Here is a 54,490-nt window from a genome sequence, read left to right on the forward strand (position 1 = left end):
GTTCGCGGGTGTCGCGGGGGGGTCTGGGGAAAAAACACCCCGTCGCGCCTGGGTTGTGGGCGCCCGGGGGGCCCGCCCCCTGGGGGGGGCCGGGCCACCGTGGCGTACGGGCCGGGATCAACCGGCCAGCGCCGGCGCCCCCTTCCGGTCCCCGTTCCCCTGCTTCGCCCCGGCCCTGATCGTGAGCGCGGCCAGCGCCATCATCACGGCGCCGAACACCGCGGCCACGGCGAACATCGAGAAGCCCAGGTCCGCGTGGCCCGCCGCGAGCAGTTGGCCGCCCATCCACGGGCCGAAGACGGCACCGAAGCGGCCCATGCCGGAGACCCAGCTGAGCGCGGTCGGCCGGTCCTCCTCGATGTGGTGCGAGCCCACCGTCGCGTACACCATGGTCTGGCCGCTGAACAGGAGCAGCCCGGCGAGGAAGACCACGCAGTACAGCAGCCCCACCGACATGTGCACGCCCATGAGGTAGACGAAGACCGCGGTCAGCGCGAACCAGATGATGACGATGCGGCGTGGGCCGACGAGGTCGGCGAGGCGGCCCGCGACCAGCATGCCGACGATGCCGCCGACGTTGAGGAACGTCGAGAAGAGCAGCGAGTCGCCGGTCTCGTAGCCGAGGTCGCCCATGATCTTCGGCAGCCACTGCCCGACCCCGTAGACGAGGAGCAGTCCGGCGAACGAGGTCAACCAGAAGCACAACGTCGTCAGCCACTGGCGGCCCCGGAAGAGGGCCTTGATGCTCGCCAGCCGGTCGGCCGCGTGCCCCTTGGGTTCGGGCAGCTCGATGCCGTACGTGCCCGCGAGCGCCTGCGCGTCCGTGGTGCGGCCGCGGGTGAGGAGGTTGGTCGGCGACTCGGGGAGCCACTTCAGCGCCAGCGGGAGGAAGATCAGCGCCGGTATCGCGCCCACCAGGAACGCCGAGCGCCAGCCGAAGTCGTCGATCAGCCACAGCGCGAGCAGCGGCGCGACGGCGCCTCCGGTCTGGTGGGCGGTCATGATGATGCCCGTCGCGAGCGCCTTGCGGGCGCCGCTGGTGAACTCCATGCCGTACGAGATGGCGATCGGCAGCAGCGCGCCGAGGCCGAAGCCGCACACCAGCCGGAAGAAGCCGAACACCCCGGCGCTCTGGGCGAGTCCGCAGCCGACGGTGGCGATGGTGAACACGACGACCGACGTGAACACGGTCTTGCGGCGGCCCACCCAGTTGCTGACGGTGCCGGAGAGGATCGTGCCGATCAGCATGCCGAAGGTGGTGTAGCTGCCGATGTCACCCGCGGTGGCGTCGGTCAGGCCGAGCGCCTTCGAGCCGAGCATGTGCGGCAGCGCGGAGCCGTAGATGAAGGTGTCGATGCCGTCGATGAACACCAGCGCCCAGCACAGGGCGATGACGACGGCGCGGCGACCGGGGAGGGAAGCGGCGGCGTTTTCGGGCAGGGGGGAGCGGTAACGCGAGGACATCTTTGTTCCTCTCGTGCGGGCAGTCCGGCCGGGCCGGAGGTGATGGTGGTGGAAACCCCTGGGGTCAGGGCTCGATCGGCGGGGTGCCGTGGGTGTGGAAGGACTCGATGGTCTTCAGGCCCCAGGCCTGGCCCTTCTTGCGCTCCTCCTCGGTCCACGTAATGAGCGGCCAGTCCGGGGCGAGGATCAGGCGGGTGAGCGGGTTGCACAGCTCGATGCGGTTGCCGCCGGGCTCGTAGACGTAGAGGAAGAACGTCTGCTGGATGGCGTGCTTGTGCGGGCCCGTCTCGATGAACACGCCGTTGTCGATGGCGAGGTCGGCGGCGCGCAGGATGTCCTCGCGGTTGTCGGTGGCGAAGGCGATGTGGTGCAGGCGGCCGTTGGCGCCCGTCCAGTCCTCCGTGTAGACGACGTCGTAGGACTTGTTGGTGAAGGTGAGCCAGCGCGCGGCGATGCGGCCGGTGTCGAGGCGGATCTGTTCGGTGGGCCGAGCGCCCAGGATCCGCTGCTGGAACTCGGCGTTGGCGAGGACGTCGGAGGCCAGGAAGTTGATGTGGTCGAGGCGGCGCACGCCCACGCCCCGGTTGGGCTTGGCCTGCGGCTGGTTCTTCAGCGCCGGCTTCAGCACGTCGGGCGCCCGGTAGTGCTCGCTCTCCCAGTACAAGGCGTGCTCGTGGCCGTCCGGGTCGGTGGTCACGTAGAGCTTGCCGATGCCGGGCTCGTCCTCGACCCAGTGGCCGGTGCCGCCGTGGTCCTCGACGGACTTCACGCGGCGTTGGAGGGCCTCCTCGCTGGAGGTGCGCAGCGCGATCCGGCCCAGGCCCGGCTGTTCGCGGGCGGTGAGGACCAGGCTGTGGTGCTCGTAGTCGTCGAAGGTGCGCAGGTGGACGGTGTCGCCGTCCTGGCCGCAGACGGTCAGGCCCATGAAGTCCGTGAAGAAGCCGACGCTGGCGTCCAGGTCCGGGGTGAACAGCTGGGCGTGGCCGATGTGCGCGATGTCGCCGAGGGGCGGAGTCATCGGGGACCTCCAGGGGTGTGTGCGGGGCGCGGGAAGACCGTGCCGTCGAAGAGGGTGCGGGCCGTGCGGACGACGGCGGTGCGCTCGGCGACCGGCTGTCCGTCCGGGCCGCCGGTGAGGCTGCTTTCGATGTCGGTGAAGCCTGTGGGGTGCTCGATGCGCAACCGGTCGCCTCCAGTTGAGAGTTGGGCGATGCCGTCCGCCACGCCTCCCTCGACGCGCAGGCCCGCGGCGACACTCGCCGCGCCGAGCACACCGATGGCCGTGTGGCAGCGCACGGGGATGAACGTACGGGTGGTGACCGCACCGCCGTCGCGCGGCGGGGCGAGCAGGGTGAGCTTGGGCACGGTGGTGTCCGTGACGTCGCCGAACCCCATCAGCTCCCCTGCCGCGAGCCGGATGTCGTAAAGCTGTGCCGCCAGCTCGGCGTTCGACTCCAGTGCCTCCGGGTCCTCGTACCCGGTGACCTTCAGGGAATCGGCGGGGATCAGGACGACCGGCATGCCGTTGTCGACGCAGGTCACCTCGATGCCGGCGACGATGTCGCGGGAGTGACCGGTGGGCAGCAACGCGCCGTCGCCCGGCGGGAATTCGGCGGCCACGGTCACCGGCGCGCCGGACACCCGGCGTTCCGGCGTGGGGAAGGTGACGGTGGCCCGGTCGCCCGAGTTCACCATGCGGATGCGGACCGAGGTCTCGCCGTCCGCCGCGGGCACCAGTCCGCGCTCGACCGCGAACGGGCCGATCCCGGCGAGGATGTTGCCGCAGTTCTGACGGTCCGACACCACCGGTTCGTCGACGTTCACTTGGAGGAAGAGGTAGTCGACGTCGGCGGCCGGGTCCTGCGAGGTGCTGACGATCGCGACCTTGCTGGTCAGCGGGTGGGCGCCGCCGATGCCGTCGGTCTGGCGCGGGTCCGGGCTGCCCATCACCCGCAGCAGCAGGTCGTCGCGGGCGGCCGGTTCGGCGGGCAGGTCGTCGGCGAGGAAGTAGGCACCTTTGGAGGTGCCGCCGCGCATCAGCATGCAGCGCAGCCCCTCGGTCCCGGTCACGAGGTGTGCTCCTCGTACGTGCGGTACTCGACGCCGAGCCGCTTGATCGTGTCGCGCAACCCGTAGCGGTCCAGGCCCAGTTGGCCCTCAAGGAAGGCGGCGCGGGTCGCGGCCTCCTTCTCCTCGCGGGCCCGCGACCTCTCGGCGGCCTCGGCGGCGCGCTCGCGCGGCACGACCACGACACCGTCGTCGTCGGCGACGATGACATCACCGGGCCGGACGGTCTCGCCGCCGATGACGACGGGGACGTTGACACTGCCGCCGGTCGCCTTCACGGTGCCCTGCGCGGACACCGCGGCGGACCAGGCGTGGAAGCCCATCGCGCGCAGCTCGGCCGTGTCCCGGATGCCGGCATTGGTGACGATGCCGCGCACGCCGCGCCGCTGCAGCGCGGTCGCGAACAGCTCGCCGAACATGCCGTCCGTGGACGGCGAGGTGGTGGTGACGACAAGGATGTCGCCCTCCCCGCACTGCTCGACGGCCGCGTGGATCATGAGGTTGTCACCGGGCCAGGACAGGACGGTGACGGCGGTGCCGCCGATGCGGGTGTCCTGCTGGTTGGGGCGCAGATGGTGGCCGAGCAGGCCGGTGCGGCCCAGCGCCTCGTGGACGGTGGCGACACCGAAGCCGGACAGTGCCTCGACGTCCTCGGGCTCGGCCTTGGGCGGGCCGGTGACGATGACGCCGGGCATCAGGCGAGCTCCTTCGCGATCTGCGGGTAGGGGCGCATGTACGCCTCGGCCATGGTCGTGTGGGCGAGGCCCAGGTTGGGCCCGGCGTTGCGCTTGAGCTGCACACCCCTGCGTACGGCCAGGTCGGTGTAGTAGTCCCACAGGTGCTGCTGGGCACCCAGGCACTCCATGGCCGCTCGCTTGGTGTCCCAGACCTCGGTGATGTCGAGGAGGACCTCGGGCCTGAAGCCACTCATCTCGGGCTGGTGCGGCTCGAAGTAGAAGACGGGCGGGGCCCCGATGATCTCGCCGCCGCCGGGGTAGCCGATGGCCTGCGCGAGGACGCGGGCCTGCAGGGCCATGCGGTTGGCGGCCGGGTGGTCGCCGTTGTACGGGTCCTCGACGGGGTGCGTGAGGACGACGTCCGGCTGAGTGTCGCGGTAGACGGTGACGAGCTGGTCCGTCAGCTCGGCGGTCTCGACGAGCGGGTAGTCACCGGCGTCGAAGAAACGGACCTCGGCGCCGAGGGTGCCGGCGGCGCGCTCGGCCTCGTCGCGGCGCATCGCCTTGATCTCGTCGAGCTTCCTGCCCTCCCGCCAGGCCTTGGCGGACTCGCCGCGCTCCCCGAACGTCAGGCACGCGATGGTCACCTTCTCGCCGCGGGCGGCGGCGAGTGCGATGGCGCCGCCGGCCCGCCACACGAAGTCCCCTGCGTGCGCGGTGACCACCAGGGTCGATCGTGGCGGGGTGGCGGGCGCGTGGCCGTTGGTCATGCTGCATCTCCTTGGTGACAGGTGTGCGCCCGCCTCCGATGCAGCGTCAGTCGGCGCGCAACACGTCGATCACACTTCGGAGGTGGGCGCGGACGGCCGTCTCGGCCGCCTGCGGGTCCCTGGCCCTGATCGCCTCGATCATGGCCAGGTGTTCACCCAGGGACTGCTGCGAGCGCCCCGGCCGCAGCGCCAACTGGAAGCGGTGACGCACCAGTTGGGCGTTGAGCCGCTCCAGGAGCCCTACGGCCGTCTGCTGGCCGGAGATGTCGCGGATGCGGGCGTGCAGCTCGTGGTTGAGGTCGGAGTAGGTGAGCGGGTCACCGTTCTCGACCGCCTTGGACATGGCGTCCCCGAGCCCGGTGAGCTCGTCGAGCTGCGCGTCGGTGGCCTCCTCCGCCGCCTTGGCCGCGCACAGCCCTTCGAGCGCCATGCGGCACTCGGTGATCTCCACGGCCTCCTCGACCGTGACGACCCGGACCCGCGAGCCGCGGTTGCGGATCCGCTCGACCAGGCCTTCGGCGGCCAGTTCGAGCAGTGCCGCGCGGATGCTCGCCCGCGTGACGTCGTACTGCTCGGCGAGTTCGTTCTCCACCAGCCGCTGGGCCGGTGACATCTCGCCGCGCAGAATCGCGTTGCGCAGTTGATCGAGCGCGTACTGCTTGGCCTGCTCCCCGGAGCCCGGACGGGCTTCCTCCGGCATGTGCCCTCCCTGAGTGAGTGCGTGTCGACGCTAAATCTAGGCGAACGAAATTGTCAACGATTTCGTTCACACCATTCGACAGGCGGCATCACAAGCAGCACCACAGGCGACATCGCAGGCACCTCACTCGCCGGCCGGGGCTCCCCACGACACCTCGAGCGCCGCACGCAGCGCATCCAGTGCCGGTTCACCGATGCGCTCCGCCAGTCGCGCCTCGAGCCCGTCCAGCGCGCGCCGTGCCCTGTCGTGGGCGCGGCGACCCTCCGCGGTGCGGCGCACCAGCCGCTGTCGGGCCGACGCCGGATCGGGCGCCTGCTCGAGCAGTCCGCCCTCGACCAGCGCCCGCACCGCCTGGTGGACGGTCTGCCGGGTGACCCCCATCCGGCGGGCCAGCTCGGAGACGGTGGTGCCGTTCGCGTCGAGCATCGCGAAGAGCTGTACCTGGGTGGGCGATACCGGCGCCACACCCTGTGCCTCCAGCGCCGCGAGCAGCCCGTCCTCGAACCAGCGGCGGGCGTCGCCCAGGAGCTGCGGCAGATCACGTCGGGGCTCGCTCATCGCTTCTTCGTCCTCCCGGATGCCTCGGCACGGACCCTTGCCCGTCGACCGCTCCACATGTCAGGCTACCTGACATCAATCGTCAGGCACCCTGACACGACAGTGGGGACCAACCACCATGACCATGGAGTTCGCGACGCGCTATCGCAGCGCCTCCCGCATACCGGCCGACCCGTCGAAGCCGTACGTGATCGAGAAGGGCGAGGGCGACCGCGCCCACCTCTTCGGCGATCTGGTCACCGTCTACGCGGGCGGCGAGCAGACCGACAACACCTTCAACTTCTTCACCGTCGAGGGCCCGAAGGGCGACATCATCCCGGCGCACGTGCACGCGGACACCCACGAGGTGTTCTACGTGACGCAGGGCGCGGTCCGGCTCTTCGCCGAGGACCCCGAGGGCGAGCAGCTGGAGCGGCTGCTCACCCCGGGCGACTTCGGTTTCGTGCCGAAGAACTGCGCGCACGCCTACCGCATGGAGCGGCACCACTCGCAGGTCGTCGGCGTCGCCGCGGGCCCCGGCGGCACGTTCGAGCGCTTCTTCGAGACGCTGGGCACGCCGGTGGAGGACATGGGCCTGCCCGCCCGGCCGTTCGTGCCCGAGCCGGGCAAGTTCGGCACGGTGCCGCAGGAGTACGACGTGCGCTTCCTGCCCGACCACCAGTGGCGGACCGCGTGACGCCGGGCGAGCTGCGCGCGCTCATCTCCGCCCCGCACCCGGACGTCGCGCCGCTGCCCCGGGCGACGTCGTACGCGGCGGGCGTGCGGGCGCTGCGCGGTGTCCCGTACGCGGACGTGGCCGGCGCCCGCCCGCTGGAACTCGACCTGTGGCTTCCTACGTCGGCGAGCCCCGCCCCGCTGGTGCTGTTCGTGCACGGCGGAGCGTGGCGGCGCGGCCGGCGTGACGACATGGGTGTGCGGACGCGGGAGTGGACTCCCGGTCCGTTCGAGCGGCTCGCGGCGGCGGGCCTGGCCGTGGCCTGCGTGGATTACCGGCTGAGCGGCGAGGCGGCGTTCCCGGCGCCGCTGGAGGACCTGCGGTCGGCGCTGCGCTGGCTGGGGCTGCGCGCGGCGGAGCTGGGCATCGACCCCGAACGCACCGTCGTGTGGGGCGAGTCGGCGGGCGGCCATCTGGCGTCGCTGCTCGCGCTCACGCACGACGGGCCGCGGCTCGCGGGGGCCGTCGTCTGGTACGGCCCGGCGGATCTGACGGTGACACGCGCCCCGTTCGACCCGGCGGACCCGGCCACGCCCGAGGCGCTGCTGCTGGGCGGCGCGCCCGCGTCACTGCCGGAACTGGCCGCCGCGGCAAGCCCGTTGAAGCAGGTCACCTCGGACGCGCCGCCCTTCCTCGTCGTGCACGGCGAGGCCGACTCGATGGTGCCGTGCTCGCACGGCCGCGATCTGGCGGACGCGCTGCGGGCCGCGGGGGTGCCGGTCGAACTGCGGACCGTGCCGGGCGCCGACCACGGCTGGCACGGCGCGGCCGACGCCGAGGTCCGGCGGATCTTCGCCGCGTCCCTGGACTTCGTACGGCAGCACACCTGACCACCCCTTTGCCCCGCGCCCGTGACCTGGCAGATTGGTGTGCCCCTGCCCCCTGGTGAAGAGGTGCGTGATGAGCCCGCAGTTCGGCGACTACCAATTCGAGATCTACCTCGACGGACTGCGGGGCGTCACGCCCACGCAGCCGATGGACTACGCCGCCCTCGAACAACGAGCCCAGGCGGCGCTCTCCCCCTCCGTGTGGTCCTACGTCGCCGGGGGCGCGGGCGACGAGCACACGCAGCGCGCCAATGTGCGCGCCTTCGAGCGGTACGGGCTCGTGCCCCGGATGATGGTCGGCGCCACGCAGCGGGACATGTCCGTGGACCTGTTCGGGACGCGGCTCGCCTCGCCGCTGTTCATGGCGCCGGTCGGTGTGATCGGACTGTGCGCGCAGGACGGGCACGGTGACCTGGCGACGGCGCGGGCCGCGGCGCGCACCGGCGTGCCCATGGTGGCCTCCACGCTGACGGTCGACCCGATGGAGGACGTGGCCGCGGAGTTCGGCGAGACACCAGGCTTCTTCCAGCTGTACACACCCACCGACCGGGCGCTCGCCGAGAGCCTGGTCAAGCGGGCCGAGGCGGCCGGCTACAAGGGCATCGTCGTCACGCTCGACACCTGGGTCACCGGCTGGCGCCCGCGCGACCTGTCGACGTCCAACTTCCCGCAGCTGCGCGGCCACTGCCTCGCCAACTACACCTCGGATCCGCGTTTCCAGGAGATCGCGGCGAGCACCGACCCCATGGATCTCGTCAGCTCCTGGGTCGGCCTCTTCGGCAACCCGCTCACCTGGGACGACCTGCCGTGGCTGCGCTCGCTCACCGATCTGCCGCTGATCCTCAAGGGCATCTGCCACCCCGAGGACGTGCGCCGCGCCAAGGACGGCGGCGTGGACGGCATCTACTGCTCCAACCACGGTGGCCGCCAGGCCAACGGCGGGCTGCCCGCGCTCGCCGCGCTGCCGGGGGTCGTGGAGGCGGCGGACGGCATGCCGGTCCTCTTCGACTCCGGGGTCCGCTCGGGCGCCGACATCGTCAAGGCCCTGGCGCTCGGCGCGACGGCGGTGGGCGTCGGCCGCCCGTACGCGTACGGGCTCGCGGTCGGCGGCGAGGACGGGCTTGTGCACGTGCTGCGCTCCCTGCTCGCCGAGGCCGACCTGATCATGGCGGTGGACGGCTATCCGACGCTGGCGGATCTCACGCCGGAGTCACTGGCCACGCTGGACTGAGCCGTCGCGGGCCACCGCGTCGACCAGGCGCGCGAGCGCGTCGGCGGCCCGCACCAGTCCGTCGTGCGGCGTGACCGGTTCGTCGAGGTAGTGGTCGCGGCGCAGTTCCAGCATCAGGGCGCTCACCCGGGGCTCCTTGCCGTAGTGCTCCAGAGGGACGTACGCGCCCGCGAACGGCGTGTTCTCCGCCGTGTCGCCGTACGCGGCGAAGGCCTCGCGTGCCGCGGCGAGGAGGGTGTCAGGTGTGTGGAACGGGTCGGTGCCCAGGCAGACTTCTGGCCGCGGGTCCGTGCCGTGCAGTTCGTAGGGCAGGGCGCGGCTCGGGTAGGAGTGGACGTCGACAACGACCGCCCGGCCGGTCGCGGCCAGGCGGTCGGCCACGGCCCGTGTCATGGCCCGCGCGTACGGGTGGAAGTACGTGTCCAGCAGGGCGTCCTCGTCCGCCGGGGGTTCGGGGCGCAGTGGCTCGCGGTGTGTGGTGCGGGTGTAGACCGCGCCCATGCCGACGGCCCGCATCTCCTCGCGTTCGTCGGGGAACCGCTCCGGGTCGACGACCAGGCGCGAGCACTCGTTGACGAACCTCCAGGGCGTGAGCGACGCGGCCCGTGCGGCGCGTTCCGCGACGACCTCGGTGTGCGCGTCGGTGATGAGGTCCAGCTCGCGGTCGAGGGCCGCGCCGTGGAGCAGCAGCCCGTCGCGGACGTGTGCCGGGATCAGGCGCGAGGAGTGCGGTACGTGCAGGAGGACCGGGGAGGACGGGTCGCCGGGGAGCAGCCGGTACGTTTCCATGGCCCCCACTCTCCCACCCCGTCCACTTTCTGGGACACGTGGTTTCGAGGTGTGGGCGCGGGGTAGGGAGCCCGCCGCTGCTACTGAATGGTCAGTGAGTAGCTGGAGCGCGACAGGAGTACCTCACCTTGCCCGAAGCACCTTCAGAACTCGTGCGTCATCTGTGGATTCCGCTCGCCGACGGAACACGGCTCGCCGCCCGCGTCTGGCTCCCGGAGGGCGCGGCCCGCCCGGCGCCCGCAATCCTCGAGTACATCCCGTACCGCAAGAACGACGGGACCGCCGACCGCGACAACAGCCTGCACGCCCGCTTCGCCGCGTCCGGCTACGCCGCCGTCCGCGTCGACCTGCGCGGCAGCGGCGACTCGGACGGGCTGATGCTCGACGAGTACGCGCAGCAGGAGCTGGACGACGGCGTCGAGGTCATCGCGTGGCTCGCCGAACAGGAGTGGTGCGACGGCACCGTCGGCATGATCGGCAAGTCGTGGGGCGGCTTCAACGGCCTGCAGATCGCGGCCCTGCGCCCGCCGGCCCTGAAGGCGATCGTGACGGTCTGCTCGACGGACGACCGCTACGCCGACGACGTGCACTACACGGGCGGTTCACTGATCGCCTCCGAGATGCTGCCGTGGGCGTCGACGATGCTCGCCTACAACGCGCGGCCCGCCGACCCGGCCGTCGTCGGCGACGACTGGCGCGAGCGGTGGCTGAAGCGGATGGCCGACACCCCCGTGTACGTGGAGGGGTGGCTGCGGCACCAGACCCGCGACGCCTTCTGGAAACACGGCTCGGTGTGCGAGGACTTCTCAGCGATCCAGGCTCCGGTGCTCGCGGTGGGCGGCTGGTACGACCCGTACTGCGGCGCCGTGCTGCGACTCCTGGAAGGCATCGACAACGCTCCCGTGCGCGCCCTGGTCGGGCCGTGGGCGCACACGTACCCGCACCAGGCGGCGCCCGGACCCGCGATCGACTTCCACGGTGAAGTGGTGCGCTGGTTCGACCAGTTCCTGCGCGGCAAGGACGCCGGGGCCCTGGAGGACCCGGCGCTGCGCGCGTGGCTGCCCGAGTGGGCGGCGCCCGGCGGCGACCGGGAGCAGCGGCCCGGCCGGTGGGTGGCCGAGCAGCGGTGGCCCTCGGAGCGCATCGAGCGGCAGGAGTTCGCGCTGGCCGGCGAGTCGGCGGGCGAGGCCGTCGGGCACGACCCGCTGCGTTTTCGCGAGGCACACCTCGACAGCACGCGGGTGCTCGGCACGGCGGGCGGCAGCTGGCTCCAGTTCGGTGACGCGGCCGGGCAGTTCGGCCCGCAGGGCGGCGACGACGGGCTCGCGCACTGCTTCACCACCGCGCCGCTCGACGAGCGCGCGGAGATCCTCGGCGCCCCGTCGGTGACGCTGCGGGTGAGCGCGGACCGGCCCGCGGCGCAGCTCGCTGTGCGCCTCAACGACGTGGCGCCGGACGGCAGTTCGCGGCTCGTCACGCGCGGCCTGCTCAATCTGACGCACCGCGAGGGCCACGAGGAGACGCAGCCGCTGGAGGCGGGGCAGGCCTACGACGTGACGGTGCCGCTGGTGGCGACCGCGCACGCCTTCGCGCCCGGCCACCGCATCCGCGTCGCGGTCTCGTCCTCGTACTGGCCGCTGGCCTGGCCGTCCCCCGAGCCGGTCACGGTCACCCTGCACCCCTCCCCCGCCGCGGCGCTGCACCTGCCCGTACGGCCGCCGCACGACGCGGACGCCGAGCTGCGCCCCTACGGGGAGCCGCATCCGGACCTGCCCGTCGAGCTGTCCACATCGAGCGACGGCACCTCGCGGCACATCGGGCACGACCCGGTCTCCGGCCGCACCACGGTCGAACTCGTCGTCAACGACGGCGACTTCAAGGACCACTCCGACGGGCTGTGGAAGTCCGGCGTCGCCGTCGACCGCTTCGCGCTCACCGAGGGCGACCCGAACTCTGCAGTCGTGGAGTGCGAGCGCACCGAGGAGGGCGGGCGCGGCGAGTGGCACTGGAAGGTCGTCACGCACAGCCGGATGACCTCCGACGCCGCCGCGTTCACCGTCGTCAACACCCTCACCGCCTACGAAGGGGACACCCGCGTCTTCCACCGCACGACGGACGCGGTGATTCCCCGGCAGGGAGTCTGAGCATGCGCAGACGCACGTTCCTGACCGGCTCGCTCGGTGTCGTCGCGGCAGCCGGGGTGGCCACGGCCACCGGCTCCGCGGCCGGCACCGGGCCCGTGATCACGGTCGGCTCCAAGCAGTTCACCGAGTCGTGGGTGATGGGCGAGCTGTACGCCCAGATCCTGCGCGAGCGCGGATTCGATGTCGTCCTCAAGTCCAACGTCGGCAGCGCCGACCTCATCGACCGGGCGCTGCGCAACGGGCAGATCGACCTGTACCCCGAGTACACGGGCGTCATCCTGCAGACGTTCGCGATGCCCGAGCACATGCCGACGACGGCGCGCGGCACGTACGAGGCGGCGAAGAAGTTCGAGGCGGGACGCGGCATCTCACTGCTGCCGCCGACCCCGTTCCAGAACCGCAACGCCGTCGCCGTGCGCACCGCGGACGCCCGCAAGCACGGCCTCAAGACCGTCGGCGACCTGAAGAAGCTGGGGAAGATCTCGTACGCCGAGTACCCCGACAACATCACGGGCCCGCTCGGCTTCGACGCCATCGTCAAGGCGTACGACCTGCACGACATGAAGGTGCGGCCGCTCAACATCGGCCTGCAGTACCCGGCGCTGAAGAACGGGGACGTGGACGCGGCCGACGTGTTCACCACCGACCCGCAGCTGCGCCGCTACGACTTCACCATCCTCGACGACGACCAGGCCATCTTCGGGTTCCAGAACGTCTCCCCCGTGGTGCGCACGTCCCTCGTCGAGAAGTACGGCGAGCGGCTCACCGAACCGCTGAACGCCGTCGACGAACTGCTCACGGAGGAAGCCATGCAGGCCCTGAACGAGGCCGCCGCCATGATGCGGCTGAGCCCGGCGAAGGTCGCCGACCGGTTCCTGAGAGCGAACAAGTTGATATGACCGTGACCGAGGAGCATTCCACGATGCAGACCGCCGGCGCCGCAGCAGACATCGTTTTCGACGCGGCCACCAAGACGTACGACGGCACGACCGAGGCGGCCGTCGACGCGTTGTCCCTGACGGTTCCCGCGGGCGAGATCTGTGTCCTGCTCGGCGCCTCCGGGTGCGGCAAGACGACCGCGCTGACCCTCGTCAACCGGCTCACCGAGCTGACGAGCGGCGACATCCGGATCGGCGGCAGCAGCATCCGCGAGCAGGACGTCATCGAACTGCGGCGCGGCATCGGCTACGTCATCCAACAGGCCGGTCTCTTCCCGCACTTGACGATCGAGGAGAACGTCGCGACGGTGCCGCAGGTGCTCGGCTGGAAGAAGCCGAGGATCGCGGAGCGCTCGCGCGAGCTGCTCGAACTGGTCGGCCTCCCGCACAAGGAGTACGCGCACCGCTACCCCTCGCAGCTCTCCGGCGGCCAGCGCCAACGCGTCGGCATCGCACGGGCGTTGGCGGCGGACCCGCCCATCATGCTGATGGACGAGCCGTTCGGCGCGCTGGACCCGGTGACGCGCGAGCACGTGCAGGACGAGTTCCTGAAGCTGCAGGAGCAGGTACAGAAGACGACGCTGTTCGTCAGCCACGACATCGACGAGGCCGTCCGCATGGGCGACCGCATCGCAATCCTCGCCAAGGGCGGCAAGCTGCTCCAGTACGACGCCCCGGAGAAGATCCTGCGTGAGCCCGCCGACGACTATGTGGCCCGCTTCGTCGGCACGGACCGGGGCCTGAAGGCGCTGACGCTGCGCACGCTCGGCGATCTGAAGCTGGAGCCCGCGGACGGCGCCGAGGGTTCCCTGCGCACCACCGACACGCTGCGCACCGCGCTGTCGGCGCTGATGGCCGGTGGCGCCGAGCGGCTCGCGGTCGCCGACGTGGCCGGCGAGCCGGTCGGCTCCGTCACCGTCGCGCTCATCCGGGAGGCGGCGTGATCTCGCTGGCCGCCGGCCCCGTCATCCCCGACTTCGGCACGGCCAGTTCGTGCGTGCGCGACAACGGGGTTTTCTGCGTCGACTGGTTCACCGCGAACTTCTCCAGCGTGTTCGGCCCCGCCCTCGTCCAGCACGTGCGCCTCACGGTGATCGCGGTCGGGATCGGCTTCCTGATCGCGTTTCCGCTGGCGCTGCTCGCGCACTTCCGGCGGTGGCTGGTCCGTCCGCTGGGCGGGCTGACCTCGTTCCTCTACACGATCCCACCGATGGCGCTGTTCACGCTCCTCGTCCCGGTGTCGGGTCTGTCCGTTCTGACCGCCGAGATCGCCCTGGTGGCGTACACGCTGATGGTGCTGTTCAAGTCGACGGTCACCGGGCTCGGCGAAGTGCCGGAGGACGTACGCCGTGCGGGTGTCGGCATGGGTCTGACCCGGCGCGAGGTCCTGTGGCGCATCGAGCTGCCGCTGGCGCTGCCCGCGGTGGTCAGCGGGCTGCGGGTGGCGACCGTGACCACGATCAGTGTGGTCGAGATCGCCGCGTTCATCATCGACCAGGGCCTCGGTTCGCCGATCATCCAGGGCCTCCAGTCGCCGTTCAACACCCAGTTCATCGGGGCGGGGCTGCTCGCCGTGGCGCTCGCGCTCGCCGCCGACGGACTGCTCGTGCTGCTCGGCCGGGTGCTCACACCATGGGCCAGGACGCGGAGGACCGCCTGATGCACACCTTCCTCGCGAGTTTCTCGTTCATGGCCGACCACTTCGGCCTGCTGCTCAGCCGGACCGTCGACCATCTGCTGCTCTCGGCGGCGGGCGTCGCCGTGGCGCTGGTGATCGCGGTGCCGCTCGGTGTGTGGCTCGGACACCGCGGCAAGGGGTCGTTCCTGACCGTGAGCATCTCCAACATCGGCCGGGCGCTGCCCTCGCTCGCGCTCATCGCGATCTTCCTGGGGCTGCTCGGCATCGGCTTCGTGAACGTCATGACGGCGCTGGTCATCATGGCGATCCCGCCGGTGCTCACGCACGCCTACCTGGGTGTGGAGCAGGTCGACGCGGACCTGGTGCGGGCCGCGCGCGGGATGGGCCTCACGCAGTGGCAGATCCTGTGGCGCGTCGAACTGCCCCTCGCCCTCCCGGTGTTGTTCACCGGTATCCGCATCGCCGTCGTGTACGTCATCTCCAGCGCGACCTTGGCCGCCGTCGCGGGCGGCGGCGGCCTCGGTGACATCATCCTCAACCAGGTGTCGTACGGCCTGTCGGGTGTCATCGCGGCGGCGCTGTGGGTGGCGGTCCTGGCACTGGCCGCCGACGGCCTGTTCGGCACCGTCGGCAACCGGATCGCGCCGCGGGGGATCAGGGTCCGAGGCTGACCACGGGTGTCCGGACCCGCCGCGGCCCGGATCCGGGGCGGCGGGCCGTGAACCCACCCGACTGCCACGGCGAGCGGGGCGGGGGGGGGCGGGCGCCCCCCCCCCCCCCCCCCCCCCCCCCCCCCCCCGCCGCGGCGCGAGGATCCGGCCTGATCCAAGCGATGGGCCCTACCCCGCGTAGGGGCTGCCGCCGAGCCAGGTGGTCCCGTCGATCACTTCGCGCGCCGCGTCCAAGTGGCCGCTGTGGCAGGCCACTTCCGTGAGCACGTGGATCAGGATGTGCCGTACGTCGGGCAGCCGCCAGGCCGGCCAGATCTCCACGGGCCAGGCGGCGGGCTCCTGGTCGAGCGTGACGTCCGCGAGCACGCCGTCCGCGCGCGCGATGGCCGCCCGGTATTCGGCGAAGACCTGCCGTGCACCCATCCCTTCGGGGACGTACCAGTGTGGCTCCGCGCCCGCCGTGAGCTGTCCGGCCACGTCCTCGGCGCCCGCGACCACCCCGGGGAACCAGAAGCGCTCGACATCCACGGTGAGATGGCGCACCAGCGCCAGGCAGCTCCAGCCACTGGGCAGCGCCGGGCGCCGCAGATCGTCTTCCGAGAGCCCCTCAAGGATCCCGAGGACGTGTTCACGCTGGCGGTCCAAGGCGCCCTTGAGGGCGCCGAGTTCGACGCTCGCCGGGCGCTGCCCCGACCGCCGCTCCGCCACCACCACGGGCTCTCCTGTCGCACCTGTCATCCGCGCGCCTCCTCCACCGCAGAGCGAAACCTGACGTCCGGTCCGGACGCTACACCGGGGGTCTGACAACCCTCCGCCGAAGCGGGGAGGTGCCGCCCCCCCCCTGCGCTCCTTCCGGTCGGAGCGCAGGGTGCCCGGCCTAGGCACCGGCGTCGCAGCAACCTTCGCGGCGCATGAGGCGGCCCACTTCCAGCCAGTCGTCGCCGGTGGCCTTCAGTGATCTGGAGGTCACCGGTTCGAACGAGCCGACCAGGTCGGCCTGTTGGAAGGGGACGCCGCCGCGCAGCACCGCCGTCGTACGGATCAGGTCGTCGAAGTCGGTGAACGGGTCGCCGTCGACGATCGTGAGGTCGGCGAGCTTGCCCTCCTCCAGGGTGCCGAGGTCCGCGTCCGCCCCGAAGACCCGGGCGGGCATCAGCGTCGCCGTGTGCAGGGTCTGGGCCGGGGAGAGACCGCCGCGGTGCAGGGCGCGCAGCGCGAGGTGCAGGTGGAGGCCGACCGGGACCAGCGGCTGGTCGGTGCCGAGCGCGATGTGCCCACCCGCGGCGAGGATGCGCCGGTAGACCGCGAGTTCGGTGTCCAGGGTGGCGAGCTGGGCGGCCGTGGGCGGCGTCTTGGCCAGCTTCTCCACGGCGGCGGTGTCCCACGGCGGCATCAGCCGGGTCACACGCGGGTCCTCGGCGATGGCCGGGTCGGCGCCGATCAGCGGCTGCGCGGTGAACGGGGTGGCGATGAGGTGGAAGTCGCCGGTCTTCGAGTAGATCTCCCGCACGTCCTGATTCGCGTGCCCGGTGGCCGTCGTGGCGTGCCCGAACTCCAGGCGCTGCGTGGCTTGCAGATGGGTCGTCAGGTCCTGGCCGAGCTGGATGCCCGGGGTGCACAGGTGGCTTCCGCTGCGCACACCGAGCCGCTCGTGCGCGAAGGAGGCCGCCTCCTTCATCACCCAACCCGGCGCCCGAACATAGGTCTTGACGAAGTCCCAGTCGAGGGCGGCGGCCCGGGCGAGCGAGCGGCGCAGACCGGCGCGGGTGCGGTGGGCGCGGCCCATGCTGTAAGCGACACGCGGCCCGTCGAGCAGCTCCCCGGTGGCAAGGAGCCGCGGCCCGGCCAGCGCGCCCGCGTACACCGCTTCCCTGATGCGGGCCTGCTCGTAGGCGAACCCGCCGAGGGAGACCGCGGTCGTGATGCCGTACACGAGTTGGAGCGCGGTCTGGCGGCCGCCGTAGGTGGATTGCCAGGGGTGGGTGTGGGCGTCGAAGAGGCCCGGGATCACCGTCCGTTGGGACGCGTCGATGCGCTTGGCGGAGGCCCGGCCGCCCGCGCGGTGCGGGGTGACGGCGGTGATGCGGCCGCCCTCGACGGTGACGTCGACGTCGTCGCGGACCTCGGATCCTGTGCCGTCCCAGAAGCGGCCCGCGTGCACGACGGTGTCGGCGGGGCGGGGGCGGCGGTGGTCGAGCGGGATTCTGACCGTACGGGCGGTGCCCTTCGCGACGTCGAGGAGGCGGAGCCGGCCCGCGCTCAGGTAGAGGAGCTGCCGACTGTCGGCGGACCAGCTCGGGTGGTCGGCGGCCTCGTCGGTGACCTGGCGGGCGTCGCCGTCCGGGGTGCCGTCGGGGCGTACGGGCAGCAGCCACAGCGCGGACTCGACGACCACGGCCATGGTGCGGCCGTCGGGCGACCAGGCGGGCCCGGAGTCGTAGCGGTCGGCGATCGAGACGTGCGGGGCGACGGCGTGCACGACCGCCTTGCCGGTCTTGGTGTCGACGACGCGGACGAGGTTGTAGCCCTCGCGGAAGCGCTGGTTGAGGCGGCCACGGTCGCACAGCGCCACGTATCTGCCGTCGGGCGACCAGCAGGGTCTGCCGGGCAGTCCGCCGCTGCCCATCGGGGCGGCGAGGACGCGTTCGGTGCCCGCGGTCAGGTCGCGCAGGACGAGGTTCCCGGACATGTCGATGCACGCCAGACGCTGCCCGTCGGGCGAGAGCGCGGGGAACGCCCGGCCGCCCTCGGCGAGCACCGTCTCCTTGCCGCTGTCCAGGTCGTGGCGGCGCACGGAGAACAGTCCCGCCCGGTCGTCGGCGTAGACGAGGGCCTTGCCGTCGGGGGTCCAGGTCGGGGCGAGTACGTAGCGGGTCTGCGGGACCTGGAGGACCTTGCGCGGGGCACGCCCGTTCGACGTACCGCCGATCCACAGGGCATTGAGGGCGGCGAAGGCGACCTGCTTGCCGTCGGGCGACAGGGCCGGCAGGTGCGGGGAGCGGACCGGGCGGACTCCCCCGGCCTCGAAGTCGTAGCGCTTGACGCGATAGTGCGGCCGGTGGACCGGGAGCTTCGCGGTGAACGCGATCCCTTCCCCCTCGCTCGGGGCGGCGGGGCGCACGAGGCGGAAGCGGCCGTCGACGGTGAGCAGCAGGGTGTCGGGTCCTGTCCAGCGGGGCGGCACGGGTGCGAGATCACCCGGCACGTCGACCGGCTTCCCGTCGACGACGAGGGTGCAGGTGGCGGAAGGTGCGGCGGTGGTCCGCAGGTAGGCGAGCGGCCCCTTCGGCCCGGGTGCCACGGCCGGGGTCATGACCTGGGCGCCGGAGTCGTCGGCGTGCTCGGTGGTGACGACGCCGGTGCCGTCGGCGGCAACCGAGGCGAGGGTGGACGCCTGGAGGGTTCCGGCGTCGGTGACCACGGCCCGTACGAACACCACGCGGGTGCCGTCGGCGGACCAGGTGGGGTCGAAGTCCTCCCAGGCGCCGCCCTGCCCCGGGCCTTCCTGACCGGGAGCGCCGGTAAGCCGGGTGAGGGTTCCGTCGCGTACGTCGACGGTCCAGATCCGGTACGGGGCGGCGTGCTCGGGGTCCCCGCCGCGCTCGGAGGCGAAGGCGATCCGGTGGCCGTCCGGGGACCAGGCGGGCCCGCGGTCGTCCCACGGCCCGTCGGTGAGCTGCTTCGGTGCGCCGCCGTCGGCGTCCAGGAGCCACAGGTGGAAGCCGCCGCCCTGGTAGCCGCAGACGACGAGCCGCTTGCCGTCCGGGGCGAACTGAGGGCGGGTGGGCTCCAGTTCAGGGGTGGTCAGCGGTCTCGCGGTGCCGCCCTTGCGGGGGATCGACCACAGGATGTTCTGGATCTCGGCGACGAAGCGGTCGCCGGAAGGGGCGAGGGTGGCGGCGCCGTTGGTGGCGGCGGTGAAGGAGAGGGAGGCCGGGGTGTCCTGGGCGGCCGCGGCCGCCGCCGGTTCGAGGAGGGTTCCGGCTCCTGCGGCGAGGGCGCCGGCCGTGGCGGTGGTGGTCTGCAGGAAACGGCGGCGGGTGAAGGAGGCCCCCGGGAGGGATGTGGTGTCGGAGATGGCCTCGGGGGTGGTGACGGGGGTGGTGTCCATGAGACTCCCAATGCACGGAGGGCGTGGGGACGCACGAGCCCGAGGGGACTCGTGGGTCTTGCGGGACCGAACTGTGCGCGAGTCGAACAGGGAACGCACAGCAACATACGTGGCACCCGCAGTGAGTCAACATGGCCGACGGCGTGAACCGTCCGATGGACACACGGAAGCGGCCCGCCGGGGTGAGGGCGGCGGGCCGCTTGCTGATCGAGCCGCGGGGGTGGCTACTGCTCGACCGGCCCGGTGGGCCCGGTGAGCGGGAGCACCGCCTGGCAATTCACCGCGCGGGGGTGCTCGGGGTCGAGTGCGTTGAGGACGTGAGTGAGGGTGACCGGGTCGTACGGGGCCTCGAGATGGTCCGTGTAGTCCTTGGCGCAGGTGTCCTGGAGCCGGATGTTGCGCACGCTCGCGCCGGGCCCCGCCTTGAGGAAGGCGTTGGTGTAGGGCGAGACCACCTCGTCGTACTTGGTGGCGATGACGGTGTAGTCGACGCCCGGGACGGTGTCGCCGCGGGCGTCGAGGTCCTTGTTGAAGTCCGAGCCGATCTCCTGCTCGACGAGGGCCGGGGCGGCCTTGTCCAGGAACCCGTTCACGGGCTCCAACAGATGCAGCCGGCGGCCGAGTTCGGTGATGCCGGACAGGGTGGTGCCGTGATTGGAGGGGGTGATGCCGACGAGTTTTCCGACCTTGCCCGCGGCGCTCGGGTCGTCCTTGAGATAGGTACGGGGCAGCGGTCCACCGCCTTGCGAGTGACCGACGAGGTCGACCTCGGCCGTGCCCGTCGCGCCGCGCACCTTGTCCACGAAGGCGCCGAGCCGCGCCGCGCTGTCCTTCATGTGGGCGGTGCCCTGGATCGGTGATGTCGCCTTGTCGGCTCCGTAGTTGAAGGCGAAGACGCAGTAGCCGTTGTTCGCAAGGAGCGGCGCCGCGCCACGCCAGTTGTCGTTCATGTTCTCGAGCGTGCCGTGGATCAGCACGACGGGCCTCGGATGCTCGGCGCTCGGCTTGCAGCCCCAGTCGTTCGCGCCGGGCGGCGCCTCGCCGGCCTTGAAGAAACCGGCCAGGAATCCCTTGGTGAAGTTGTACTCGACCGGCCGCTGCTCCTCGGTCGCGGTCGCGTGCGGGGAGCCGAGCGAGACAAGTCCCGCCACTCCGAGGGCACCCGCGGCTGCCGCACCGAGTATCCTGCGTCTCATTTTCCAGTACCGTCCCTTGTTCTGGAATGCCGCGCACTGAGCGGCGTCGGACGGCGTGAAGCTAGGAGAACTCCGAGGCGCCCGGCAATGCTGTGGGAACGGCGGTGCGCAGGGCGCGCAGAACGGTGCCAGGATTCCTCACTCGCCCCGGGCGAAAGTGTCACGAAGGTGAGCGCCTCACCCACTCCACACCCCCGGTGATCCGAAATACCGCTGGTGAACGACCGACTAGCACTGGTAGTTGACTTCGTGTCAACATCTTGACCGGTGAGTAACCTCGGCCCATACTCGGCGAACGGACGGACCTGGGAGCGAAGGGATGAACGGACCCGGCACGATCGGCACACCGAGTTCCGGGGGCGCGTGGGCGGCATTTCCGCAGCGACTCCCGGACGAGCTGCGCAGAGAGAACCCGACCCTCGCGGCCGAGATAATCCACGAAATCCGACGCCAGATCCCTGAATTCTCCCGGCCGTTGTCCGGGCAGTTCGGAATGTCCATCCAAAGCGGCGTGGAATCCACCCTCGCGGAATTCGTCGACCGGGTCGGGAATGGCGGCGGGGAACTCGACGCGCGGCGCCTTCCGATCTACCGGGCGCTCGGCCGCGGCGAGTTGGCGGAGGGACGCAGCCTGGACGCGCTGCAGGCCGCGTACCGGCTCGGCGGCCGGGTCGCCTGGCGGCGCTACGTACGGGTGGCACGGCGCCTGTCCCTGAGCACGGACGCGCTGACACGGCTCGCGGAGGCCGCGTTCACGCACATCGAGGAGATCGCGGCGGCGTCCGTCACCGCGTACGCGCGCGCCCAGGCCGACGCCGCCGGGACCCTCGACCGCCGCCGCCACCGCCTCCTCGCCCTCCTGGTCGCCCCCGCCCCTCTGGGGCCCATGGCACTGGAGCAGGCGGCACAGGACGCGGAGTGGGTGCTGCCGGAGCTGGTGGCCGCGGTGGCGTTGGGACCTCGAGGAGCGGAGGTTCCCGGGGTCGCGGGAGGCGCCGGGGCCGGACGGGCCGGGGGCACGCCGACCGGACCGGCGACGGCGGCCCCCGCGGCCTCCACCACGGCGCGGGCGCCGGGGCGCGGCAGGGAAGGCGCGTCCCCGGTCCGCAAGCCGCTGCCCGATGCCGTGCTCGCCGATCTCGACGGCCCCGCCCCCTGCCTGCTCGTCCCCGACCCCGGCACGCGACTCGCCGACCCGCGCCTGCACCGGCTCCTGGCCGAGCGCGCGGGCGTCGTCGGCCCCGTCGTACCCCTCGCGCTGGCCGCCGATTCGCTGCGCTGGGCGCGCACCTTGCGCGAACACGGGGCCGCGGGCGCCGACATGGAAGCGGGGCGGCGGGAAGCAGGGCCGCTGGAAGCGGGGCGGCACCTCACGGACCTGCTGCTGCTCGCCGACCCCGCACTCGTCCGCCTCATGGCCGCGCGCCGCCTCGCACCGCTCGCGGACCTCACTCCGAAACAGCGCAGTCGCCTGGCCCACACCCTCCTCGCCCACCTGCAGAGCCCGCACGGCAGCGCTCCCGAGCTGGCCGCCCGCCTGGCCATCCACCCGCAGACGGCGCGCCAGCGCCTGCACCACCTGCAACGCCTCTTCGGCACCGCCCTGACCGACCCCGACGCCCGCTTCGAGCTGGAGGCGGCACTGCGCGCGGAGCGGCCGAGTACGCGGCCGTGAGGCGTCGACCTGCGTAAACATCCATGGGCCGGGCCCGTACGTACCGCACCTGCCCGCGCACACCGCCCGGGAATACCCCACCCCCTTGCCCCCGTTGAAGGCGTCGAGCAAGGAGGCAACAGTGGAGCAGCAGTACTACACGCACGGGACGGCCGCGGAGCGCTGGGACCGTGCCCAGATGTTCTTCGAAGCGAGGGAGTACGCGAACGCCGCCCGGATCCTCGACGGCCTCGTCGAGGAGGTTCCCGAGCAGGTCGGCCCCCGCCTCCTCCTGGCCCGTTCGTACTACCACTCGGCCCAACTGCGCCGCGCCGAGACCGCGTTGCGCACCATCGTGGAGCGCGACCCGGTGGAGCACTACGCCCGCCTGATGCTCGGCCGCACGCTGGAGCGTCAGGGTCGGCACGACGAGGCGGCGCCGCATCTTCGGATGGCGTCGGCGCTCGCGGGCGAATTCGACTAGGGCACGAGCACGGAACACGCGGGTCCTGCCCAGAAGGCAGGACCCGCTTACGTTGACGCGCGCCCTGGTGTCAGCTCCGGTCCCGGCCGACGAAGTCCGCTATCGCGACAGCGACAGCCTCGGGCTGCTCGTCGGGAATGAAGTGCCCGGCATCAGGCACGACGATTCCGGTGACGTTGTCGGCCCACGCCCGGATGGATCCGGCCATGTCCGGAACGGAGCCGTGGCTGCTGGAGATCCCGAGGACGGGCACGGTCAGGTGTCGCCGCTCGAGCGCCTCGCGGTTCTTGCGGGCCGACTCCGCGGCGTCCCGGTAGTACGCGAGGGAGGCACGCAGGCCACCGTCGGCGGCGACGGCCGCCGCGTAGTGGTCGATCTCGGCGTCGTCGAAAGTGCCGGGAGACAGGGCCTTCGCCTTCAGAAACCAGCCCACGTACTCGCGTTCCCGGCCGGAAAGCAGTGTCTCGGGCAGGTCGGGCACGGTGTGGAACGCGAAGTGCCAGGTCTTCCACGCGCGGTCCGGGTCGGTGGGGATCGCCTCCGGGAGAGTGATGCCGGGAATCCCGGCGTCGAGCAGGGCGACCCCGCGCAGGTGGCCCTCGAAGGTGAGGGCGAGGGAAAAGGCGACCCAGGCGCCGACGTCGTGGGCGACCAGGGAGTAGGTCGACACCCCGAGGGACTGCACGGCGGCGTGGACGTGCGCGGCGAGCGCGTGGGTGTCGTAGCCGCACTCCGGACGCTCGGAATGCCCCTGCCCCGGCAGGTCGATCGCGATGACGCGGAACCTGTGCGCGAGTCCAGGCATCACCTTTCTCCAGGCCCACCAGGTCTGCGGGAACCCGGCAAGCAGCACGACGACCGGACCGTTCGACCGACCGCCCTCGACGGCATGAAGACGGACCCCGCCCGCGGCGACCCAGCGGTGTGTGAACCCGTCCAGGTGCTGCAGGGGCAGGTCACGGACGGGGTTGCTGTCGCAGACATGTGGGGTGCTGGTTGCGGGGCCGGGGCCGGTCACGGGGATCCTCCGTCGGTGTCAGGGGCGTGCGGTGCGGTCGGGACGGTGCGCGCCATGCCGGAAGCTAGCACATCTTGAACTAACCAGTTCAAGATAAGATGGCGCACACAACACGGCCCGACACACCCCGCCGAAGAAGCAAGGAAGTACCGCGTGGCAGGCAAGAAGCAGTTCGACATGGACGCGGCGCTCGACGCCGCGATGGTCCAGTTCTGGCGCTCCGGCTACGCCGACACCTCACTGGACGCCCTGTCCCGGGCAACCGGCCTCAACCGCAGCTCCATCTACTCCTCACTCGGCGACAAGGACGCCCTCTTCCTGCGCTGCCTGGACCGCTACGCCGCGCGTTACGGCGAGAAGTACGACGACGCCCTGTCGTGCGCGACCTCGGACCCCGTTGCGGCCGTTCGCGCCTTCTTCGACGTCACCCTGGAGCGCATCGTCCACCCCGAGGTGCCCGATGGATGCCTGATCACCCAATCGACCATGGCGATCCCCGCACTGAACCCGGGCGTCGCAGCACACACCACGAAGACACTGGACCTTCAACACCGGCGCCTGCACGCCGCACTGAAGGCCGGTCAACTACCCGAGCAGCACGCCGAGTCCTTCGCCGTCCACGTGATGGCCGTGAACCAGTCGCTCGCCGTGATGAGCAGGGCCGGGGCGAGCCCGGCACAGCTCCGGTCCATCGTGGGTGTGACCCTTGACGCGCTGTCACAGGCGGTGGGCACGTTGAAGGATCCCCCGAACCGACTCCCCAAGAAGCGGGCGCCGCGGAACTGTGAATGCCTGGGGAGGTGACGGGATGCGTACCCGTCACCACACTTCCCCTCATTCAAGGAGTCTTCATGAAGCCCCTGATCAAGCTGGGTGTCACGGCAGCTGCGACCGGTATCGCCGTCCTGGGAACCGCCGGCCTGGCCGCCGCGGACAGTGACGCGTTCGGCGTGGCGGAGAATGCGCCCGGCGTGGGCACCGGCAACATCGTTCAGGTCCCGGCGCACGTCCCGGTCAACGCAACGGGCAACTCCGGCAACATCATCGGCGCGCTCAACCCGACCTTCGACAACACCAGCTCCAACGACTGACGGAGGCGAAGCCCCCTCCGCCGCGACGGCAGAGGGGGCTTCGCCGCGCCGGGGAGGTACGACCACTTCGGCCGAAGGCCCGCCCTCCCGGGAAACCACCGGCGCGCACTGAACCGAAACCGAAGCGATCCCGTCCTCCAGAGCACACGAACCGCGTCAAGAGCCGTGCCGCCCCACAGCAATTCAAGAATTGCGCAGGCCAGGAGCGAATCGCCGAGGACCGCGCAAGCGATTGACGCTCGAGAAGTCGACCTCTTCATATACAGTGACAAACTGCTATCAAACAGGCCAAATGGGCTGCACAGCCCGTCACTTGGAGAGGGAGACCCTTGCTCCGTCGTTTCGCCACACTCGCCGTGTCCGCCGCCATCGCGGGCGGCGTCCTGTTCTCGGCCGTCCCGGCGCAGGCCGCCCCCGCCGCCGACCAGGCGGGCGTGTCGGCCCGCGGCCCGATCACCTGCAACATCCCCAAGATGCGCCAGCAGGTCGCCAACCTGAAGTCCAAGGCCGCCAAGCTGGACGCCCTCGGCTACCACAAGTCGGCCGCCAAGGAGCGCGCGAAGGCGCGGGCGATCCAAGCGAAGATCAAGCAGTGCCAGGACGCCGACGACAACGCCCCCGGCCCGATCGGCGGCTGAGGCCGCACCGCTCGACCACTTCGGGGCGAACGGGAGACGGCCCCGCAGGTGAACGTGCCCCCGGACGGCGGCAACCTCGCCGACCGGGGGCTTCCGACGACACCTGCCCCTCAACGGCGTACGCCCAGGTGGCCGTTGAGACACGGCCTCTGATCCGTTCCCGGTAAAGCGCGGCGCACCTGCTACCTTCCGGAACCGTGATCGACAACGTATACGTGGGGCATGCCGGCAAGGACGCGGCGCTGGACCGGGGCTGGCTGCTGGGGCACTTCAAGGACACCTCCGATCCTCGGCACAGCGAGGACGTGGAGATCAAGTGGGGCGTCCACCCGCCGGGCGACGAGCGGGCCGAGTGGGTGACCGGCGAGGAGCGCACCGCCCTGCTGGTCCTCATCAGCGGACGCTTCCGGGTGGAACTGCCCGGGCGCAGCGTTCTCCTGGCCGAACAGGGGGACTACGTCGTGTGGGGCCATGGCGTCGACCACTCCTGGTTCGCGGAGGAGGAGTCGGTGGTGCTGACGGTCCGCTGGCCCTCGGTCCCCGGCTACAAGGTGACGAACGAGGACGGGCCCGCCGCCAACGAGGGCCCCTCGCCCGGCCCTTCGGCCGACACGCCGGAGCCGTAGCCAACCAGGGGCGTCCCCACCAAAAACTGCTCACCACGGCGGCCGGTGTCTCCTACCGTTCCGTCATGCAGATCGTCGTGACGCTGGACTGTGTCGACACCGAGGCGCAGGCGCGATTCTGGCTGGCCGCGCTCGCCCCGCTGAACTACCGCCGCGGCTTCGAAGGACCGCCGTACCTGAGCCTGGTCGGCCCGGCCCCCGCGCCCACCCTCCTCCTGCAACAGGTCCCGGAGCCGAAGCAGGCCAAGAACCGCATGCACCTCGACCTCGACTTCGGCACGGCGGACCTGGACACGGAGGTCGAGCGCCTCCAAGAACTCGGCGCCCGCCGGCTCTCTCCCGAACAGAGCGAACACGGCTTCCGCTGGACCGTCGTCGCCGACCCGGAGGGCAACGAGTTCTGCGTGTTCGTTCCCCCGGCGAAGGCCGACTCGGCGCAGTAGCCGCAGCGAGACGTGGGGGGTACTCGGGCTAGCGAGTGCCGGGTGCCAGAACACGATCGAGCGCCGCGCGGCCCGCGGGCCCCCACGTCGGCTTGCCTCCGGGAAGGCCCCTCTCGCCGTTCTGGCCCATGAGGATGAGGAAGAGACTCTTCAGGGCGGCCAGGCCCCGGGCGCGCCGGAGCGTCGCGTCGTCCGCACGCGCATAGGTCTCGAAGAACCGGGCGCCCGCACCCGCGGGCAGGAGCACCCATGCCGACGCGAGGTCCCACGCCGGATCGCCGGCGAACATGGCATCGAAGTCGACCACGCCCGAGAGCGTCCCGTCCGCGACGACGACGTTCGCGGGATGGAGGTCACCGTGCAGCCACACCGGAGGGCCGTCCCACTCGGGAGCCGCGACGGCATCGCCCAACACCTCCCGCACCGCCCGGACGTCGGCGGCAAGACCGCCGGGGTCAATGGCCCCCAGGAAGTCTTCGAAGCCACCTGTGCACTTCTTGGGATGAGCGCCGCGGTCCGAACTGCTCGGCGCCTCAACGGGCGCCTCGACATGGAGCGCCCTCAGAATGCTCGCCAGCGCATCGGCGGCGTGGCCTCCGCGAGTGATCGAGGCGGCGTCCAACGGCTCGCCCCGCACCCACGTCATCACACACCAAGGCCTCGGAAAGCGTGCGGAGGGCTCCCCGGTACGCACAGGGCTCGGCACCGGCAGCGGAAGCCGCGGGGCCACGACGGGCAGCCACCGGCACTCCTTCCGCAGAAGGTCCACGGCACCTTCCCTGCGTGGCATGCGCACGGCCAACTCGTCGCCCAGACGCCACATCTGATTGCCCCAGCCGCCTGCCACCTCGCCCAGGGGCAGCGCCGCGAGGTCCGGATGCTGGTCCGTGAGCAGGTCTCGTACCAGTTCTGCGGTGATCTCGATCTCGGTGCCGGTCATGCGAACCCACAGTAGGCAGGACAACGGTTCCGTGCCGGTTGCTCAGCCGAGTCGTCGATGTACGGCGACCGCGAGCCCGCCGTATCACCAAGGCTCTCGCTGCGACGGGAGCCGCCCATTCACGTGGAGCCGCCGAGCCGACTTGCCGCTAACGCGACCGGCCGCACCCCCGGGACCTGCACCTCCGCTAGCCTTGCCGGACGATGAACCGCACAGATCCGCCCGCGCCGGCCCCTCGTCTGACCACTCCCTGGGGAGACGTCGACCTCACCCGTTTCCCGGAGAACCCTCGCGACCAGCTGCGCGCGTGGGACGCCGCGGACACGTATCTGCTGCGGCACCTCGCCGAGACGGGTACGGACCTCACCGGTGCGGTCACGGTCGTCGGTGACCGCTGGGGCGCACTGGCCACGGCGCTCACCGGGGTCCCCGGCTGCACGCCGACCCTGATCTCGGACTCGTACCTCGGCCAGCAGGCCACGTACGCGAACCTGGCGCGGAACGAGCGCACGGACGCGCACCTCCTCACCACGCAGGACGTCCCGCCCACACGCATCGACGTGCTCCTCGTCCGCGTCCCGAAGAGCCTCGCGCTCCTTGAGGACCAGCTGCACCGGCTGCGGCCCGCCGTGCACGCGGACACGGTGGTGATCGGCACCGGCATGGTGAAGGAGATCCACACCTCGACGCTGAACCTGTTCGAGCGGATCATCGGCCCGACGCGTACGTCGCTGGCGGAGAAGAAGGCCCGCCTGATCTTCAGCGAGCCGAATCCGGCACTCGCTTCCACCTCCGCCGCCGCCCTGAACCCATGGCCGCACACCTATCAACTCCCGCCCGACATCGGCCCGTTGTCCGACCACCCGGTCGTCAATCACGCAGGTGTCTTCTGCGCCGAGCACCTCGACATCGGCACCCGCTTCCTCCTCCAGCACCTGCCCCAGGGCACGGACGCCCGCACGATCGTGGACCTGGGGTGCGGCAACGGCGTCGTCGGCACCAGCGCCGCGCTCACCCACCCCGACGCGGACGTCCTGTTCACGGACGAGTCGCACCAGGCGGTGGCATCGGCCCAGGCCACCTACGCCGAGAACGCCGGCGACCGCCCCGGCAAGGCCGAGTTCCGCGTCGGCGACGGGCTAGCCGACGCACCTCGCGCCTCCGTCGACCTGATCCTCAACAACCCTCCGTTCCACAGCCACCAGGCCACGACGGACGCGACCGCACACCGCATGTTCGCCCAGGCCCGCGCGGCACTCCGCCCCGGCGGCGAACTGTGGGTCGTGGGCAACCGCCACCTCGGCTACCACGTCAAGCTGCGCCGCCTGTTCGGCAACAGCCAACTGGTCGCCAGCAACGCGAAGTTCGTGATCCTGAAGGCGGTCAAGCAGGAGTCTCGCGGCCGACGCGACTGAGGGACGCCGAGCGGCGGGCCGGGTAGACATCCATGACCCAAGCCCGCTCCCGGTCTGCGGACTAGGGCTTGTCGTTTGGAACCGGATACGCCGGCAGCCGCCAGTCGCCGCCCCGGTCCTCCTTGGAGAAGCGTGCGACCAAGTCGGGGATGCGGAGGAAGCAGGCTAGAGCAGTGGCCGTCTGGAAGGCGCTGATCGCGTGCCGGCTCATCGGCATGCCGACCCGCAGCAGGCGGGGGTTGACCTCGTCCTGGATCTCGTTGACGAAGGACCGCAGCACGCGGTCGTAATTCGCCAGGGCGGTGGGCAGGTCGTCGGCGTGCCGATTGATCTCGCCGGCCAAGACGTACGCACCGACCAGGCCGCCGGATATGCCCATGCCGCTGTAGGGCGACGCGCAGTGCGCGGCGTCACCGGCCAGGACCACGTGGCCCTTCGACCAGGTGTCGGTGCGCACCTGGGCGATCTCCTGGGAGTAGAAGAACGGGCTCGTCCCCATCCCCTCGACGAAGCGTTCGGTCTGCCAGCCCGCATCGCGGAAACGGTCGGCCCAGAACTTCTGCTGCTGCTCGACGGGCGCGCGGTGGACCGCGGAGGCTTCCGCCGACTCCTCGCGCATCACGAAGTACACCTGGGTCTCGGTCGCGTTGTGGCTGCGCCGCATGATCTGACGGCCGCCCGGCACCATGTAGGTGTCGCGGATATTGCTGTCGGAGGCGATGCGCGGGACGAACCAGTACGCCATGTGGATGCCGACACGCCAGTACGGGTCGAAGCCTTCGGGCAACAGCGCCCGCCGGATGCGCGAACCCTGCCCGTCCGCGCCGATCAGCAGGTCGTGCTGCCCGCGGGTGCCGTCGGAGAAATGGGCGGTGACGCGGCCCCCGCCCTCGTCCCCGTCCTCGCCCTCGTCGAAGCCGTCCACGCTTTTACCGAAGACGTACTCGGTGTCGTCCTTGGTCGCGTCGTGGAGGATGCGCACCAGGTCGCCGCGCATGATCTCGTACTCCGAGGTGAGGCTCTGGCGGCCCTTGCCGGAGGTGTTCGCCATGATCGTCGCCTTCGGCCTCCCGCGGGAATCGACGAACGCGACTCCGGCCTCGTCCACCAGGTGACCGCGCACGACCTCCAACAGCCCCATGCGTTCCACCGCCTCGATCCCCTGCCCGCGCAGGTCGACCTGCGCCCCCGAGGCACGCAGCGCCGGGAAGCGCTCGACCACCGTCACCTGGTGGCCGCCGCGGGTGAGCCAGAAGGCCAGCGCCTGCCCGGCGACGCCGCCACCGGCGATGAGAACCCGCAAGGCACGTTTCGCCGACCCGTCCACGCTCACGTTCACGTCCGCCATGACAATCCGTCCCAAAATCTATCGGTGATTGATTCCTCCCTTTCGAGAGTCTTCTATCAGCGATAGAATGTCAACGTGACCAAGATGAACCGCGAGACCGTCGTCACTGAAGCGCTGAACCTTCTCGACGAGGTGGGCCTGGAAACCGTCAGCACGAGGCGGCTGGCGAAACGGCTCGGCGTCGAGCAGCCGTCGCTCTACTACCACTTCAAGACCAAGAAGGATCTTCTGGCGGCCATGGCAGAGGCCGCCATGGCCCCGCACGCCACTGCGCCGCTGCCGAAGCCGGAGGACGACTGGCGCGAGTGGTTCCTGGAGAACTCGCGCAGCTTCCGGCGCACCCTGCTCCAACGCCGCGACGGCGCACGCCTCCACGCGGGCAGCGTCCCGACCGGCGACCTCGACCGGATCGGGCGCAAGATGGACTTCCTCACCGGCTCCGGCGTGCCTGAGCAGGACGCGCAGATGGCGATGCTGGCCGTCGGCCGGTACACCGTCGGCTGCGTGCTCGAGGAACAGGCGGACACGGGTCCCGCCGAAGACCTGCCGGCCGACGTCCCGGCCCTCGACCACGACAAGGCGTTCGAGGCGGGCCTCGCCCTCATCCTCGGCGGCCTCCTGCGGCACGTCGCCCCGACCGACTCCGCGCTCACCGTGGACGCCGGGCGCTGATCACCGCACCCCGGCCCGCTCAGTCACAGGTCCGCACGCCTGACGGTCGTTCAGGCGCGTCAGATGTGCCGGAGGACCTGATAGATCGTCTGCGCGGCGGGCGCCGGATGCGGGGGCTCGTGCCAGCCGATCTCCTCGGCCCGCTTCTCGATCGCGGCCCGCGCGGCCACGGCCGCCGCCTCGTCCTCGAAGAAGGCGACGGACAGCCCGTTGCCGGTCGCCGGATCGACGAGGTGGTACGAGCCGTGCACACCAGGCACGGTGGCCGCGGCCTCCAGCACCCAGTCCCGGTCGTCCGTGGGCATCGGCTCCCACACAGCCACCCTCGCGATCATGCCGTCCCCCTTCGCCGGTTCACCGGACCTCCAGGATGCGCCGGTTCCGACGCCGGGTCACGCCTCGCTCAGCGCCAGGACGTGGCCGATCGCCGCCGCGGCGTCGAGGGCGACATGGGTGGGCCGGCAGCCTTCGTACGTCCAGTCCCTGCCGTACGAGACCCAGGCGCTGCGCAGTCCGAGCGCGTGGGCGCCCGCGATGTCGGCGTGCGGTGAATCACCGATGACCCACGCGCCCTCCAACGGGACACCGACGGCGGCGGCCGCTGCCCGGAAGATCTCCGGTTCCGGCTTCTTGCTGCCGATCGCCTCGGAGACGGCCCACCCGTCGACGATCCGGTCGAGTCCGCTGGTACGGATCTTCGCCTCCTGCTGGGCGGTGCGGCCGTTGCTGACGATGACGCGAGTCCAGCCGTCCGCCCGCGCCGTGGTCAGCGCCTCGCGGACCGGCTCCGTCAAGACGACACGGTCGGCGCCGCCGTCACGGAGCAGGCCCTGGACCGCGGCACCCGGCACCATGTCGCCATATCGACGAATCATCGCCGCGGCGACGTCCTGGCGCGCCGCGTACCCGCCCTCGTCCACGCCCATCAGCCAGTCGGCGTCGGCGCTCGCGAGGCCGTAGGCCGCAAGGAAGTCGAGCACGGCGGCGCGGAAGGCGGCGTCGCGGTCGACGAGGGTGTTGTCCAGGTCGAGCAGCATCAGCGGCATGGCCCGCAGTAGATCACGCGGCTTCACGTGCGCGGGCGGTTACGTCCCAGGCAGCTTCACGGCCGCGGGTGGTCACACCCCGGGCAGCGCGGGCCGCTCTATCGCGATCATGACCGCGTCGTCGTCCAGCTCGCCTCCGACATGCGCAGCAGGTCCCGCCGGAAACGGTCGAGGAAGGCCTCCGTGTCGTGCCCGGTCCAGCCGGTGATGCGTTCGGCGAGCGGGTAGAAGGCGCCTGCGGCGTCGCGGGCCTCGGTGACACCGTCCGTATAGAGGAGCAGCAGATCTCCCGGCTCGAAGTCGAAGCTCTCGACGTGGCGGTTCGGGTCCGTGAGTTCGCCCAGGCCCAGGGGCGGGGCAGGGTGCTTCGCGTCCATCGTCATCGGGCGGCCGTCGCGGAGGACGACCGGTGGCGGGTGCCCGCAGGAGACCATGTGGACCGGGCCGTCGCCGTCCGGGATGTCGAGGACGGTGGCGGTGATGAACGTTTCCGCGAAGCGGCCCGCCTCCCCCGGCTCCATCAGACCCCAGCACACGCTCCGCTCCAGGTAGGCCACCAGTTCGCCCAGACCGGCCTGGCGGTGGGCCGCGCCGCGGAACGCGCCGAGCAGCAGCGCGGCGTCGCCGACCGCCGTCATTCCCTTGCCGCGTACGTCGCCGACGATCAGCCGGGTGCCGGTGGTGGTGCGCACCGCCGCGTACAGGTCCCCGCCGATCCGGGCCTCGGCCTCCGCTGCGAGGTAGAAGGACGCGGCGCGCAGCGGGCCGAGCTGCCCGGGGAGCGGCGGCAGCACCACTCGCTGGGCGGTTTCGGACACGTACCGCACCTGCGACAGCTCTCTGGCGCGGCGCTCGCGCAGTACGCAGAAGACGACGAGGCTGACTCCGACCACCAGCAGCGCGACGATCTGTGCCTCGTGGTTGGCCGAGAGCAGCTCGTCCGGGTCGCGGAGCACGCCTATGGTCGTCTGCGCGATCACCGCGAGCGCGGCGACGAGTCCCACGGTTCGGGGGCCGCCGAACAGCGGCGTGATCACGGGGGCGGCGACGAGCAGCGGACCCAGGTGGATGTGGGGCGGCGAGAGCACATCGACCACGGACACGACGACGATCCACGCGAACGGGATGGCGACCAGCGCCCGCCGCGCCCGTACCGGCGGACCAAGCACGTCGTGACCTTGCGACATGCCTCATCTCTACACCGCCGGTGCCCCACGCGCAGCGGCAGCCCCCGGCGTCCCGCCCGTACTCCTCCGTACGGCCCGTGTCCTCCGGGCGCCGACTACCGGGCGCGCCGGTCGTACCTCGCCTGGGCGACGCGTCGGAGGACGCCGCTCCCGACCGCCACGCAGAGACTGATCAGCGTGGCGGTGCCCCAGCGCGCCTCGTTCATGACGCCGCCATGGGCCGCGATGCACAGCCACAGCGTCATGAAGAACGTCATCGAACACAGAATGCGCAACGGCACCAGGTACCACGCCGGCTTGCCCTGGCTCACGGCCGCCCCGTGCCGAGCGCCGTCGACCGCGCCTTCGGGCTCCGCGTCGGCCACCGCGTCCTTCAACCCCCGCTGGACGATGGCGGCGAACTCCCGGTCGATGTCCGCGTCGGAGAACTCTCCCCTACGTTCCTCACTCACCGTGGCCCCCGATTCCCCGAGCAATTGACCCACTGAGCAACGCGCGATGTCGGCGGATTTTCCCGTGGCCGGGAGGGGCCGTCAATGGTTCCCCGACCCGGCCCCGGTCTCACCCTTGTAGGAACGATTCCCTCCGGGCCACGATGCCCGCATGAAGGGTGATCTCTTTGCCAGTGAGTACATGGTGCAGCCCGCTGCCGCGCCGGGCATGACCGTGCAGAACGCCAAGTCGATCCGGTATGTGATCGACGGCGAGATGCTGGCTCGGCAGGGGGCGATGGTCGCCTACCGGGGGAATCTGCAGTTCGAGCGGAAGGGGCAAGGTGTTGGCGGCATGCTGAAGCGGGCCGTCACCGGGGAGGGGCTTCCCGTGATGAAGGTGCGCGGGCAGGGCGAGGCCTGGTTCGCGCAGGAGGCGCAGAACGTGTTCGTCGTGGATCTCGAACCCGGCGATGTGTTCACCGTCAACGGCCGCAACGTGCTGTGCTTCGACGCCACACTGTCGTACGAGATCAAGACGGTGAAGGGAGCCGGGATCAGCGGCGGCGGCCTCTTCAACAGCGTCTTCACCGGGCAGGGACGGCTCGGCCTGGTCTGCGAGGGCAATCCGCTGGTGTTCCCCGTCTCGCCGCAGCAGGCGGTGTACGTGGACACGGACGCGGTCGTCGGGTGGAGCGCCAACCTGCGTACCTCACTGCACCGTTCGCAGTCGCTTGGCTCGATGATCCGCGGCGGCTCCGGGGAAGCGGTGCAACTGATGCTGGAAGGCGAGGGATTCGTGGTCGTACGGCCCAGCGAGGCGACCCCGCAGAAGCCGCAGCAGCACTAGTCCGACGCGCCCCGGGACACCGCCGTCGTCACCGAGCGGCTGGGCAGCGGGCTGGAGTAGACGATGTTCGTAGTGATGGAGCCGAGCGCGGCGATGCGGCCCGCGGTGCGCTCCAGGTCCCGCATGGAACGGGCGACGACCTTGAGGATGAAGCAGTCCTCCCCCGTCACATGGTGGGCTTCCACGATTTCGGGGGTGACGGCGAGCAGGTCGTGGAACGGCTTGTAGTTGCTCGTGGGGTAGCCGAGCCGGACGAAGGCCAGGATGTCGAGCCCCAGCGCTTCGGGGCTCACGGTCGCGCAGTAGCCGGAGATGACACCGCTCTCCTCCAGGCGCCTGACCCGTTCCGTGACGGCGCTCGGCGACATGGAAACGATCCGGGCGAGCTCGGCATAGCTGGCCCGCCCGTTGTGCTGCAGGGCTTCCAACAGGCGTATGTCGGTGGTGTCGAGGGAATCGGCGGCCATGGCTGATTGATACCACGGATTGCCCGACACACGGCGGGTGAGACCGTGGATCTCGGGTTCTGGGGAAGGCGCGGTCGATCTAGCGTTCTGGGCATGACCACACACCACATCAGCCCCGCCCTTCGAGTGCCGCCGGCCCCACCCGCCGAGGCCGCCGCCTTCTTCGCCGCGCGACTGTCCTTCCAGGCAGACGTGTCCGATGTCCACGCCGCTCTTGAGTCCGACGACCCGGGCTTCGTCCTCGTCGACTCACGCGGCGAGGAGGCGTGGGCCCAGGCACATGTGCCGGGTGCGCTGCACCTGCCGACCGCCGCGATCCCCGAGCGCGCCGCGAGCCTGCTGGATCCCGCGGTCCCGGTCATCACCTACTGCTGGGGGCCCGGCTGCGACGGCGCGACCCGTGCGGCGCTCGCGGCCGCCCGGCTCGGCTTCCACGTCAAGGAGATGATCGGCGGGATCGAGTACTGGATCCGCGAGGGGTTCCCCGTCGAGGAGGCGAACGGCGTCGCACGCCGCGCGGCCGACCCTTTGACGGCGCCCGTCGGGGCCGTCCACTGCGCCTGCTAGGCGGGCATGCTCCGGGGGCCATGGCCGGGAAAGGCGCCACCGCGCTACCAGCGCCGCAACCGTCGCAGCGCGGGCGGGCAGGCCACGGCCCGCCGGCTTCGGGACCTACAAAACCGCGTGCGGCGCGTTCGCGTGTTCCTCCACCGCGATCCGCGCCAGCTTCGTCAGCATCATGCCGTTGCGGACCGCGACCAGATAGTCGACCGGGAGCCCGTGCATCCGCGTGCCCGGGCCCCGGAGCGGGTGCCAGTCGAGGACGAAGAGGGTGTGTTCGGCCCACGGGATGAGGTTCATCGCGATGCGCGCCGCGCCGAACGGGTCGGCCTTCGCCTCGAGTTCGAGGCGGTGTTCCGGTTCGCAGATCCTGACCGTACTGGTGTCGTCGAGGGTCAGCGGGCCGAGGCCGACCCGCACCTTCAGCACGGTGCCCACGTCCGGCCAGGCGGGATCGACGTCGAGCACCCGTTGGGTGCCCGTCACCCACTCCCCGTAGCGGTAGCCGTCCGAGAGCAGCGCCCAGACCTCGGCGGGCGAGCTCAGGATCAGTCGGCGGGTCCTGGCCATGGGGTCGGTCACGCTCCTGTTCCCAGGGTCCCAGCGGATACGGTTCCCGGCGCATACAGTTCCAGCGGATACCGCTGGCGCATTTCAGGACAAAGCTAACAGCGGGCCCGCGACCGCGCCTGGGAAGGCGACCCCACGCCCGGCCCGACACCCGGCCCCGCCCGGCGTGACACGACGGTCGCGTACGGGCGCGGGCTCCGCGAGAATGTGCGCGATGGCAGCGACGGCCGGCCCCTCTCCCGACGCCGCCCCCGAGGTCCGGCTCTCGTCGGCGCGCGGGCGGTGGATCCTCGCGTGTGTGGTCCTTGCCTCCGGGATGGCCATGCTCGACGGGACCGTCGTGAACGTCGCGCTGCCGACCATGGGCCGCGATCTCGGAGCCTCCCTGTCGGCGCTGCAATGGGTCGTCAACGCCTACATGCTCACGCTGTCCGCGCTGCTCCTGTGGGGCGGCGCGATGGGCGACCGGATCGGTCGGCGGCGGGCTCTCGTGCTGGGTGTGGCCTGGTTCGCGGTCGCCTCGGCGGCGTGCGGACTCGCGCCGAACGAGGGCACGCTGATCGCGGCGCGGGCGCTCCAGGGCGTCGGCGGGGCGCTGCTGACTCCCGGGTCGCTCGCGCTGGTGCGGTCGGTGTTCCACCCCGACGACCAGGCCCGCGCGGTGGGCGCCTGGTCGGGCCTGACCGGCGTCGCGGGCGCGCTCGGGCCGTTTCTCGGCGGGTGGCTGATCGACGGGCCCGGGTGGCGGTGGATCTTCCTCATCAATGTGCCGATCGCCGCCGTCGTCCTGGTCATCGCCGTGCGGTACGTCCCCGAGAGCCGGGACGCCGCGGCGGGCGACGCCCCGTTCGACCAGCTGGGCGCCGTCCTCGCGGCGGTGTGTCTGGCCGGGGTGAGCTACGCGCTGATCGGGTCGTCGGGCGGCGGCGCGTCCGCCGTGTCGACCGGCGTGCCCGCGCTCGTCGGGCTCTCCGCCGGTGTCGTCTTCCTGGCCGTGGAGCGGCGGCGGGCCGCGCCGATGCTGCCACCGTCACTCTTCCGTTCGCGCCTCTTCAGCGCCGCGAACGGGATGACGCTGTGCCTGTACGCGGGCATCGGCGGCATCCTGTTCCTGCTGCCGGTCCAGCTCCAAGTCGCCTTGGGCTACGACGCGTTGGAGGCGGGAGTCGCGACGCTGCCGGTGACCGCGCTGATGCTGCTGCTCTCCCCCAGGGCCGGCGATCTGGCGCACCGGGTGGGCCCGACGCCGCCGCTGGTCGTGGGGCCCGCCGTCGCCGCGGTCGGGGTGCTGCTGATGCTGCGGATCGGTCCGGGGTCGTCGTACGCGGCCGATGTGCTGCCCGCGGTCGCCGTTCTCGGGCTCGGCATGAGCCTGTTCGTGGCCCCGCTGACCACGACGGTCCTCGCCTCGGTGGATCCGGAGCACGCCGGTCTCGCGAGCGGCGTCAACAACACGGCGGCGCGGGTGGCGCAGCTGCTGGTGGTCGCCGCGCTGCCGCTGGCCGTCGGACTGTCGGGGGACGCCTATACGCGGCCCGAGGCAGTGGACACGTCGTTCCACCGGGCCGCGCTCGGGTGCGCCGCGCTGTTCGTGCTGGGCGCCGCCACCGCGGCCCTGTTCATCCGGCCACGGGCGGTGCGCCCGCGCCTGGAGGACGCGCCCCGCCCGCAGTGCCGGTCCCATCTCGGGGTCTTCGCACCGGCGTTGGAGCCGGGCGAGGAACCACGCCGGTAGGCCCGCGTACGCGATCCTCGTACCCGACCCTCGTACGCGATCCTCAAACCCGATCCTCGTACGCGACCCTCGTACGCGGCAGAGGCCCTTGGCCGTTCCGCCGGCGGAGAGGTCGGCCGCGTCGCCGTCGGGCGCCGGCACAAATCCACCTGCGTCCCGCGCCCCGGCGTGCTGGAATCGTGCCTCGTGAACGACCATTTCCCCAGCACGGCGGAGCTCACGGACAGGATGGAGCGGAACCTGGCCGAGCACGCCTGCCATCTGCACCGCACCATGCCCGGCGCGACCGTCACGGAGACCGACGACCTCCTGATCGCGGACAGCGGCCTGGCCGACGACACCTTCAACATCGTCGCCGCGGCCCGCTTCACCGACGGCACGGCGACGGCCCGCATCGCCGAGACGCACCGGGCGCTGGCCCGCACCGGCCGCCCGTTCTCCTGGTGGGTGGGGCCCTCCTCGCGGCCGTCGGACCTCGGCGACCGGCTCACGGCGGCCGGCCTGCCCGAGGCGGAGCGCGAGACGGCGATGTGGGCCGAGCTGGACGACACACTGCCGTCGCCGGACGCGCCGGGGCTGGACATCCGGGCGGTCGCCATGCCCGAGCAGCTCGCCGACTACGCCACCGTCCTCTCCGCGAACTGGGACCCGCTGTCGGCCACGGTCCGCCGCTTCTTCGCCCAGGCCGCCCCGCAGGCCCTCTCCGCGCACTGCCCGGCCCGCTACCTGGTCGGATACGCGGACGGCCGTCCGGTCTGCACGGCCGAGGTGTTCCAGCACGCGGGGGTGGCCGGGATCTTCAACATCACCACCCTGTCCGCGCACCGTCGACGCGGCTACGGCGGCGCCATCACCCTCGCCGCGCTCCACACGGCCCGCGCCCGGGACCACCGGATCGCGGTCCTCCAGGCGTCCGCCGAGGGCGCACCCGTCTACCGCCGCCTGGGATTCCGCGCGTGCGGCGAGTTCACCGAACACGCTGTCGCCGCAGCGTGAGGCGCATCCGCGTCCGTGATCCCGGCGGTCGCGCAGGTGACGATGGTTTCGAGCCCGCGCTCGGCGTTGACGAGCGCACGGCAAAAACTGCACCATACTCGCTCAACGGCCCCACACACCGCCGCCCCACGGCGTACGGTGAACCGCCCCCCCCCAGTTAGGAGCGGGAGTATGTGCGGCATCACGGTGCTCGTCGTGGACAACCACCGCGAGACCCTCGTCGCCCTCGAGGCCGCACTGGACCCGTTGCCCTGCTGCATCGAGACGGCCGAGAGCGGGGACCAGGCACTCAAGGCGGTGCTGCGCGGCGGCATCGACCTCGTCCTCCTCGACGTCGTCATGCCCGGCATGACCGGCTTGGAGGTCGCCCGCTATCTGCACCGCCTCGACCAGACCCGGCACATCCCGGTGCTTCTGATGACAGGCATGGTCGGCCACGCCCAGCTCACCGAAGAGGCCTACGAGATCGGTGTCGCCGACCTTCTCGTCAAGCCCGTCGCCCCCTGGCTGCTGCGCCTCAAGATCGCCGCCCACTTGCGCTACCTCCGGCGCATCAAAGAGCTGACCGCGGAACAGGACCCGACCTGATCTGCGTACCCTCCGCGCCAGAAACACGCCGGTTACGTCTGTTCTGTCCGGTGTTCCAGGCGGTAGCTTTGACGAAAGGTCGCCCTGAGGGAGGCTGATCGCCATGCCGTGGTACTTCTGGCTGCTTGCCGCCGCGGGTCTCGCCACCGCGGAGTTCTTCACGCTGACGCTGGTCTTCGGCCTGTTCGCGGGTGCGGCCCTGGTCACGGCGGTGGTCGCGGGCGTGGGTGTCGGTCTGCTGGGCCAGCTCGTGGCACTCGGGGTCACCGCGGCGGCCGGCCTCGTCCTCGTACGGCCCGTCGTCCTGCGCCACCTGGCGCAGACACCGCTCACCCGCGACGGCAGCGACGCGCTGATCGGCAGGCCTGCCGAAGTCATGCAGGAGGTCACCGCGACCCGCGGCCTGATCAAGCTGTCCGGGGAGGAATGGTCCGCTCGCGCCCTCGACGAGAGCCAGGTGATCCCCGTGGGGGCGCTGGTCGACGTCATGGAGATCCAGGGCGCGACAGCTGTCGTCTACCCCAGAGAACTCCTGCCCTGAAACCCGCACCGCACTGCATCACACTGAACTGCTGACCATCCAGCAACGGAGGAAGCGTGGACGCCATTCTCATCCCGATTCTGGTGGCGGTCGTCGTCGTCATCTTTCTCGTGGCCACCTCCGTGCGGATCGTCCCGCAGGCCCGCCGCTACAACATCGAGCGGTTCGGCCGCTACCGGCGGACGCTGCAGCCCGGCCTGAACCTCGTGGTGCCGGTGGCCGACCGCGTCAACACCAAGCTCGATGTGCGCGAGCAGGTCTATTCGTCCGACCCCAGGCCGGTCATCACCGAGGACAACCTCGTGGTGAACATCGACACCGTCCTCTACTACCAGATCACCGACCCGAGGGCAGCGGCCTACGAGGTCTCCGACTACCTGCAGGCGATCGACCAGCTCACCGTGACCACGCTGCGCAACGTCATCGGCAGCATGGACCTGGAGGAGACCCTCACCTCCCGCGAGGAGATCAACACCCGGCTGCGGACCGTCCTCGACGACGCCACCGGCAAGTGGGGCATCCGCGTCAACCGCGTCGAGATCAAGGCCATCGACCCGCCGAACACGATCAAGGAGGCGATGGAGAAGCAGATGCGCGCCGAGCGGGACAAGCGCGCGGCGATCCTGCACGCCGAGGGCGAGCGACAGGCCAAGATCCTCACCGCCGAGGGCACGAAGCAGAAGGACATCCTGGAGGCACAGGGCACGCAGCAGGCCATGATCCTGCGGGCCGACGGCGAGGCCAAGGCCGTGGAGCGCGTCTTCCAGGCCGTCCACCGCAACAACGCCGACCCGAAGATCCTCGCCTACAAGTACCTGGAGACGCTGCCGCACCTGGCGAAGAGCGAGAACAACACGTTCTGGGTGATCCCGGGAGAGCTGACGGAGGCGGTCCGCTCCGTCTCCAGCGCCTTCGGCGACCACTCGAACATGGGGCTGCCCAAGAACGCGCAGCAGCCCGAGGAGTCCCCCTCCGAGCCCGACACCACGGACAGTGCCGGGGCCCCGGAGATCGAGCCGGGCCCGCAGACCACCGCCGCCGCGGCGGCCGACGAGGTCGCCAAGCAGGCCGCGGCCGCGGTCAACAACGCGAAGGCCGAGGCCGAGGCCGCCAGGACGACCCAGTCACCGAGCCGGGGGAAGCCGTCCGCCGACTGAGTATCAGTCGTACGTCTCAGTCGCCGTCCGGCGGCGTCACCGGACGCTCCGACAACACCGGCTCCGCCCGCAGCTCCGGCCCCCGCAGCCGCAGCAGTTCCTCGAACTCCCGCATGCGGCCCGCCTGGTACGCGGCGATGCGCTCGGGGTCGTAGTCGTAGAAGCCGGTGTGGTCCTGGAGGCCGCGGCGGTGGGCCGTCATGTTGTCCTCGACCACGGCCGGTGCACGGAAGCGGTCGCCGAGCTGGGCGGTCAGGTAGCGCGAGGCGTAGTACAGGATGTCGCCGCCGCCCCAGTCGATGAACTCCAGCGGGCCCAGCACGGAGAAGCGCGTGCCCAGTCCCGCGCGGACCGCCAGGTCGATGTCGGTGGCGGTCGCGACGCCCTCCTCGACCATGCGGGCGGCCTCGTTCATGACGAGGGCCTGGAGGCGGGGCACGATGTAGCCGGCGGCGGGGCCGCAGACGACCGGTATCTTGCCGATGCGGCGCAGCAGGCCGGTCATCCGCTCCACCTGCGCGGGGTCGGTGCGGTCGCTGCGGCTGACCTCGACGAGAGGCATGAGGTCGGCGGGGTTCAGCCAGTGCGCGTTCAGGACGCGGCTCGGGTCCGTCACGAGGTCGGCGATCTCGGTGACGAGGAAGGTGGACGTCGTCGAGGCGATGACCGCGTCGGCGGACACATGCGTGTCGACCCACGCCAGGGCGTCCCGCTTGACCTCGATGACCTCGGGCACGGCCTCGAACACGACGTCCGCGGCGGCGAGCCGATCCTGTACCGACTCCCGGTCGCAGACGAGGAGTTGGGGCGTCCGGCCGGAGCCGGCGTCGGTTCGCAGGCGTTCCAGAACCTGTTCCTCCGCCGCCTTCCGGTACGGCGCCCGGTCCTCGACCGTCTCCTTGACGTCCGCGAGGACCACGTCCGTCCCGGCCGCCAGGAAGGCGCGGGCGATGCCCTGCCCCATGCGTCCGGCGCCGACCACCACCACGTCGACGCCTCGTTCCGTGTCCGTCATGCGGGCAACCCTTCGTGCAGCAGCTTGGTCAGTTCCGGGCGGGTGAGCCGGGCCAGGCCGAGGGACTCCAGCGTGCGTCCCTCGGCGTACAGGTCCCTGCCGGTGACGGCGGACGCGAGGCTCAACAGGCCCTGCGCGACCGGCGTGGGGACGTCGGCCCAACGCCCCACCGACACCAGGAAGGACAGCCCGAGGCGGGTGTCCTCCAGCATGTAACGGTGGTCGAGCAGGTCGATCTTCTCCCGCCAGTCGCCGCTGTCCGTGAGCCGTTCGTGGGCCGCGCGCCCGTACATCCACTCGTCGCCGTCCGCCGCATAGTGGTCGGCGAGCGGGAAGTGCGGGGCCGCGTAGCCGAGCGCCTCGCGGACCGCGATCCGTTCGGCGTCGAGGGCGTCGGTGACCCGGCGGATCGACGGCTGGGTCCCCTCGTTGTGGATGTCCCAGGCCGAACTGTGCTCCAGCGGACCGGCGTTCATGAGGATGAGCGGCGGATGGATCACCGGGCCCGCGTTCATGAGGGCCCCGCTGAGGCTGTCCTCGACCGGCTCGACGGCCGGATACGCCTCCCGCAGCACGCGGAACGCGGCCTCGGACGAGCGGGCGGGGAACACGCCGGTGGGCAGACGCGTCGCGTATCCGCTCACCACCACCTCGTACGGTCCGTGCGTACGCGCCAAGTACGGCAGCGTCCCGGTCTCGGCGAGCTCGACGTCCGCCGTGTTCCCCGCCTCGGCCAGCGCCTGCGCGAACAGCACCGTGCCGAAGGTGCCCGGCGGGAGGAACACCACCTGGCCGTCCTGGAGCAGTGGTGCCACCCGGGCCGCCAGGTCCTCGTGCACGGTCGCCGGCAGCGGAACGACGACGAGCCGCGCGCCGCGTACGGCGTCCGCGAGGTCCGCGACGGGGTGGACGGTCCCCGCGCGCGCCGTGCCGCTCACGGTGACGTCCCTGGTGCCGCGGCGGTCGCGGACGGTGAGGGCGCCGAGTTCACGCAGGCCGTCCAGGGCCTTGGTGTCCCGCCGCCACCAGCGCACGGTGTGCCCGTTCTCCGCGAGTTCCGCCGCCGCGGCGAAACAGCCGTGCCCGCCACCGAGGATCGTGATGTCCATGTGTGCTTCCGTTCCCTTCAGTTGAGCGTACGAAGCGTGGTTGCACGGGTCCTGCGCTAGGGCCTGTCGTTTGGATCAGGCTCTAGCCGGCGGCGCCCGATTCCTGAACGGCGACGTCCCTGGCCTCGGCGGCGATCCGTTCCTCGTGGGCGAGGCTCTTGCGGAAGTGGGCGCAGCCGCGCCACAGCAGCACGATGCTGCCGACCGAGGCGACGCCGTACACCAGCGACAGGGATGTACCGATGCGCCGGCTCGATCCGAGGAGCTCGTCGGTGACCAGCGCGACGAGCGTCGTGCCCAGGCCCACGGCGGACAGGTTCGAGATGAGCAGGAAAACCGCGGACACCTGGGCGCGCATCTGGTTGGGGCTCAGGACCTGCATCGCGGCGGTGGACGCGGGCATCGGGAACGAGGCGAAGAACATCGTGACCGCGAGCAGCACAAGGGACAGCCACAGGGGCCTGACGTGCGGGAAGACGATGACTGGCACGAGCATGCCGACAGCGCCGATGACACCGGCGCGCATCGCACCGTCCGGGTGGCCGAGCTTGGTGAGCCGGTCGACGAGCCATCCGCCGAAGAGCACGCCCGAGCCGTTGGCCAGCAGCACGACGCCGCCCAGCACATAGCCGACCTCGGTCGGGCTCAGCCCGAAGGCGCGCATGTAGAAGGCCGGCACCCAGGCCATGAGGCCGAGCAGCACCATCGCGTAGCAGGAGAAGCCCGCGTAGTGGCAGAGGAACGTCCGCGTGTGGCTGCGCAGGAAGGTGAACACGTCGCGCATGGCCACCTTGCGCACGGCGCCTGCGGAGTCCCGTGCGAGGCCGCGCCGCACCGGGTCGCGGACGGTCAGCAGGAACACGAGCGCGACGAGCAGTCCTGGCAGCCCGATGATGAAGAACGTCAACTGCCAGGCACGTACGTCGCCGACGAGCGGGACGGCCACGGTGTCGACGTCCTTGAGCAGCCCGATGACGTATCCGCCGATGAAGAACGCGGCGCTGCCCCCGATGAAGGAGCCGAGCGAGTAGATGCCGGCCGCCCGGCCCAGCCGGCTCTTGGGGAACATGTCGCTGAACATCGAGTACGCGGACGGCGTCAGCGAGGCCTCGCCCACACCCACCCCGACCCGGGCCAGGAACATGTGGGCGAACCCCTTGCTCAGCCCGGACAGCGCGGTGGCCAAGCTCCACAGCGCGATGCCGATGGAGATGATCACGGGCCGCGAGCGGCGGTCGGCGAGCGCGGCGATGGGCAGCCCCATCACCGAGTACAGGACGGAGAAGGCGAGCCCGCTCAGGAGGCTGAACTGGGTGTCCGTCAGGCTCAGGTCCCGCTTGATGGGCTCGATCATCAGCGACAGGGCCTGGCGGTCCACGAAGGACAGGACGTAGGCAGCCGTGCAGATGCCGACGATGTAGTTCTTGTACCGCTCGGACATCCGGGGTCCGGGTTCGAGGTCGATTCCGGAGTAGTTTTCGGACAGCTGGGACTGCTGGGTCATGGGACGGCGCCTCATCGGGTCTGGGTGGGGTGGTGCCCGGTACGAGATGGAGCTGGCCGGCGAGTTCAGAGGCTAGCCACGCCCCACTCGGCCGGCCATCCCTGGAATCCCGGTGCGGAATCGGGGATTTCCCGCATTCCCGGAGGCGCTGGAGGAGGTCCTAGAGTGGGGGCGGTCTTGGCACAGCAAGGAAATGAGGATCAAGTGGTCGACATGGCAGCCGCGGCGCGGAAGGTCTTCGACCGGTACGACGTCGACGGGGACGGGCAGTTGACTGCCGAAGAGTACCGGCAGGTCATCGCGGAGCTCGGCGACACGAGTGTCACGGCGGAGGCCGCGCAGGACCTCATCGACACCATCGACACCGACGGCGACCGGAAGGTCTCGTTCGACGAGTTCCGGGCCTCCATGGGGCTCTGAACCTGGCAGTACGCCACCATCGCCTGTGCCCTCGGATCGGTCGGTCCGGGGGCACAGGTGTGTGTACGTGCGCGAGCCGGGGAGCGGAGCGGACCTCGGTCGCCGGGCGTAGGTCCTGCGCCCGAGGCGCGCGTCGCGTCCGCCTGGCTAGGGTCGGCGTTCATGGAGACCACGGGAATCGTTCGCCGTCCCACGGCGGAGCGCACACGCGACACTCTTGAGCGGCTCGCCACCGAACGGGACGTATGGGTGTCGACGGCCCACCCCGAACACGGCCCGCACCAAGTGCCGTTGTGGTTCCTGTGGGACGGACTCGCGATGTGGTTGTGCACCAGCGCCACGTCGGCGACGGCGCGAAACGTCCGCGCAGAACCGCGCGTGCACCTGTCGCTGCCGGACACCTACGACGTCGTGCTCGTACAAGGCGAGGCGGAGGGCTTCCCCGACCAGGAGGTTCCCGACGCGGCCGCGGAGGCGTTCACCGACAAGTTCGGCTGGGATCCACGCTCGGAGGAGAACCCCTTTCTGTACGTGCGTGTGGTCCCGCGGACCGTGCGCGCCTGGCGCGGTGAGCCGGAACTGCGCGGGCGAGTCGTCATGCGTGACGGGAAGTGGCTCGAGGGCCCGTTGGCGTAGCCGGTTCGTCGACCGGTTCGGCCCGCCGTTGCCACCAATGACGGCGGCGCGGGTGCAGCGCCCGGCCGAGGCGACGTCCGATGACGAGGTAACCGACGAAGGCGCCCGACGCGTTGAGGATCACGTCGTCGACGTCGAACGCCCGGCCTTCGACCAGCAGCCCCTGAGCGGTCTCGACGGTCAGCATCACGAACGCCGTCATGAGCACCACCCGCACGAAGCCCCGGGTGCGCGGGAAGAGCACCGGCAGCAGCACCCCGAACGGGACCCCGAGCAGGACGTTCCCCCCGACCTGCTTGATCGTGTCGCGCCAGTCGGGCTGGTCGAAGTACAGGCCGATGGAACGGCCCGGGTGCAGGTTGGTGTGCGTCAGCGACTGCGACACGGGCGAAGGAACGAGCGTGGCCCTCGCCAGCGCCACCGCGAAGGCCACCATGCAGACGAAGCCGACCACCATCGCGAGGGCGCGGACCAGTCGGCGGCCCCACGAGTACCGCCGCTTGCGGGATTCCTTTTCCATATACCCCCGGTTACCACGGAGTTGGGCATCGCACACGCCCGACGGCCCGCCGACCGGCCGACCTCGGCCACCACCTCGCCCGGCCGGAACATCTCGGTCCACGGCGGCCTCTCGTTCCTCGCGAACACCTTGACACGCTCACGCCCCCTTGTATGGTCTAGTCCAAGCAACGGCCTTGCTGCTCAGGGGAGTTCACCCGCGCCTCGCGTCGGGCGGCCCCCTCCTGCCCCCTTCGCGCCTCTTGGTCCCCACCCTCGAGAGGCCGACCCGAGCGTGCGCCCCCACTTCACGCACGCCCCGGGAAGACCTGAAGTGAAGGAGTACGCATGAACGCCAGAAGGAAGACCGCCGCGCTCATCGGCGCGGCCCTGGCCCCGGTCATCGCCGTCAGCCTTCCCGCCGGTTCGGCGAGCGCCCACGGCTACATCAACTCCCCGCCCAGCCGACAGGCGCAGTGCGCGGAGGGCACCGTCTCCTGCGGTGACATCACCTACGAGCCGCAGAGCGTCGAGGGCCCCAAGGGGCTGACGAGCTGCAGCGGCGGCAACAGCCGGTTCGCCGAGCTGGACGACGACTCCAAGGGCTGGATCGCCACCCCCGTCCCGAAGAACGCCACCTTCCAGTGGAAGCTGACGGCGCAGCACGCCACGAGCACCTGGCAGTACTTCGTCGGCGGCCAGGAGATCGCCGAGTTCAACGACAACGGCGCGAAGCCGGGCGCCACGGTCAGCCACCAGGTGGACTTCGGCTCCCTGACGGGCAAGCAGAAGGTGCTGGCCGTCTGGAACATCGCCGACACGTCGAACGCCTTCTACGCCTGCATCGACGTGAACGTCGGCGGCTGAGCGAGCGCGCACCTCGGTACGGCGGCGCCGCGGGTCTTCCCCCACGGCGGGCTACCGGTCCCCCACGGGAACCAGCCGTCCGTCACGGCCCGCGGCGCCGCACCCCCCACTGCCCCCCCCACCACTCCTCCCTCGATCGGAGTGCTTCGCCATGCGCCTCCGCACCCCCAGTCTGCTGACCGCCACCGCATGCGCCGCCGCCCTCGGGTCCCTGGCCCTGGCCGGCCCCGCGGTCGCCGAAAAGTCCGGCGCCCAGGCCGACTTCGTCGTCAGCCAGAGCCAGTTCGACCAGATGTTTCCGGGCCGCAACTCCTTCTACACGTACGAGGGCCTGACCGCCGCGCTCAGCGCCTACCCGGGGTTCACCGGCACGGGCAGCGACACCGTGCGCAAGCAGGAGGCCGCGGCCTTCCTCGCGAACGTGAGCCACGAGACCGGCGGCCTGGTGTACGTCGTCGAGCAGAACACCGCCAACTACCCGCACTACTGCGACAGTTCACAGCCGTACGGCTGTCCGGCGGGTACCGACAAGTACTACGGGCGCGGCCCGATCCAGCTCAGCTGGAACTTCAACTACAAGGCGGCGGGCGACGCCCTCGGCATCGACCTGCTGCACAACCCCGACCTCGTGCAGAACGACGCGGCCGTCGCCTGGAAGACCGGCCTGTGGTACTGGAACACCCAGAGCGGCCCCGGCACCATGACCCCGCACAACGCGATGGTCAACGGGGCCGGGTTCGGCGAGACGATCCGCAGCATCAACGGCACCCTGGAGTGCAACGGGGCCAATCCCGGCCAGGTCCAGAGCCGTATCGACAACTACAAGAAGTTCAGCCAGATCCTGGGCGTCGACCCGGGAGCGAACCTGAGCTGCTGAAGCGGCGATGACGGCGGCCGGCCTGCTGTCCCTGACGAGGCATTGCCCGGACGCGGGCCGGCTGGAACGCTCTTGCGGTCATGGTCAAGGGTGAGTTCATTCTGTGGATGCTGGTCTCGCTGACGAGCAGGACACCCGTGGCCATGGCGCCCCTGGCGCTGGTGTTCCTCACCCGGCACGGCGCGGGCGGTTACACGGCGGGGGCCGCTCTGGGCTCCGCCTACGTCCTGGGAGAGGTGGCCGGTGCGCCACTGCTCGGGGCGCGCCTGCACGGTTCCCGGATGCGGCGCCAGTTGGCCGTCGGCCTCGCGGTCGGGGCATGCGCCTTCGTGGCCCTCCCACTCGCACGCTCGGCCCCGCTGCCCGTCCTGACGGTTCTCGCCTTCCTGGCCGGCGCGGCACCGGCCGGCTGCCCCGGCGGGGCACGCGTCCTCCTCACGCGCATGGTGCAGGACACCGCCGTGTCGCGCGCCTTGAGCATGGAGGCGACGCTGACCCAGATCATCTGGGCCGCGTCGCCCGGCCTCGTGGTCCTCCTCGCCCTTCAGGTCGACGCCGGGGCGCCCTTGCTGCTGGGAGGCGTCCTCGCGGGCACCGCCGCGCTGCTGCTGTTGCGGCTGCCCGAACACCCCGCCGCCGGGCCCGCCGGGCGGCCCGGGACAGCGGCGTTCCGGGTCCTGCTGTCCGCCTGGCCGGTCTACCTCACCAGCGCGGCCGCCATGACGATGCTGGCCACGGCGGAGCTCGTCCTGCCCGCCCTGCTGGAGGACCGGCAGGTGGCCGTCGGCTGGGCCGGTCCGCTGCTCGCCGGCTTCGCGCTGGCGGGGGCCGCCGGGGCGCTCTGTTACGGCATGCGGTCCTGGCCGGGCTCCGCTACGGCATGCGGTCCTGGCCGGGCTCCGCGCGGGCCCAGAGCCTGGTCCTGCTCACGGTCACCGCCTGCTGCGTGGGACTCATCGCGGTGCTGCCGGGCCTGCCCGGCATCGCCGCCGGCCTCCTCCTCGCGGGCCTCTTCCAGTCGGGCGTCATGATCGCCCGGAGCCTCGGCCTGCGCGAGCGCCTGCCCGAGCACGCCCACGCAGGCGCCTACTCCGTCATGTACGCGGCCGGGGGCATCGGCTACGGCCTCACCGCGGCGCTGTCCGCGGTGGTCCTGAGCGCGGCGTCCCCCGCTGTCGCCGTCGTCGGAGGCGCCGCCGTCGCCCTGGTGACCACCGCCGTCTGCGCACTCGCCGAGCGCGGGCGGGATCCGGGGCGGGGGCAGGAGCGAGAACAGGAACGGGAGACGGACCGGTGTGCCGAAGCGCGTGCCGGGAAGCCGTCCCCGAAGTGCGCCGAGTGATCAATGTGCGGAGACTCGGCCCTGATGCACTGAGATGAGGACGACAGCGAGAGGTGGCATCGGCACGTGGCCCACACACCTTCTGACGGCCCGACCACCAGAGGCCGCAAGCGCATTCCGGAGACCGTCGCGGTGATGCCCCAGCATGTGCGAGAGGAACTGGTCCGCCGACTGCGGCGCACCAAGCGGGCCTATCGCAAGCAGGACGTCCAGGTCGTCGAGAAGCCACTGCTCAAGCGGGCCGTCGGGGCCTCGGCGCTCGGCAATTGCATGGAATGGTTCGACTTCGGCGTCTACAGCTATCTCGCCGCCACCATCGGCAAGGTCTTCTTCCCCGGCGCCTCCCCGGGCGCCCAGCTCATCTCGTCCTTCGCGACCTTTGCCGCGGCGTTCGTGGTGCGGCCGCTCGGCGGCCTGGTCTTCGGCCCGCTCGGTGACCGCATCGGGCGGCAGAAGGTGCTCGCCACGACCATGATCATGATGGCGGCCGGCACGTTCTCGATCGGCCTCATCCCGAGCTACGAGACGATCGGTATCGCCGCTCCCGTCCTGCTGCTGGTCGCCCGAATGGTGCAGGGCTTCTCGACCGGTGGCGAGTACGGCGGTGCCACCACGTTCGTCGCCGAGTACTCACCGGACCGACGGCGCGGCTTCCTGTCCAGCTGGCTCGACTTCGGCACCTTCGTCGGCTACGCCCTCGGCTCCGCGCTCGTCACCGTGCTGAACATCGCTCTCACGGACGACCAGATGCTGTCCTGGGGCTGGCGCCTGCCGTTCCTGATCGCGGGGCCGCTGGGTGTCATCGGCCTGTACATGCGGCTCAAGCTGGAGGAGTCGCCCGCCTTCCAGCAGCAGCTCGACGAACACGAGAAGGGCCTCGCCCAGGAATCGGTCGGCAGCGAGTTCAAGACCATCGTCCGCGAGCACTGGCGGCCCCTGCTGGTGTGCATGGGCCTGGTCCTGCTCTACAACGTCACGAACTACATGGTCACCGGCTATCTGCCGAGCTATCAGACGGAGGCGCTCGACCGCTCCAGCGACTCGGCGGACATCCTGGTGCTGATCGGCATGGTGTGGATCGTCATCCTCATCACCTTCCTCGGGCGGCTCAGCGACCACATCGGCAGGCGCCCCCTGTACGCGGGCGGGGCGATCGCCATGATCGTCCTCGCCATCCCCGCCTTCCTCCTCATCAAGTCGGAGGGCACCTGGCCGCCCATCTTCGGCGTGCTGATCCTCTCCACGCTCCTGGCCTGCTTCGCCGCACCGAGCGCCGCCACGCTGCCCGCGCTGTTCCCGACCGCGGTGCGGTACGCGGCGATGGGCATCGGCTTCAACTTCGCCGTGGCGGCGTTCGGCGGCACCACCCCGCTGGTGACGGAGGCCCTGGTCAACGCGACCGGCGACAAGCTGATCCCCGCCTACTACCTGATGGTGGCGGGGGCCATCGGCCTGGTGACCGTCAAGTTCCTGCCGGAGAGCGCGCAGCTGCCGCTGAACGGCTCCCAGCCGATGGTCGGTTCGACGGAGGAACAGAAGGAACTCATCGACACGTCCCAGGACCTGTACCGGTACGCCAAGGAGGAGTCGTCGACGCGTTGACCGCGAACCGACCCGACCGGGTCAACGCAGCTTGTTCACCGCTGTCACCGTCGTCTTCTTGAAGGCGGTCACCGGGGCGTCGCGGTAGGAGCCCATCTGGCCCCACCGGACCACGGTCACGACGTTGCCGTCTCGGCCCACCGAGAACAGGTTGATGTCGGACGCGCCCCACGTCGTCGTGGTGTGCACGCCGTAGACGTACGCGCCTTCCTCGACGGAGAGCCGGCCGTAGTACTTCTGCGTGGCCGTGACGTCCGGGTTCTGGTTCATCACCGACGCGGCGCACCCGGCCAGGTCCTTGCGGAGCAGCGCCGCGAAGTCCTTGGCGCGCTGCGCGCTGCGCTCGACCACGGTCACCTGGAGCGCGGTGGCGTCGAGGTCCGTGTGGTACGCCCGGTGCACGGAGATCGACGGCAGCGCCTCCCCCACGCACATCGGCAACGGATCCGGCTGCCCGGCCGTGACCGGCCCCGCGTACCAGGGGGACGACGGGTGCGGCGGCAGCTGGGAGGCGGACAGGAACCTCGGCGAGTCGGCCGCCGACGCCGGCGCCGTCGTCACGGCGACGCCCGCGGTGGCGGCCACCGCGGCGGTCAGCGCCCACAGTCCCCTCCTGGCGCGAGGGCTGTTCCTTCGGGTCGTTCGGGCCGTTCCGGTCGTTCGGGTACGGACAAGCGTGTTCGTCATCGGTGGGCTCCCCGTATCATCGCGTTTGTGGTCATACATGACGTTTCTTATCGTTCGACCTGTCCTGTACGACCCGCGACACGACGTCCCCGTTGCCCCGACTTGTGTCACGACTCTGTCACCGCGATCGGAGGGGCCCTCGTAGCAACTCCGAGCTCAGCGCACCACGATGGGCACCGTCACGGTCACCGCCTTCGCGCGCGCCCCGGGCCGCGCCTCCTGATGCACGTCGCGGTACGAGCCGTCGGCGCGGCGCCGCTGGTACACGAGGGTCAGCCGGGCCGTACCCCGGCGCAGTCCGTGGAGCGTCACCGTGCCGTCCTCGACGCGGGCCGACGCGGGTCCGGCCGGGCGCAGTTCGGCCCGCACCCGGTTCTCCGGCGCCGCCAGGTCGAAGGCGGCGCCCGCGGCGCTGCGCACCGTGCAGACGACGTCCGCCGCCCCGCCCACGCTCACCGTGACCGGCTCGGCGGTGAGCGTGAACGGGGCGGTTCCGGCGGGTACGGGCTCGTCGCCGGTGGACTGGTCGATGGTGAGCAGCGGGCGGCCCGCCGCGTCCAGGCGGTGGTCGTCGATGCGCAGCCGCTCGGTGTAGACGACTCGGTCGGGGGACGTGGGCGAGGTCCGGCCGTGGTGCACGTAGTACAGCTCGCTGCCGTCCGGCGAGGAGGTCAGGCTGCCGTGGCCGGTGGAGTACATCACGACGTCGGGATTCTGCGAAAGCACCGGATTCTCCCGGTACTTGCGCCACGGGCCCAGCGGGTGGTCCGCGACGGCGTAGCCCACGCCGTAGTACTGGTTCTCGAAGTTGTTGGCCGAGTAGGTCAGGTAGTACACGGTGCGCCGCTCACCGGCGTGCACGTACGTGTGCCGCCAGGCCGTGGAGCCCTCTTCCCAGCGGCGGTCCTTCTTCGAACCACCCGACGTGGCATGGTCGTTGACGTGTGCGTCCTCCCAGGGCTGCGGGTCGGCGCCGTAGGTGAGGACGGGCACGAACCCGTCCCGGCGCCGCCCGTCGCCCTCGGTCCCCGCGTTGGTGTCGGCGTAACGGGGATGGACGGTGGGCATGGTGGCGCCCTCCGGGTCCCGCCACCACCGCGTGGTCAGCTCGACGGCGGCGATGTTGGACTCCTCGATGTACTTGCCGAGGCGGGTGTCCCACACCCAGTTGCGGTAGGCGTTGCTGGAGAAGTAGAGGTAGATCCGACCGTCGTCGAAGAGCAGGTTCGCGTCGATCATCGGGATGTAGGAGCCGAGCGGTGCGGTGCGCCCCTCCTCCTCGGTGGCCGGCGGGGTGAGCTGGTCGGCACCCATGATGACGTTGACGTCGTGGTAGTCCGGCTTGTACGGGTGGTAGTCCAGCGGCCGGTCGTCGATGTTGCGGAACGGGCCCTCGGGTGTGCGGGACACCGCGACGCCGATCGAGCACGGCTCCTCGAAGTCCGCGTAGCGGAAGTACCGTTCGGCCAGGTCGCTGCCCATGCGGGCTGCGTAGAACAGGTAGTACAGGCCGGTGTCGGGGTTGCGGTACACCTCCGGTGCCCAGAACCAGTCCTTGCCCCACTGCTTCGGGTCGTCGGCGCGCAACGCCCCGCCCGGCAGCCGTTCCCACGTCGACAGGTCGGGCGAGCGATGCACACCGAAGTAGTGTCCGTCGTCCGAACCGCCCGTGCAGTAGGCGTAGTAGTAGCCGCTGGGCTCGTCGAACAGCACGTAGGGGTCGCCGCCGGACGTCTCCGCGTCGTTGGCGTACGTGGCGTCGGTGGCCGCACCACGGCCGGGTTCGCGTGCGGAGGCGACGGCGGCGCCCGGTGTCAGGGCCGCGGCGGCGAGGGCCAGCGTCCCGCCGAGGACGGCGCGTCTGGCGGGCGGGAGAGAGCTTTCGGGCTCGCGACTCATGACGACACCTTCCTCAACGGGACTACGGGGAGCTGGAGTTGGCGGGCTCGCGGCGGTCAGCAGCCGCCGCAGTTGTAGAACGTCACGTCCCAGTGGTTGCCCTCGTCGGCGTACACGTTGCCGGACGCGGCCTTGTACTGCGGGGCGCCGTCGCCGCGCAGGCCGATGTAGGTGAAGTGGTTCTTGACGTAGCTGGTGACGCAGGTGTTCTTGCCGAAGTCGAGCTTGTAGCCGTTCCAGTGCGAGTAGGTGCCGCTCGCGTGCCCGGTCTCGGTGCCACCGGTGATGTTGAGCGCGCACCCACTGGCCGACTTCAGTGTCTGGGCGCCTTGGGCGGTGGCGAGGTTGAGCTGGTCGAAGGAGGTGCATGTGGACACGTTGCGGTTCGAACAGCCGCCGGACGACGACCAGGTGATCCCGGATGATCTGAACATCGAGGTCGCCGTCGCGTGCGAGATCTTCGTGGCGGCGAACGCGTCGGTCGAGGTCGTCAGCACGCCGAAGCCGGGGGCGATGAGAGCGCCCGTGGTGAGGGCGAGTGCGGTGAGCGCGGAGCGGATACGCATGGGGATCGCGGCCTTCCTGCCAGTGCCTGAGTCCTGAGTGGGATGTGACAGCTGTGGTGCAGGTGGATCGGCCCAGATCGTGCCAGGGTCTACGCGCGTGGGGAAGACCCCGGCCGGCCGGGGACGCGGCGACCGACCGGGCCGCCGCGCCCCTCCGGGGCCCGGCAGGGGGGCTGTCAGGGGTAGGACACGACGGTCGACGGGACGGTGTCGCTACCCGAGGTGGCGGCGCCGGTGTCGTTGATGACGTGTTCGTACTGGCCCTTGCCGCCCAGTGACACCACGAGCAGATCGTGGAACTTCACACCTGCTGTGTTCGGCGCGGCGAAGCCGTGGTGCTGCACGATCGTCGGGTCGACGTTGTAGAAGCAGTACGAGCCGAGGCCCCACCCCTCGTGCTCCGTCACGGAGTTGGCGACTTTGTAGGCGGCGAAGCCCTTCACGTCGCCGTTCTGCACCGCCGCCTGGTTCGGGGCGTCGTACGCCTTCTCGTTCTGGAAGAAGATGGTGCGG

58 protein-coding genes and 1 pseudogene (1 of these 59 running past the window's edge) are annotated in these 54,490 nt (G+C 71.0%); 31 read left to right on the forward strand and 28 right to left on the reverse strand.

The genetic code is table 11. The features are described 5' to 3' along the window. Positions 1-117: 117 nt before the first annotated feature. The 7 genes from ACIA8D_RS33035 to ACIA8D_RS33065 all read right to left on the reverse strand — a co-directional run bounded on the left by ACIA8D_RS33035 (position 118) and on the right by ACIA8D_RS33065 (position 6,236). Positions 118-1,464 (reverse strand): MFS transporter, encoded by a 1,347-nt coding sequence (locus ACIA8D_RS33035; RefSeq protein WP_399237874.1) that lies wholly within the window; start codon positions 1,462-1,464, stop codon positions 118-120. A 64-nt stretch (positions 1,465-1,528) separates the two neighbouring features. Then, a complete protein-coding gene (locus tag ACIA8D_RS33040; protein ID WP_399237875.1) occupies positions 1,529-2,482 on the reverse strand; it encodes a catechol 2,3-dioxygenase in 954 nt (317 codons plus the stop codon). Next, positions 2,479-3,534 (reverse strand): PrpF domain-containing protein, encoded by a 1,056-nt coding sequence (locus ACIA8D_RS33045; RefSeq protein WP_399237876.1) that lies wholly within the window; start codon positions 3,532-3,534, stop codon positions 2,479-2,481. Before ACIA8D_RS33045 ends, ACIA8D_RS33040 begins: the two co-directional genes overlap by 4 nt. Next, complete coding sequence (locus ACIA8D_RS33050; RefSeq protein WP_399237877.1) at positions 3,531-4,226, reverse strand: 4-carboxy-4-hydroxy-2-oxoadipate aldolase/oxaloacetate decarboxylase; 696 nt, start codon at positions 4,224-4,226, stop codon at positions 3,531-3,533. Before ACIA8D_RS33050 ends, ACIA8D_RS33045 begins: the two co-directional genes overlap by 4 nt. After that, positions 4,226-4,978, reverse strand: coding sequence for a PIG-L deacetylase family protein (locus ACIA8D_RS33055; RefSeq protein WP_399237878.1), 753 nt, complete (start codon positions 4,976-4,978; stop codon positions 4,226-4,228). The genes ACIA8D_RS33050 and ACIA8D_RS33055 overlap by 1 nt, the downstream gene beginning before the upstream one ends. Before the next feature lie 46 nt (positions 4,979-5,024). Continuing rightward, positions 5,025-5,678, reverse strand: coding sequence for a GntR family transcriptional regulator (locus tag ACIA8D_RS33060; RefSeq protein ID WP_399237879.1), 654 nt, complete (start codon positions 5,676-5,678; stop codon positions 5,025-5,027). A gap of 123 nt (positions 5,679-5,801) precedes the next feature. After that, positions 5,802-6,236: a MarR family winged helix-turn-helix transcriptional regulator gene (locus ACIA8D_RS33065; RefSeq protein ID WP_399237880.1), complete on the reverse strand. Its 435-nt coding sequence runs from the start codon at positions 6,234-6,236 to the stop codon at positions 5,802-5,804. A gap of 118 nt (positions 6,237-6,354) precedes the next feature. Here ACIA8D_RS33065 and ACIA8D_RS33070 point away from each other — a divergent pair, with 118 nt between their 5' ends. The 3 genes from ACIA8D_RS33070 (at position 6,355) to ACIA8D_RS33080 (ending at position 9,009) form a co-directional block, all read left to right on the forward strand. Continuing rightward, entirely contained in the window at positions 6,355-6,912 is a 558-nt protein-coding gene (locus ACIA8D_RS33070; RefSeq protein ID WP_399237881.1) for a quercetin 2,3-dioxygenase, read from the forward strand. Continuing rightward, the gene (locus ACIA8D_RS33075; protein ID WP_399237882.1) at positions 6,909-7,781 is read left to right on the forward strand and encodes an alpha/beta hydrolase fold domain-containing protein; all 873 of its coding nucleotides are present in this window, start codon (positions 6,909-6,911) and stop codon (positions 7,779-7,781) included. Before ACIA8D_RS33070 ends, ACIA8D_RS33075 begins: the two co-directional genes overlap by 4 nt. Positions 7,782-7,851: 70 nt before the next feature. After that, positions 7,852-9,009, forward strand: coding sequence for an alpha-hydroxy-acid oxidizing protein (locus tag ACIA8D_RS33080; protein ID WP_399237883.1), 1,158 nt, complete (start codon positions 7,852-7,854; stop codon positions 9,007-9,009). On the opposite strand, the gene ACIA8D_RS33085 is transcribed toward ACIA8D_RS33080, so the two are convergent. Further along, positions 8,989-9,798: an N-formylglutamate amidohydrolase gene (locus ACIA8D_RS33085; RefSeq protein WP_399237884.1), complete on the reverse strand. Its 810-nt coding sequence runs from the start codon at positions 9,796-9,798 to the stop codon at positions 8,989-8,991. The two genes, ACIA8D_RS33080 and ACIA8D_RS33085, sit on opposite strands and share 21 nt — an antisense overlap. 128 nt (positions 9,799-9,926) lie before the next feature. On the opposite strand from ACIA8D_RS33085, the gene ACIA8D_RS33090 reads away from it, so the two are divergent. From ACIA8D_RS33090 to ACIA8D_RS33110, 5 genes are read left to right on the forward strand one after another with little or no spacing between them, the layout of a single operon-like run. Further along, positions 9,927-11,942 carry a CocE/NonD family hydrolase gene (locus tag ACIA8D_RS33090; RefSeq protein WP_399237885.1) on the forward strand — a complete coding sequence of 672 codons (2,016 nt, stop codon included), beginning with the start codon at positions 9,927-9,929 and terminating at the stop codon, positions 11,940-11,942. Between the two features lie 2 nt (positions 11,943-11,944). Continuing rightward, on the forward strand, positions 11,945-12,841 hold the full coding sequence (locus ACIA8D_RS33095) for a glycine betaine ABC transporter substrate-binding protein (RefSeq protein WP_399237886.1): 897 nt from the start codon (positions 11,945-11,947) through the stop codon (positions 12,839-12,841). A 2-nt stretch (positions 12,842-12,843) separates the two neighbouring features. Then, positions 12,844-13,824 (forward strand): ABC transporter ATP-binding protein, encoded by a 981-nt coding sequence (locus tag ACIA8D_RS33100; RefSeq protein WP_399237887.1) that lies wholly within the window; start codon positions 12,844-12,846, stop codon positions 13,822-13,824. After that, complete coding sequence (locus ACIA8D_RS33105; RefSeq protein WP_399237888.1) at positions 13,821-14,540, forward strand: ABC transporter permease; 720 nt, start codon at positions 13,821-13,823, stop codon at positions 14,538-14,540. Before ACIA8D_RS33100 ends, ACIA8D_RS33105 begins: the two co-directional genes overlap by 4 nt. Next, positions 14,513-15,190, forward strand: a complete 678-nt coding sequence (locus ACIA8D_RS33110) for an ABC transporter permease (RefSeq protein ID WP_399237889.1) — start codon at positions 14,513-14,515, stop codon at positions 15,188-15,190. Before ACIA8D_RS33105 ends, ACIA8D_RS33110 begins: the two co-directional genes overlap by 28 nt. A gap of 168 nt (positions 15,191-15,358) precedes the next feature. Here the strand turns inward: ACIA8D_RS33110 and ACIA8D_RS33115 are convergent, their stop codons facing one another. From ACIA8D_RS33115 to ACIA8D_RS33125, 3 genes are all read right to left on the reverse strand, one after another. Next, on the reverse strand, positions 15,359-15,928 hold the full coding sequence (locus tag ACIA8D_RS33115) for a DinB family protein (RefSeq protein ID WP_399237890.1): 570 nt from the start codon (positions 15,926-15,928) through the stop codon (positions 15,359-15,361). Positions 15,929-16,067: 139 nt separating this feature from the next. Beyond that, positions 16,068-19,301, reverse strand: a complete 3,234-nt coding sequence (locus tag ACIA8D_RS33120) for an amidohydrolase family protein (protein ID WP_399237891.1) — start codon at positions 19,299-19,301, stop codon at positions 16,068-16,070. Between the two features lie 224 nt (positions 19,302-19,525). Next, complete coding sequence (locus tag ACIA8D_RS33125) at positions 19,526-20,497, reverse strand: esterase/lipase family protein (RefSeq protein WP_399237892.1); 972 nt, start codon at positions 20,495-20,497, stop codon at positions 19,526-19,528. 511 nt (positions 20,498-21,008) lie between these two features. Between ACIA8D_RS33125 and ACIA8D_RS33130 the strand changes: the two genes are divergently transcribed. After that, entirely contained in the window at positions 21,009-22,172 is a 1,164-nt protein-coding gene (locus ACIA8D_RS33130) for a helix-turn-helix domain-containing protein (RefSeq protein ID WP_399237893.1), read from the forward strand. 178 nt (positions 22,173-22,350) lie between these two features. Further along, on the forward strand, positions 22,351-22,635 hold the full coding sequence (locus tag ACIA8D_RS33135) for a tetratricopeptide repeat protein (protein ID WP_399237958.1): 285 nt from the start codon (positions 22,351-22,353) through the stop codon (positions 22,633-22,635). 70 nt (positions 22,636-22,705) lie between these two features. Here the strand turns inward: ACIA8D_RS33135 and ACIA8D_RS33140 are convergent, their stop codons facing one another. Continuing rightward, positions 22,706-23,653 (reverse strand): alpha/beta fold hydrolase, encoded by a 948-nt coding sequence (locus ACIA8D_RS33140; RefSeq protein WP_399237894.1) that lies wholly within the window; start codon positions 23,651-23,653, stop codon positions 22,706-22,708. Positions 23,654-23,806: 153 nt separating this feature from the next. Between ACIA8D_RS33140 and ACIA8D_RS33145 the strand changes: the two genes are divergently transcribed. From ACIA8D_RS33145 to ACIA8D_RS33165, 5 genes are all read left to right on the forward strand, one after another. Next, complete coding sequence (locus ACIA8D_RS33145) at positions 23,807-24,457, forward strand: TetR/AcrR family transcriptional regulator (protein WP_399237895.1); 651 nt, start codon at positions 23,807-23,809, stop codon at positions 24,455-24,457. Between the two features lie 47 nt (positions 24,458-24,504). Beyond that, positions 24,505-24,744: a chaplin gene (locus ACIA8D_RS33150; protein WP_399237897.1), complete on the forward strand. Its 240-nt coding sequence runs from the start codon at positions 24,505-24,507 to the stop codon at positions 24,742-24,744. Between the two features lie 329 nt (positions 24,745-25,073). Next, complete coding sequence (locus ACIA8D_RS33155; RefSeq protein WP_399237899.1) at positions 25,074-25,382, forward strand: hypothetical protein; 309 nt, start codon at positions 25,074-25,076, stop codon at positions 25,380-25,382. A 197-nt stretch (positions 25,383-25,579) separates the two neighbouring features. Further along, positions 25,580-26,008, forward strand: coding sequence for a signal peptidase I (locus ACIA8D_RS33160; protein ID WP_399237900.1), 429 nt, complete (start codon positions 25,580-25,582; stop codon positions 26,006-26,008). A gap of 65 nt (positions 26,009-26,073) precedes the next feature. After that, positions 26,074-26,451 (forward strand): VOC family protein, encoded by a 378-nt coding sequence (locus ACIA8D_RS33165; protein WP_399237901.1) that lies wholly within the window; start codon positions 26,074-26,076, stop codon positions 26,449-26,451. A 28-nt stretch (positions 26,452-26,479) separates the two neighbouring features. Here ACIA8D_RS33165 and ACIA8D_RS33170 read toward each other — a convergent pair whose 3' ends face one another. Beyond that, a complete protein-coding gene (locus ACIA8D_RS33170) occupies positions 26,480-27,391 on the reverse strand; it encodes an aminoglycoside phosphotransferase family protein (protein ID WP_399237902.1) in 912 nt (303 codons plus the stop codon). 203 nt (positions 27,392-27,594) lie between these two features. On the opposite strand from ACIA8D_RS33170, the gene ACIA8D_RS33175 reads away from it, so the two are divergent. Then, a complete protein-coding gene (locus ACIA8D_RS33175; protein ID WP_399237904.1) occupies positions 27,595-28,806 on the forward strand; it encodes a methyltransferase in 1,212 nt (403 codons plus the stop codon). A gap of 61 nt (positions 28,807-28,867) precedes the next feature. On the opposite strand, the gene ACIA8D_RS33180 is transcribed toward ACIA8D_RS33175, so the two are convergent. Beyond that, positions 28,868-30,154 (reverse strand): FAD-dependent monooxygenase, encoded by a 1,287-nt coding sequence (locus ACIA8D_RS33180; protein ID WP_399237906.1) that lies wholly within the window; start codon positions 30,152-30,154, stop codon positions 28,868-28,870. Between the two features lie 84 nt (positions 30,155-30,238). Here ACIA8D_RS33180 and ACIA8D_RS33185 point away from each other — a divergent pair, with 84 nt between their 5' ends. After that, positions 30,239-30,826 (forward strand): TetR/AcrR family transcriptional regulator C-terminal domain-containing protein, encoded by a 588-nt coding sequence (locus tag ACIA8D_RS33185; protein WP_399237959.1) that lies wholly within the window; start codon positions 30,239-30,241, stop codon positions 30,824-30,826. 59 nt (positions 30,827-30,885) lie between these two features. On the opposite strand, the gene ACIA8D_RS33190 is transcribed toward ACIA8D_RS33185, so the two are convergent. The 4 genes and pseudogenes from ACIA8D_RS33190 to ACIA8D_RS33205 all read right to left on the reverse strand — a co-directional run bounded on the left by ACIA8D_RS33190 (position 30,886) and on the right by ACIA8D_RS33205 (position 33,511). Next, positions 30,886-31,161: a hypothetical protein gene (locus tag ACIA8D_RS33190; protein ID WP_399237907.1), complete on the reverse strand. Its 276-nt coding sequence runs from the start codon at positions 31,159-31,161 to the stop codon at positions 30,886-30,888. A gap of 57 nt (positions 31,162-31,218) precedes the next feature. After that, positions 31,219-31,872 (reverse strand): HAD family hydrolase, encoded by a 654-nt coding sequence (locus tag ACIA8D_RS33195; protein ID WP_399237908.1) that lies wholly within the window; start codon positions 31,870-31,872, stop codon positions 31,219-31,221. A 72-nt stretch (positions 31,873-31,944) separates the two neighbouring features. After that, positions 31,945-33,059, reverse strand: a pseudogene (locus ACIA8D_RS33200) (PP2C family protein-serine/threonine phosphatase). Between the two features lie 95 nt (positions 33,060-33,154). Continuing rightward, complete coding sequence (locus ACIA8D_RS33205; protein WP_399237909.1) at positions 33,155-33,511, reverse strand: hypothetical protein; 357 nt, start codon at positions 33,509-33,511, stop codon at positions 33,155-33,157. Positions 33,512-33,662: 151 nt separating this feature from the next. Between ACIA8D_RS33205 and ACIA8D_RS33210 the strand changes: the two genes are divergently transcribed. Beyond that, entirely contained in the window at positions 33,663-34,340 is a 678-nt protein-coding gene (locus tag ACIA8D_RS33210) for an AIM24 family protein (protein ID WP_399237910.1), read from the forward strand. Here the strand turns inward: ACIA8D_RS33210 and ACIA8D_RS33215 are convergent. Continuing rightward, positions 34,337-34,807, reverse strand: a complete 471-nt coding sequence (locus ACIA8D_RS33215; protein WP_399237911.1) for an Lrp/AsnC family transcriptional regulator — start codon at positions 34,805-34,807, stop codon at positions 34,337-34,339. The genes ACIA8D_RS33210 and ACIA8D_RS33215 overlap by 4 nt on opposite strands. Before the next feature lie 93 nt (positions 34,808-34,900). On the opposite strand from ACIA8D_RS33215, the gene ACIA8D_RS33220 reads away from it, so the two are divergent. Continuing rightward, complete coding sequence (locus tag ACIA8D_RS33220; protein WP_399237912.1) at positions 34,901-35,374, forward strand: rhodanese-like domain-containing protein; 474 nt, start codon at positions 34,901-34,903, stop codon at positions 35,372-35,374. 105 nt (positions 35,375-35,479) lie between these two features. Here the strand turns inward: ACIA8D_RS33220 and ACIA8D_RS33225 are convergent, their stop codons facing one another. After that, entirely contained in the window at positions 35,480-35,938 is a 459-nt protein-coding gene (locus ACIA8D_RS33225) for an SRPBCC family protein (RefSeq protein WP_399237960.1), read from the reverse strand. Between the two features lie 214 nt (positions 35,939-36,152). Here ACIA8D_RS33225 and ACIA8D_RS33230 point away from each other — a divergent pair, with 214 nt between their 5' ends. From ACIA8D_RS33230 to ACIA8D_RS33250, 5 genes are all read left to right on the forward strand, one after another. Then, positions 36,153-37,673, forward strand: coding sequence for an MFS transporter (locus tag ACIA8D_RS33230; RefSeq protein WP_399237913.1), 1,521 nt, complete (start codon positions 36,153-36,155; stop codon positions 37,671-37,673). A 228-nt stretch (positions 37,674-37,901) separates the two neighbouring features. Further along, positions 37,902-38,669 (forward strand): GNAT family N-acetyltransferase, encoded by a 768-nt coding sequence (locus tag ACIA8D_RS33235; protein ID WP_399237961.1) that lies wholly within the window; start codon positions 37,902-37,904, stop codon positions 38,667-38,669. 171 nt (positions 38,670-38,840) lie between these two features. Beyond that, positions 38,841-39,257, forward strand: coding sequence for a two-component system response regulator (locus ACIA8D_RS33240; RefSeq protein WP_399237914.1), 417 nt, complete (start codon positions 38,841-38,843; stop codon positions 39,255-39,257). A 103-nt stretch (positions 39,258-39,360) separates the two neighbouring features. After that, a complete protein-coding gene (locus ACIA8D_RS33245; RefSeq protein WP_399237915.1) occupies positions 39,361-39,798 on the forward strand; it encodes an NfeD family protein in 438 nt (145 codons plus the stop codon). Between the two features lie 56 nt (positions 39,799-39,854). Beyond that, positions 39,855-40,955 carry an SPFH domain-containing protein gene (locus ACIA8D_RS33250; protein WP_399237916.1) on the forward strand — a complete coding sequence of 367 codons (1,101 nt, stop codon included), beginning with the start codon at positions 39,855-39,857 and terminating at the stop codon, positions 40,953-40,955. A 16-nt stretch (positions 40,956-40,971) separates the two neighbouring features. Here ACIA8D_RS33250 and ACIA8D_RS33255 read toward each other — a convergent pair whose 3' ends face one another. From ACIA8D_RS33255 to ACIA8D_RS33265, 3 genes are all read right to left on the reverse strand, one after another. Then, positions 40,972-41,970, reverse strand: a complete 999-nt coding sequence (locus ACIA8D_RS33255) for a 3-hydroxyacyl-CoA dehydrogenase NAD-binding domain-containing protein (RefSeq protein WP_399237917.1) — start codon at positions 41,968-41,970, stop codon at positions 40,972-40,974. Continuing rightward, positions 41,967-43,079 carry an NAD/NADP octopine/nopaline dehydrogenase family protein gene (locus ACIA8D_RS33260; protein WP_399237919.1) on the reverse strand — a complete coding sequence of 371 codons (1,113 nt, stop codon included), beginning with the start codon at positions 43,077-43,079 and terminating at the stop codon, positions 41,967-41,969. The genes ACIA8D_RS33255 and ACIA8D_RS33260 overlap by 4 nt, the downstream gene beginning before the upstream one ends. A gap of 82 nt (positions 43,080-43,161) precedes the next feature. Beyond that, complete coding sequence (locus ACIA8D_RS33265; protein WP_399237920.1) at positions 43,162-44,583, reverse strand: spinster family MFS transporter; 1,422 nt, start codon at positions 44,581-44,583, stop codon at positions 43,162-43,164. A gap of 213 nt (positions 44,584-44,796) precedes the next feature. Here ACIA8D_RS33265 and ACIA8D_RS33270 point away from each other — a divergent pair, with 213 nt between their 5' ends. Together ACIA8D_RS33270 and ACIA8D_RS33275 are read left to right on the forward strand one after the other, a co-directional pair. Beyond that, positions 44,797-45,003 (forward strand): EF-hand domain-containing protein, encoded by a 207-nt coding sequence (locus tag ACIA8D_RS33270; RefSeq protein ID WP_399237962.1) that lies wholly within the window; start codon positions 44,797-44,799, stop codon positions 45,001-45,003. A gap of 162 nt (positions 45,004-45,165) precedes the next feature. Then, positions 45,166-45,639 (forward strand): pyridoxamine 5'-phosphate oxidase family protein, encoded by a 474-nt coding sequence (locus ACIA8D_RS33275; protein WP_399237922.1) that lies wholly within the window; start codon positions 45,166-45,168, stop codon positions 45,637-45,639. Here ACIA8D_RS33275 and ACIA8D_RS33280 read toward each other — a convergent pair. After that, entirely contained in the window at positions 45,599-46,159 is a 561-nt protein-coding gene (locus tag ACIA8D_RS33280; RefSeq protein WP_399237923.1) for a VanZ family protein, read from the reverse strand. The genes ACIA8D_RS33275 and ACIA8D_RS33280 overlap by 41 nt on opposite strands. 326 nt (positions 46,160-46,485) lie before the next feature. Between ACIA8D_RS33280 and ACIA8D_RS33285 the strand changes: the two genes are divergently transcribed. From ACIA8D_RS33285 to proP, 5 genes are all read left to right on the forward strand, one after another. Next, a complete protein-coding gene (locus ACIA8D_RS33285) occupies positions 46,486-47,004 on the forward strand; it encodes a lytic polysaccharide monooxygenase auxiliary activity family 9 protein (protein ID WP_399237924.1) in 519 nt (172 codons plus the stop codon). A gap of 151 nt (positions 47,005-47,155) precedes the next feature. Beyond that, a complete protein-coding gene (locus tag ACIA8D_RS33290; RefSeq protein WP_399237925.1) occupies positions 47,156-47,881 on the forward strand; it encodes a chitinase in 726 nt (241 codons plus the stop codon). Between the two features lie 80 nt (positions 47,882-47,961). Then, positions 47,962-48,912 carry an MFS transporter gene (locus ACIA8D_RS33295; RefSeq protein ID WP_399237926.1) on the forward strand — a complete coding sequence of 317 codons (951 nt, stop codon included), beginning with the start codon at positions 47,962-47,964 and terminating at the stop codon, positions 48,910-48,912. Beyond that, the gene (locus ACIA8D_RS33300; RefSeq protein ID WP_399237927.1) at positions 48,828-49,223 is read left to right on the forward strand and encodes an MFS transporter; all 396 of its coding nucleotides are present in this window, start codon (positions 48,828-48,830) and stop codon (positions 49,221-49,223) included. Before ACIA8D_RS33295 ends, ACIA8D_RS33300 begins: the two co-directional genes overlap by 85 nt. Positions 49,224-49,358: 135 nt before the next feature. Beyond that, complete coding sequence (gene proP / locus ACIA8D_RS33305; protein ID WP_399237928.1) at positions 49,359-50,825, forward strand: glycine betaine/L-proline transporter ProP; 1,467 nt, start codon at positions 49,359-49,361, stop codon at positions 50,823-50,825. 21 nt (positions 50,826-50,846) lie between these two features. Here the strand turns inward: proP and ACIA8D_RS33310 are convergent, their stop codons facing one another. The 4 genes from ACIA8D_RS33310 to ACIA8D_RS33325 form a co-directional block, all read right to left on the reverse strand. Beyond that, positions 50,847-51,512 (reverse strand): hypothetical protein, encoded by a 666-nt coding sequence (locus ACIA8D_RS33310; RefSeq protein ID WP_399237929.1) that lies wholly within the window; start codon positions 51,510-51,512, stop codon positions 50,847-50,849. A gap of 156 nt (positions 51,513-51,668) precedes the next feature. Then, positions 51,669-53,411, reverse strand: coding sequence for a family 43 glycosylhydrolase (locus ACIA8D_RS33315; protein WP_399237930.1), 1,743 nt, complete (start codon positions 53,409-53,411; stop codon positions 51,669-51,671). A gap of 56 nt (positions 53,412-53,467) precedes the next feature. After that, on the reverse strand, positions 53,468-53,977 hold the full coding sequence (locus ACIA8D_RS33320; RefSeq protein ID WP_399237931.1) for a hypothetical protein: 510 nt from the start codon (positions 53,975-53,977) through the stop codon (positions 53,468-53,470). Between the two features lie 176 nt (positions 53,978-54,153). Further along, positions 54,154-54,490 carry the final stretch of a coagulation factor 5/8 type domain-containing protein gene (locus ACIA8D_RS33325; protein WP_399237932.1) on the reverse strand. 1,454 nt of this gene lie beyond the right edge of the window, so only the last 337 of its 1,791 coding nucleotides appear in the window; its start codon lies beyond the right edge, outside the window; its stop codon occupies positions 54,154-54,156.

The organism is Streptomyces sp. NPDC051684 (assembly GCF_044453445.1).
Taxonomy (GTDB): Bacteria; Actinomycetota; Actinomycetes; order Streptomycetales; family Streptomycetaceae; genus Streptomyces.

Coding starts and splice junctions, on each gene's coding strand:
- ACIA8D_RS33095 (WP_399237886.1), top strand. CDS start 11,945: ATGCGCAGACGCACGTTCCTGACCGGCTCGCTCGGTGTCGTCGCGGCA.
- ACIA8D_RS33315 (WP_399237930.1), bottom strand. CDS start 53,411: ATGAGTCGCGAGCCCGAAAGCTCTCTCCCGCCCGCCAGACGCGCCGTC.
- ACIA8D_RS33185 (WP_399237959.1), top strand. CDS start 30,239: ATGAACCGCGAGACCGTCGTCACTGAAGCGCTGAACCTTCTCGACGAG.
- ACIA8D_RS33035 (WP_399237874.1), bottom strand. CDS start 1,464: ATGTCCTCGCGTTACCGCTCCCCCCTGCCCGAAAACGCCGCCGCTTCC.
- ACIA8D_RS33225 (WP_399237960.1), bottom strand. CDS start 35,938: ATGGCCAGGACCCGCCGACTGATCCTGAGCTCGCCCGCCGAGGTCTGG.
- ACIA8D_RS33235 (WP_399237961.1), top strand. CDS start 37,902: ATGGAGCGGAACCTGGCCGAGCACGCCTGCCATCTGCACCGCACCATG.
- ACIA8D_RS33120 (WP_399237891.1), bottom strand. CDS start 19,301: ATGGACACCACCCCCGTCACCACCCCCGAGGCCATCTCCGACACCACA.
- ACIA8D_RS33260 (WP_399237919.1), bottom strand. CDS start 43,079: ATGGACATCACGATCCTCGGTGGCGGGCACGGCTGTTTCGCCGCGGCG.
- ACIA8D_RS33270 (WP_399237962.1), top strand. CDS start 44,797: ATGGCAGCCGCGGCGCGGAAGGTCTTCGACCGGTACGACGTCGACGGG.
- ACIA8D_RS33290 (WP_399237925.1), top strand. CDS start 47,156: ATGCGCCTCCGCACCCCCAGTCTGCTGACCGCCACCGCATGCGCCGCC.
- ACIA8D_RS33190 (WP_399237907.1), bottom strand. CDS start 31,161: ATGATCGCGAGGGTGGCTGTGTGGGAGCCGATGCCCACGGACGACCGG.
- ACIA8D_RS33220 (WP_399237912.1), top strand. CDS start 34,901: ATGACCACACACCACATCAGCCCCGCCCTTCGAGTGCCGCCGGCCCCA.
- ACIA8D_RS33055 (WP_399237878.1), bottom strand. CDS start 4,978: ATGACCAACGGCCACGCGCCCGCCACCCCGCCACGATCGACCCTGGTG.
- ACIA8D_RS33245 (WP_399237915.1), top strand. CDS start 39,361: ATGCCGTGGTACTTCTGGCTGCTTGCCGCCGCGGGTCTCGCCACCGCG.
- ACIA8D_RS33115 (WP_399237890.1), bottom strand. CDS start 15,928: ATGACAGGTGCGACAGGAGAGCCCGTGGTGGTGGCGGAGCGGCGGTCG.
- ACIA8D_RS33285 (WP_399237924.1), top strand. CDS start 46,486: ATGAACGCCAGAAGGAAGACCGCCGCGCTCATCGGCGCGGCCCTGGCC.
- ACIA8D_RS33110 (WP_399237889.1), top strand. CDS start 14,513: ATGGGCCAGGACGCGGAGGACCGCCTGATGCACACCTTCCTCGCGAGT.
- ACIA8D_RS33135 (WP_399237958.1), top strand. CDS start 22,351: ATGTTCTTCGAAGCGAGGGAGTACGCGAACGCCGCCCGGATCCTCGAC.
- ACIA8D_RS33240 (WP_399237914.1), top strand. CDS start 38,841: ATGTGCGGCATCACGGTGCTCGTCGTGGACAACCACCGCGAGACCCTC.
- ACIA8D_RS33150 (WP_399237897.1), top strand. CDS start 24,505: ATGAAGCCCCTGATCAAGCTGGGTGTCACGGCAGCTGCGACCGGTATC.
- ACIA8D_RS33070 (WP_399237881.1), top strand. CDS start 6,355: ATGACCATGGAGTTCGCGACGCGCTATCGCAGCGCCTCCCGCATACCG.
- ACIA8D_RS33230 (WP_399237913.1), top strand. CDS start 36,153: ATGGCAGCGACGGCCGGCCCCTCTCCCGACGCCGCCCCCGAGGTCCGG.
- ACIA8D_RS33280 (WP_399237923.1), bottom strand. CDS start 46,159: ATGGAAAAGGAATCCCGCAAGCGGCGGTACTCGTGGGGCCGCCGACTG.
- ACIA8D_RS33265 (WP_399237920.1), bottom strand. CDS start 44,583: ATGACCCAGCAGTCCCAGCTGTCCGAAAACTACTCCGGAATCGACCTC.
- ACIA8D_RS33165 (WP_399237901.1), top strand. CDS start 26,074: ATGCAGATCGTCGTGACGCTGGACTGTGTCGACACCGAGGCGCAGGCG.
- ACIA8D_RS33275 (WP_399237922.1), top strand. CDS start 45,166: ATGGAGACCACGGGAATCGTTCGCCGTCCCACGGCGGAGCGCACACGC.
- ACIA8D_RS33060 (WP_399237879.1), bottom strand. CDS start 5,678: ATGCCGGAGGAAGCCCGTCCGGGCTCCGGGGAGCAGGCCAAGCAGTAC.
- ACIA8D_RS33040 (WP_399237875.1), bottom strand. CDS start 2,482: ATGACTCCGCCCCTCGGCGACATCGCGCACATCGGCCACGCCCAGCTG.
- ACIA8D_RS33065 (WP_399237880.1), bottom strand. CDS start 6,236: ATGAGCGAGCCCCGACGTGATCTGCCGCAGCTCCTGGGCGACGCCCGC.
- ACIA8D_RS33180 (WP_399237906.1), bottom strand. CDS start 30,154: ATGGCGGACGTGAACGTGAGCGTGGACGGGTCGGCGAAACGTGCCTTG.
- proP (WP_399237928.1), top strand. CDS start 49,359: ATGCCCCAGCATGTGCGAGAGGAACTGGTCCGCCGACTGCGGCGCACC.
- ACIA8D_RS33295 (WP_399237926.1), top strand. CDS start 47,962: ATGGTCAAGGGTGAGTTCATTCTGTGGATGCTGGTCTCGCTGACGAGC.
- ACIA8D_RS33175 (WP_399237904.1), top strand. CDS start 27,595: ATGAACCGCACAGATCCGCCCGCGCCGGCCCCTCGTCTGACCACTCCC.
- ACIA8D_RS33125 (WP_399237892.1), bottom strand. CDS start 20,497: ATGAGACGCAGGATACTCGGTGCGGCAGCCGCGGGTGCCCTCGGAGTG.
- ACIA8D_RS33215 (WP_399237911.1), bottom strand. CDS start 34,807: ATGGCCGCCGATTCCCTCGACACCACCGACATACGCCTGTTGGAAGCC.
- ACIA8D_RS33170 (WP_399237902.1), bottom strand. CDS start 27,391: ATGACCGGCACCGAGATCGAGATCACCGCAGAACTGGTACGAGACCTG.
- ACIA8D_RS33050 (WP_399237877.1), bottom strand. CDS start 4,226: ATGCCCGGCGTCATCGTCACCGGCCCGCCCAAGGCCGAGCCCGAGGAC.
- ACIA8D_RS33320 (WP_399237931.1), bottom strand. CDS start 53,977: ATGCGTATCCGCTCCGCGCTCACCGCACTCGCCCTCACCACGGGCGCT.
- ACIA8D_RS33255 (WP_399237917.1), bottom strand. CDS start 41,970: ATGACGGACACGGAACGAGGCGTCGACGTGGTGGTGGTCGGCGCCGGA.
- ACIA8D_RS33195 (WP_399237908.1), bottom strand. CDS start 31,872: ATGCCGCTGATGCTGCTCGACCTGGACAACACCCTCGTCGACCGCGAC.
- ACIA8D_RS33310 (WP_399237929.1), bottom strand. CDS start 51,512: ATGACGAACACGCTTGTCCGTACCCGAACGACCGGAACGGCCCGAACG.
- ACIA8D_RS33080 (WP_399237883.1), top strand. CDS start 7,852: ATGAGCCCGCAGTTCGGCGACTACCAATTCGAGATCTACCTCGACGGA.
- ACIA8D_RS33210 (WP_399237910.1), top strand. CDS start 33,663: ATGAAGGGTGATCTCTTTGCCAGTGAGTACATGGTGCAGCCCGCTGCC.
- ACIA8D_RS33085 (WP_399237884.1), bottom strand. CDS start 9,798: ATGGAAACGTACCGGCTGCTCCCCGGCGACCCGTCCTCCCCGGTCCTC.